Origin of the sequence: Sphingobium sp. EM0848 (assembly GCF_013375555.1) — a bacterium.
Lineage (GTDB): Bacteria > Pseudomonadota > Alphaproteobacteria > Sphingomonadales > Sphingomonadaceae > Sphingobium.
Window position 1 is genome coordinate 57,672 of sequence record NZ_JABXWB010000001.1, and the last position, 57,671, is coordinate 115,342.

The 57,671-nt window shown below is 63.2% G+C and carries 45 protein-coding genes, 1 tRNA gene and 3 pseudogenes (2 of these 49 cut by a window edge); 25 read left to right on the forward strand and 24 right to left on the reverse strand.

Features of this window, described 5'->3' with window-relative positions:
• The 8 genes from HUK73_RS00245 to hflK all read right to left on the reverse strand — a co-directional run.
• Window positions 1-861, reverse strand: partial view of a cell wall hydrolase gene (locus tag HUK73_RS00245; RefSeq protein ID WP_176590107.1) — the 5' portion only. 489 nt of this gene lie to the left of the window's left edge; 861 of the gene's 1,350 nt are visible here — the first part of the coding sequence; its start codon is at window positions 859-861; its stop codon lies off the left edge, out of view.
• Between the two features lie 18 nt (window positions 862-879).
• Window positions 880-1,797 carry a cysteine synthase A gene (gene cysK / locus HUK73_RS00250; RefSeq protein WP_176590108.1) on the reverse strand — a complete coding sequence of 306 codons (918 nt, stop codon included), beginning with the start codon at window positions 1,795-1,797 and terminating at the stop codon, window positions 880-882.
• Window positions 1,794-3,110 carry an MFS transporter gene (locus HUK73_RS00255; RefSeq protein ID WP_176590109.1) on the reverse strand — a complete coding sequence of 439 codons (1,317 nt, stop codon included), beginning with the start codon at window positions 3,108-3,110 and terminating at the stop codon, window positions 1,794-1,796. The genes cysK and HUK73_RS00255 overlap by 4 nt, the downstream gene beginning before the upstream one ends.
• A gap of 109 nt (window positions 3,111-3,219) precedes the next feature.
• Window positions 3,220-3,624 carry a hypothetical protein gene (locus tag HUK73_RS00260; RefSeq protein WP_218036400.1) on the reverse strand — a complete coding sequence of 135 codons (405 nt, stop codon included), beginning with the start codon at window positions 3,622-3,624 and terminating at the stop codon, window positions 3,220-3,222.
• A gap of 16 nt (window positions 3,625-3,640) precedes the next feature.
• Window positions 3,641-5,269, reverse strand: coding sequence for a helicase HerA-like domain-containing protein (locus HUK73_RS00265; protein ID WP_176590110.1), 1,629 nt, complete (start codon window positions 5,267-5,269; stop codon window positions 3,641-3,643).
• A 137-nt stretch (window positions 5,270-5,406) separates the two neighbouring features.
• Window positions 5,407-6,924: a Do family serine endopeptidase gene (locus HUK73_RS00270; RefSeq protein ID WP_176590111.1), complete on the reverse strand. Its 1,518-nt coding sequence runs from the start codon at window positions 6,922-6,924 to the stop codon at window positions 5,407-5,409.
• A 140-nt stretch (window positions 6,925-7,064) separates the two neighbouring features.
• The gene (hflC, locus tag HUK73_RS00275) at window positions 7,065-7,910 is read right to left on the reverse strand and encodes a protease modulator HflC (RefSeq protein ID WP_176590112.1); all 846 of its coding nucleotides are present in this window, start codon (window positions 7,908-7,910) and stop codon (window positions 7,065-7,067) included.
• On the reverse strand, window positions 7,910-9,025 hold the full coding sequence (gene hflK, locus HUK73_RS00280) for an FtsH protease activity modulator HflK (RefSeq protein ID WP_176590113.1): 1,116 nt from the start codon (window positions 9,023-9,025) through the stop codon (window positions 7,910-7,912). Before hflK ends, hflC begins: the two co-directional genes overlap by 1 nt.
• A gap of 118 nt (window positions 9,026-9,143) precedes the next feature.
• Between hflK and HUK73_RS00285 the strand changes: the two genes are divergently transcribed.
• The 11 genes and pseudogenes from HUK73_RS00285 to HUK73_RS00335 all read left to right on the forward strand — a co-directional run bounded on the left by HUK73_RS00285 (window position 9,144) and on the right by HUK73_RS00335 (window position 22,427).
• Entirely contained in the window at window positions 9,144-10,142 is a 999-nt protein-coding gene (locus HUK73_RS00285) for an Mrp/NBP35 family ATP-binding protein (protein ID WP_176590114.1), read from the forward strand.
• 62 nt (window positions 10,143-10,204) lie between these two features.
• Window positions 10,205-10,639: pseudogene (locus HUK73_RS00290) on the forward strand (CoA-binding protein).
• Window positions 10,640-10,678: 39 nt separating this feature from the next.
• Window positions 10,679-12,943 (forward strand): molybdopterin cofactor-binding domain-containing protein, encoded by a 2,265-nt coding sequence (locus HUK73_RS00295; protein WP_176590115.1) that lies wholly within the window; start codon window positions 10,679-10,681, stop codon window positions 12,941-12,943.
• Window positions 12,943-13,911 carry a ferrochelatase gene (gene hemH, locus HUK73_RS00300; protein WP_176590116.1) on the forward strand — a complete coding sequence of 323 codons (969 nt, stop codon included), beginning with the start codon at window positions 12,943-12,945 and terminating at the stop codon, window positions 13,909-13,911. Before HUK73_RS00295 ends, hemH begins: the two co-directional genes overlap by 1 nt.
• 36 nt (window positions 13,912-13,947) lie before the next feature.
• Complete coding sequence (gene phbB, locus HUK73_RS00305; protein ID WP_176590117.1) at window positions 13,948-14,670, forward strand: acetoacetyl-CoA reductase; 723 nt, start codon at window positions 13,948-13,950, stop codon at window positions 14,668-14,670.
• Entirely contained in the window at window positions 14,670-14,945 is a 276-nt protein-coding gene (locus HUK73_RS00310; protein WP_176590118.1) for a ribbon-helix-helix domain-containing protein, read from the forward strand. The genes phbB and HUK73_RS00310 overlap by 1 nt, the downstream gene beginning before the upstream one ends.
• Window positions 14,946-15,032: 87 nt before the next feature.
• Window positions 15,033-17,456, forward strand: coding sequence for a TonB-dependent siderophore receptor (locus HUK73_RS00315; protein ID WP_176590119.1), 2,424 nt, complete (start codon window positions 15,033-15,035; stop codon window positions 17,454-17,456).
• Window positions 17,457-17,615: 159 nt separating this feature from the next.
• Entirely contained in the window at window positions 17,616-18,371 is a 756-nt protein-coding gene (locus HUK73_RS00320) for an energy transducer TonB (protein WP_176590120.1), read from the forward strand.
• 120 nt (window positions 18,372-18,491) lie between these two features.
• The gene (locus HUK73_RS00325; protein WP_176590121.1) at window positions 18,492-20,984 is read left to right on the forward strand and encodes a TonB-dependent siderophore receptor; all 2,493 of its coding nucleotides are present in this window, start codon (window positions 18,492-18,494) and stop codon (window positions 20,982-20,984) included.
• Window positions 20,985-20,988: 4 nt separating this feature from the next.
• On the forward strand, window positions 20,989-21,750 hold the full coding sequence (locus HUK73_RS00330) for a tetratricopeptide repeat protein (RefSeq protein WP_176590122.1): 762 nt from the start codon (window positions 20,989-20,991) through the stop codon (window positions 21,748-21,750).
• The gene (locus HUK73_RS00335) at window positions 21,744-22,427 is read left to right on the forward strand and encodes a Fe2+-dependent dioxygenase (protein WP_176590123.1); all 684 of its coding nucleotides are present in this window, start codon (window positions 21,744-21,746) and stop codon (window positions 22,425-22,427) included. The genes HUK73_RS00330 and HUK73_RS00335 overlap by 7 nt, the downstream gene beginning before the upstream one ends.
• Before the next feature lie 28 nt (window positions 22,428-22,455).
• On the opposite strand, the gene HUK73_RS00340 is transcribed toward HUK73_RS00335, so the two are convergent.
• From HUK73_RS00340 to HUK73_RS00355, 4 genes are all read right to left on the reverse strand, one after another.
• A complete protein-coding gene (locus HUK73_RS00340) occupies window positions 22,456-23,328 on the reverse strand; it encodes an FAD:protein FMN transferase (RefSeq protein ID WP_176590124.1) in 873 nt (290 codons plus the stop codon).
• Between the two features lie 101 nt (window positions 23,329-23,429).
• On the reverse strand, window positions 23,430-24,323 hold the full coding sequence (locus tag HUK73_RS00345) for a DUF4198 domain-containing protein (protein WP_176590125.1): 894 nt from the start codon (window positions 24,321-24,323) through the stop codon (window positions 23,430-23,432).
• Between the two features lie 16 nt (window positions 24,324-24,339).
• Window positions 24,340-24,864, reverse strand: coding sequence for a DUF2271 domain-containing protein (locus tag HUK73_RS00350; protein ID WP_176590126.1), 525 nt, complete (start codon window positions 24,862-24,864; stop codon window positions 24,340-24,342).
• 17 nt (window positions 24,865-24,881) lie between these two features.
• On the reverse strand, window positions 24,882-25,529 hold the full coding sequence (locus HUK73_RS00355) for a PepSY-associated TM helix domain-containing protein (protein ID WP_176590127.1): 648 nt from the start codon (window positions 25,527-25,529) through the stop codon (window positions 24,882-24,884).
• A gap of 258 nt (window positions 25,530-25,787) precedes the next feature.
• Between HUK73_RS00355 and HUK73_RS00360 the strand changes: the two genes are divergently transcribed.
• Complete coding sequence (locus tag HUK73_RS00360; protein WP_176590128.1) at window positions 25,788-26,777, forward strand: VacJ family lipoprotein; 990 nt, start codon at window positions 25,788-25,790, stop codon at window positions 26,775-26,777.
• A 70-nt stretch (window positions 26,778-26,847) separates the two neighbouring features.
• Here HUK73_RS00360 and HUK73_RS00365 read toward each other — a convergent pair whose 3' ends face one another.
• Both HUK73_RS00365 and HUK73_RS00370 read right to left on the reverse strand, forming a co-directional pair.
• Window positions 26,848-31,521 carry an NAD-glutamate dehydrogenase domain-containing protein gene (locus tag HUK73_RS00365; protein ID WP_176590129.1) on the reverse strand — a complete coding sequence of 1,558 codons (4,674 nt, stop codon included), beginning with the start codon at window positions 31,519-31,521 and terminating at the stop codon, window positions 26,848-26,850.
• Between the two features lie 283 nt (window positions 31,522-31,804).
• Complete coding sequence (locus tag HUK73_RS00370) at window positions 31,805-33,082, reverse strand: hypothetical protein (RefSeq protein ID WP_176590130.1); 1,278 nt, start codon at window positions 33,080-33,082, stop codon at window positions 31,805-31,807.
• A 184-nt stretch (window positions 33,083-33,266) separates the two neighbouring features.
• On the opposite strand from HUK73_RS00370, the gene HUK73_RS00375 reads away from it, so the two are divergent.
• Window positions 33,267-33,342: transfer RNA gene (locus HUK73_RS00375), tRNA-Thr, on the forward strand.
• Between the two features lie 277 nt (window positions 33,343-33,619).
• Window positions 33,620-35,101 carry a recombinase XerD gene (locus HUK73_RS00380; RefSeq protein ID WP_369805412.1) on the forward strand — a complete coding sequence of 494 codons (1,482 nt, stop codon included), beginning with the start codon at window positions 33,620-33,622 and terminating at the stop codon, window positions 35,099-35,101.
• A 17-nt stretch (window positions 35,102-35,118) separates the two neighbouring features.
• Here the strand turns inward: HUK73_RS00380 and HUK73_RS00385 are convergent, their stop codons facing one another.
• On the reverse strand, window positions 35,119-35,871 hold the full coding sequence (locus HUK73_RS00385) for a hypothetical protein (protein WP_176590132.1): 753 nt from the start codon (window positions 35,869-35,871) through the stop codon (window positions 35,119-35,121).
• Between the two features lie 685 nt (window positions 35,872-36,556).
• Between HUK73_RS00385 and istA the strand changes: the two genes are divergently transcribed.
• Window positions 36,557-38,029: an IS21 family transposase gene (istA, locus tag HUK73_RS00390; protein WP_161626247.1), complete on the forward strand. Its 1,473-nt coding sequence runs from the start codon at window positions 36,557-36,559 to the stop codon at window positions 38,027-38,029.
• Window positions 38,026-38,889: an IS21-like element helper ATPase IstB gene (istB, locus tag HUK73_RS00395; protein WP_004211466.1), complete on the forward strand. Its 864-nt coding sequence runs from the start codon at window positions 38,026-38,028 to the stop codon at window positions 38,887-38,889. The genes istA and istB overlap by 4 nt, the downstream gene beginning before the upstream one ends.
• A gap of 451 nt (window positions 38,890-39,340) precedes the next feature.
• On the opposite strand, the gene HUK73_RS00400 is transcribed toward istB, so the two are convergent.
• Window positions 39,341-39,742: a hypothetical protein gene (locus HUK73_RS00400; protein WP_176590133.1), complete on the reverse strand. Its 402-nt coding sequence runs from the start codon at window positions 39,740-39,742 to the stop codon at window positions 39,341-39,343.
• Between the two features lie 713 nt (window positions 39,743-40,455).
• On the opposite strand from HUK73_RS00400, the gene HUK73_RS26505 reads away from it, so the two are divergent.
• Both HUK73_RS26505 and HUK73_RS00405 read left to right on the forward strand, forming a co-directional pair.
• Complete coding sequence (locus HUK73_RS26505) at window positions 40,456-40,794, forward strand: hypothetical protein (RefSeq protein WP_218036402.1); 339 nt, start codon at window positions 40,456-40,458, stop codon at window positions 40,792-40,794.
• Between the two features lie 46 nt (window positions 40,795-40,840).
• Window positions 40,841-41,191, forward strand: a complete 351-nt coding sequence (locus HUK73_RS00405; protein WP_369805505.1) for a Bro-N domain-containing protein — start codon at window positions 40,841-40,843, stop codon at window positions 41,189-41,191.
• 426 nt (window positions 41,192-41,617) lie between these two features.
• On the opposite strand, the gene HUK73_RS00410 is transcribed toward HUK73_RS00405, so the two are convergent.
• Entirely contained in the window at window positions 41,618-42,988 is a 1,371-nt protein-coding gene (locus HUK73_RS00410) for an IS1380 family transposase (protein ID WP_176590134.1), read from the reverse strand.
• A gap of 232 nt (window positions 42,989-43,220) precedes the next feature.
• Between HUK73_RS00410 and HUK73_RS00415 the strand changes: the two genes are divergently transcribed.
• The 5 genes and pseudogenes from HUK73_RS00415 to tnpB all read left to right on the forward strand — a co-directional run.
• Window positions 43,221-44,834: a hypothetical protein gene (locus HUK73_RS00415; protein ID WP_176590135.1), complete on the forward strand. Its 1,614-nt coding sequence runs from the start codon at window positions 43,221-43,223 to the stop codon at window positions 44,832-44,834.
• A gap of 173 nt (window positions 44,835-45,007) precedes the next feature.
• Window positions 45,008-46,861 carry a HipA domain-containing protein gene (locus HUK73_RS00420; protein ID WP_176590136.1) on the forward strand — a complete coding sequence of 618 codons (1,854 nt, stop codon included), beginning with the start codon at window positions 45,008-45,010 and terminating at the stop codon, window positions 46,859-46,861.
• A 530-nt stretch (window positions 46,862-47,391) separates the two neighbouring features.
• A complete protein-coding gene (locus HUK73_RS26610) occupies window positions 47,392-47,553 on the forward strand; it encodes a transposase (RefSeq protein WP_255326146.1) in 162 nt (53 codons plus the stop codon).
• Window positions 47,554-47,556: 3 nt separating this feature from the next.
• Window positions 47,557-47,721, forward strand: a complete 165-nt coding sequence (locus tag HUK73_RS26615; protein WP_255326147.1) for a hypothetical protein — start codon at window positions 47,557-47,559, stop codon at window positions 47,719-47,721.
• Window positions 47,718-47,957: pseudogene (gene tnpB, locus HUK73_RS26620) on the forward strand (IS66 family insertion sequence element accessory protein TnpB); the annotation flags it as partial. The gene HUK73_RS26615 and the pseudogene tnpB, both read left to right, overlap by 4 nt.
• Here tnpB and HUK73_RS00435 read toward each other — a convergent pair.
• The 4 genes and pseudogenes from HUK73_RS00435 to HUK73_RS00450 all read right to left on the reverse strand — a co-directional run.
• Window positions 47,950-48,807: pseudogene (locus tag HUK73_RS00435) on the reverse strand (transposase); the annotation flags it as partial. The pseudogenes tnpB and HUK73_RS00435 sit on opposite strands and share 8 nt — an antisense overlap.
• A gap of 565 nt (window positions 48,808-49,372) precedes the next feature.
• Entirely contained in the window at window positions 49,373-50,197 is an 825-nt protein-coding gene (locus tag HUK73_RS00440; protein ID WP_176590137.1) for a hypothetical protein, read from the reverse strand.
• Window positions 50,198-50,337: 140 nt separating this feature from the next.
• The gene (locus tag HUK73_RS27090) at window positions 50,338-51,441 is read right to left on the reverse strand and encodes a tetratricopeptide repeat protein (protein WP_176590138.1); all 1,104 of its coding nucleotides are present in this window, start codon (window positions 51,439-51,441) and stop codon (window positions 50,338-50,340) included.
• A gap of 308 nt (window positions 51,442-51,749) precedes the next feature.
• The gene (locus HUK73_RS00450) at window positions 51,750-53,012 is read right to left on the reverse strand and encodes a TetR/AcrR family transcriptional regulator (protein ID WP_176590139.1); all 1,263 of its coding nucleotides are present in this window, start codon (window positions 53,010-53,012) and stop codon (window positions 51,750-51,752) included.
• A gap of 155 nt (window positions 53,013-53,167) precedes the next feature.
• On the opposite strand from HUK73_RS00450, the gene HUK73_RS00455 reads away from it, so the two are divergent.
• The gene (locus HUK73_RS00455) at window positions 53,168-54,898 is read left to right on the forward strand and encodes an amidohydrolase family protein (RefSeq protein WP_176590140.1); all 1,731 of its coding nucleotides are present in this window, start codon (window positions 53,168-53,170) and stop codon (window positions 54,896-54,898) included.
• 18 nt (window positions 54,899-54,916) lie between these two features.
• Window positions 54,917-55,732: a hypothetical protein gene (locus HUK73_RS00460; protein ID WP_176590141.1), complete on the forward strand. Its 816-nt coding sequence runs from the start codon at window positions 54,917-54,919 to the stop codon at window positions 55,730-55,732.
• A 10-nt stretch (window positions 55,733-55,742) separates the two neighbouring features.
• On the opposite strand, the gene HUK73_RS00465 is transcribed toward HUK73_RS00460, so the two are convergent.
• The 3 genes in view from HUK73_RS00465 to HUK73_RS00475 are tightly spaced (at most 18 nt apart) and all read right to left on the reverse strand, a layout consistent with a single transcriptional unit that may run on beyond the window.
• Entirely contained in the window at window positions 55,743-56,498 is a 756-nt protein-coding gene (locus tag HUK73_RS00465; RefSeq protein WP_176590142.1) for a FadR/GntR family transcriptional regulator, read from the reverse strand.
• 18 nt (window positions 56,499-56,516) lie between these two features.
• On the reverse strand, window positions 56,517-57,440 hold the full coding sequence (locus HUK73_RS00470) for a Gfo/Idh/MocA family protein (RefSeq protein ID WP_176590143.1): 924 nt from the start codon (window positions 57,438-57,440) through the stop codon (window positions 56,517-56,519).
• Window positions 57,437-57,671, reverse strand: the end of a protein-coding gene (locus HUK73_RS00475) for an aldehyde dehydrogenase (NADP(+)) (RefSeq protein WP_176590144.1). The gene runs 1,343 nt beyond the window's last position; the window shows 235 of its 1,578 coding nt (coding positions 1,344-1,578); its start codon lies off the right edge, out of view — the gene reads right to left on this strand; it ends in the stop codon at window positions 57,437-57,439. The genes HUK73_RS00470 and HUK73_RS00475 overlap by 4 nt, the downstream gene beginning before the upstream one ends.

Below are 57,671 nucleotides of genomic sequence, written 5' to 3' on the forward strand. Positions count from 1 at the left end.
GGCGGCCAGTTCGTTCACTGCGCCGCCGGCAAGCAGGGCGGCAGACGGCAGGATGCCCGCATCCGGCCTGCCCTGATGCGCCACGGACAGGCGGGCAATGCGCGCGATCAGCGGCTCGCCATTCTCGCCGGTCCGTCGGAAGGCGGGCGGTGTTCCCCACCAGCCGCGCCAGCGGAAGAAGAGGTGCGTGCCCACCGATGTGATCTTGTCCAGGCTGCCGCTCCAATAGGGCACGACCCAGTCGGTATGATAATGGGTGGCATAGCCGACTGGCTTGTAGACCTTGCCCGCCAGCGCGGACTTCGCGATCTCCCGCGCCCGCTCCCAGGCCGCCTGGGTTGGCGTGCGGGCGAGCGCACCGTCGCAGGTGAAGGTGAACTGGCAACCCGTGGCGCGCTCCTGCCCCTGGAAGACGACGCCGCAGACGGTCTTGGGGAAGGCGGGGTGGCGCACGCGGTTCAGCACGACCTGCGCCACCGCCCGCTCGCCTGTGTTATCGTCGCCCGCCTCGTAAAGTTGCGCGGCTGCCAGACAGTCGGTGGCGCGGGCGAGATCATTCTCCGAACCGGCGAAGACGAAGGGGCGCGCCGCCGGATTGGGCAGGTGGGAAAAGGGTATGGCGGCGTTGAACGCCTGCGCCTGATTCCGGTCGAGCGCATAAAGCTCGACCGGCTCGACCGACGGTGGCGGTGTCGCAGGCCGCTTGAGGCCGGCAGCCGCGACGATGGGGGAGGGCCGTTTCGCCGCGGAAGGCGAGCGGGCTTCCCATGTCGCGACCATGGCGGGCAGACCGACGAACAGAACGAGCCAGAGGAGCCACGTCGAACGACGCAGCCGGTCGGTGGATGAAACGTCGGTCATGCCTGTTCCGGAAGCGCCTTATTCGGGCAGGAAATCAGGCACCGACAGATAGCGTTCGCCGGTGTCATAATTGAAGCCCAGAACGCGGCTCCCCGCGGCAAGTTCCGGCAGCTTCTGGGCGATGGCGGCGAGCGTCGCGCCGGAGGAGATGCCGACCAGCATGCCTTCCTCGCTCGCGGCGCGGCGGGCATATTCCTTGGCGTCGGCGGCTTCGACCTGAATCACGCCGTCCAGAAGCTGGGTATGCAGGTTCGCCGGGATGAAGCCCGCGCCGATGCCCTGGATCGGGTGCGGGCCGGGCTGGCCACCGCTGATGACATGGGAGAGCGCGGGTTCGACCGCATAGACCTTGAGGTTCGGCCAGAGCTTCTTCAGTTCCTGCGCCGTGCCGGTGATATGGCCGCCCGTGCCGACGCCGGTGATCAGCACGTCGATCGGTGCGCCGGCGAAGTCGGCGGCGATTTCCTGCGCCGTCGTGCGGGCATGGACAGCGATATTGGCGGGATTTTCGAACTGCTGGGGCATCCAGCTGCCGGGCGTCTGGTCGATCAGTTCCAGCGCGCGTTCGATGGCGCCCTTCATGCCCTTTTCGCGGGGCGTCAGGTCGAAGCTGGCACCATAGGCCAGCATCAGGCGCCGCCGTTCCACGCTCATGCTTTCGGGCATGACCAGGATCAGCTTGTATCCCTTGACCGCCGCGACCATGGCCAGACCAACGCCGGTATTGCCCGAGGTCGGCTCAATGATGGTGCCGCCGGGCTTGAGATCGCCGGAAGCCTCCGCCGCCTCGATCATCGACAGGGCGATTCGGTCCTTGATCGACCCGCCGGGATTGGAGCGTTCGGACTTGATCCACACCTCTGCGTCGCCGAACAGCCGGCTGACGCGGATGTGCGGCGTATTGCCGATGGTTTCCAAAATGCTGGATGCCTTCATTGCGCTTTCTCCTGGGTGGATTCGGCCGCCCTTTGTTCGGGTAGGATTTCAGGTGGGTCGAAGGTACGGGCAAGGCGCAGCTCTGGAAAGAGCTTCGCCCAGATAAGGGTGATGAGGATCGCACCGATCCCGCCCCCGATCACTGCCGCGACCGGCCCGACCAGAGCGGCGAGAAAACCGGATTCGGCCTCGCCCAGTTCGTTGGAGGCGGAAATGGTGAGCTGCGACAGGCTGGACACGCGGCCGCGCATCTCATCGGGGGTGTGGAGCTGGATCAGCGACTGGCGGACATAGACCGACACCATGTCGGCGGACCCCAGCAGGATCAGGGCGGTGATGCCGACCGTCGGTGCGATGGCGCGCGGCAGGAAGGCGGTGGAGCCGAAGACGATCGTCGCGATGCCGAACAGGATCACCGCGCCCAGCATTTTCAGGCCCACCTCCGTCCTCATCGGGCGGAAGGAGAAGAAGAGAGCGGTGACGCCCGCGCCGATGCCGGGGGAGGCGGCGAGATGCCCAAGCCCTTCCGACCCGACATGCAATATGTCGCGGGCATAGACGGGCAGCAGCGCCGTCGCCCCCGCCAGCAGCACGGCGAACAGGTCCAGCGTGATCGTGGCCAGCACGAGCCGATTGGTGCGGACATAGGTGAAGCCGTCGATCATCTGGCGCAGCGGATGGCGGCTGGTGTCGCGTGGCGGCTGCGGCACCGGGCCGATCATCAGCATGCAGAGGAGCGCCAGCGCGAACAGCCCCGATGCCAGCGCATAGGCGCCCCAGGGCTGGAACGCATAGGCATAGCCGCCCAGCGCCGGCCCGGCGATCATGCCCGTCTGCCAGACCACGCTGGAAATGGCGATGGCATTGGGCAGCACTTCGCGCGGCACCAGATTGGGGGCCAGCGCGCTATAGGCCGGGCCGTTGAAGGCGCGGGCGATGCCGACAATCGCCGCGATGCCGAAGATCAGCGGCAGGCTGACCCAGCCCTCATAGGTCGCGAAGGCCAAGGTGCCCGATGCGACCACCAGAAGCAGCAGGGTGAAGCGGGAGATCAGGCGCCGGTCGAAATGATCGGCCACCCAGCCCGTCACGGGCGTCAGGAAGAAAAGCGGCAGAAACTGGGCCAGGCCGATCAAGCCCAGCTGAGCCGAGGCGCCGCCCGTACTCATGGTTTCGCGCGCGATATTATAGGCTTGCCATGCCAGCACCACCATCATGCCGTACTGGGCCAGCACCGACGCCAGCCGTCCCAGCAGATAGGCCCTGAAATCGCCGAAGCTTAGCGGGTGGCGGGGACTGGAGGGGCTATGCATGGCCTCTCCTTAGCGTTTGCACAATGACTCCCGCAACCGTGCCGGTAGAGAAATGGCACAGCAATATTTGGGGCGGTGATGCTCCGCCTATCGACATGATCGCAGATGTTTAACGATCAGGCTGCAACATGATCCCGCTTACCGACCCGTTGCGCACCGAGCAGACGAAGGGCACGGAACGCCGGTCGCCAAAGGGGCCGACCTGGCCTTCCACCTCCCAGCCGGTCGCCATGGTGCTGGCGAAGGGGCGTCCGAGCACGCGGGTGCCCGGTCCAGCCTCCTCTTGCGCCTTGGCGATGCAGGCGTTGCGGGCCGCCGCCGCCGTATGGATCGGGCCATAGCCGGGCGAGGTATAGGGCTGGCGCTTGGCATCGCGTTCCGCCTGACGGTCGCGGGCGACGTCACTGACGATGGCGGCGTCGGCGGCGCGATGCAGGTCGCGATAATCCTGGGCATGAAGGGGCAGGGCAAGCGCCAGACCCATTATGCCGATGACTGGCTTTCCGATATGCATGGCGTTTCTCCCGCGCTTATTTGAACAGGCTGCCCAAAATACCCCGCACCAACTGCCCCGCAATTCCGCCGGAGGATCTGCGGCTCGACCCGCCGAAGACCGCGCGGCCCAGTTCATTGGCGACCTGACGACCCACAGAGGAGGCAGCGGAGCGGGTGGCGGACTGAATCGCCTTGTCGAAACCGGATGGTTTGGCGGCTTCGCGGGCGGCGGCGGCGTCCTGCCGCGCCTGTTCCTTCAATTGGGCTTCGCGCTGCTTGGCCTCGACCTTGGCCTGGGCGGCGGCGGCCTTGTCGGCTTCGGCCTTCGCCTGAGCGGCCTGGGCTGCCGCGGCGGCGGCCTGACCCCGCGCGGCCAGGATTTCCTGCGCGGATTCGCGGTTGACGGTCGTGTCATATTTGCCCGCGCAGGGTGATATGGACTGGATGATTGCGCGTTCCTTGGCATCGACCGGGCCAAGGCGCGAGCGCGGCGGGGCGATCAGCGTGCGCTGGACGATGCCGGGTGAGCCGTCTTCCTGAAGCAGCGACACCAAAGCCTCGCCCACTTTCAGTTCGGTGATCGCGGTTTCGACATTGAGGTCCGGATTGACGCGGAAGGTGTCCGCCGCCGCCTTGATTGCCTTCTGGTCGCGGGGGGTGAAGGCGCGCAGCGCGTGCTGGACGCGATTGCCGAGCTGACCGGCCACATCCTCGGGAATGTCGATCGGGTTCTGCGTCACGAAATAGACGCCCACGCCCTTGGAGCGGATGAGGCGGACGACCTGCTCGATCTTGTCGGTCAGCGCCTTGGGCGCGTCGTCGAACAGAAGGTGCGCCTCGTCGAAGAAGAAGACGAGCACGGGCTTGTCGGGGTCGCCCACTTCGGGGAGGGTTTCGAACAGTTCGCTGAGCAGCCAGAGCAGGAAGGTGGCGTAGAGCTTGGGGCTCTGCATCAGCTTGACGGCGGCCAGGATGTTGACATAGCCGCGACCCTTGTCGTCGACCTTCAGCATGTCGTGAATGTCGAGAGCCGGTTCCCCGAAGAAATGGTCGCCGCCCTGGCTTTCAAGCTGGAGCAGTTGCCGCTGGATCGCGCCGACGCTGGCCTTGGTCACATTGCCATATTGAGCGGAGAGGGTGTCGGCATTTTCCGCGCAATAGGCGAGCATGGATTGCAGATCGCCCAGGTCAAGCAGCAGCAGCCCCTGTTCGTCGGCATATTTGAAGGCGATGGACAGCACGCCTTCCTGCGTTTCGTTAAGGCCCATCAGCCGGGAGAGCAGCAGCGGCCCCATTTCGCTGACGGTGGTGCGGACCGGATGGCCCTGTTCGCCGTACAGGTCCCAGAAGATGGCCGGATTATCGGCATAGCTGTAATTTTCGACGCCGATTTCTCTGGCGCGCTCGACCAGTTTGTCGGCATTTTTCGCTGTGGGGGAACCGGCCATGGAAATGCCGGACAGGTCGCCCTTCACGTCCGCGAGGAAAACCGGGACGCCCAGCGCGGAGAAGCTTTCGACGATGCCCTGCAGCGTCACCGTCTTGCCGGTGCCGGTCGCGCCCGCGATCAGGCCGTGACGATTGGCCCTGCGCAGATTGAGCATCTGGGGGATGCCGCCATCCTTGTCCGGTGCGCCAAGGCCGATGAAAATGCCGTCGCTCATCTGCGTCATGCTCCTCAAATGCTGCGGGCCGCGCTCGCCGGAGTCCGTCTTCTCCCGTTTAACGGGGAGTTGGCACCTCCGGCAAGCGCGACCCGTAACGATCGGCCCAAATATCCGATTAAAGGCGTTTCAGCCGTTTATTTGTCGCGCAGGCGCACCGGCAGGAAGACGGCGGGCTGGCCCCGGCGCAGCACCTGAAGCAGGATCGCGGTGCGGCCCTGAGCGGATACGGCCTTCACTTGCGCATCCAGTTCCGCCTGGCTGGCGACCGGGCGGTTGTTGGCGGTGATGATGACATCGCCCCGGCGCAGGCCCTTGGCACCGGCATCGGTCGACCCGTCGACGGCGGTGATGACGATCCCGCGCGTATCGGCCGCGATGCCGAGTTGGCGGATGATGTTCGAGGTCAGCGGAATGGCGGAGATGCCGAGCGACTGCCGGGTTGCCTGGCTGTTGCCGGACTGATCGTCCTGCTGCTGTTGCTGGCTGAAATCATCGTCCTGCTGCTGGGCAAAGGCGTTCAGCTCATCTTCGGACGGACGCTCGCCGACCACGGCGGTCACCGTCTGGCGCTGGCCGTTGCGCAGCAGCACGATCGGTACGCGCCCGCCGATCGGCTGGTTGGCGACGATGGACGAGAGATTCTGGTCCGGCGTCACTTCCTGACCCGCGACGCTGACGATCACGTCGCCCGCCTTGATCCCGGCCTTGTCCGCGCCCTTGCCGGGTTCGACGCCCTGCACGAATTCGCCGCGATTCTTGGCGAGGCCCAGCGAATCGGCCAGATCTTCACCCAGCGGACTGATCTGGATGCCCAGATAGCCGCGCTTGACGGCCTGCCCCTTGCGCAGCGTTTCGACGATCGGTTGCGCCTGTTCGGACGGGATCGCGAAGCCGATGCCGACATTGCCGCCCGAGGGCGACAGGATCTGGCTGTTGATGCCGATCACATTGCCGCGCATGTCGAACATCGGGCCGCCGCTATTGCCCTGGTTGATCGATGCGTCGGTCTGGATGAACTTGTCGTAGGTGCCGCCGGTGCCGCGATGCACGGCGGAGATGATGCCCGCCGTCACCGTGCCCGAAAGCGCGAAGGGGTTGCCGATGGCGATCACCCAGTCACCGACGCGCGCCTTGGTGCTGTCGCCGAACTTGACGAAGGGCAGGGCCTTTTTCGGTTCGATCTTGAGGACCGCGATGTCGGTCGCGGGATCGCGGCCGATCAGCTTGGCGGGATATTCCTCGCGGTTGGTGAGGGTGACGGTGATCGAATCCACCGTGGCTCCCTCCGCGCCCGCGGACACCACATGGTTATTGGTGACGATATAGCCGTCAGCCGAGATGATGAAGCCCGAACCCAGCGACTGCGCCTGACGGGTCTGCGGCTTGCCGCCCTGACCCTGGCCGAACAGATCGCCAAAGGGGGTGCCTGCAAAGGGGTTCTGCACCTGCACGCGCTGTTTGGTCGAGATGTTGACCACGGCCGGTTGCAGCTTTTCGACCATATCGGCTAGGCTGGCGGGCGCTCCGGCGGGGGCGGCGGCCTGCATGCCCTCATTCTGGGCGACCTGCGCCCCGACATGGGAGCTGGTGGTGACGGCAATGGCGGTGCCGCCGAGCAGCAGGGCGCCGGTAATGGCATAAGCGTAACGCACTCGTGACGGTCCTCTCATGAACTTGGCGAAGGAAAGGCGGGACTCTGCGAAGAGAGCGGGATGCGCCGCCTTGCCTTAACCGTCATTGAATGGCGCGGGTTCCGTAATGAAATCAACGCCCAATCAACGCCTTTGATGTATCAGCGTCCCTGAAACTGCTTCAGGAAATCATTGTCGCGGGACAGGACCATGCTGGTCGATCCCTGCTTGTCCGGCGCGAATGTATAGCGATAAGCCTGCATCGCGCGATAGAAATCGTAGAATTGCGCGTCCTTGCCGAAACTTTCCGAATAAATGCGCGCGGCATTGGCGTCAGCCTCGGCCCGGATGATCTGGGCCTGCTTGGCGCCCTGGGCGCGGATGGTCAGCGCTTCCTGTTCCCGCGCGGTGCGCATGCGGGTGAAGGCGCTTTCCAGCGGCGCGCCATCGGGCAGGTCGGCGCGCTTGATCCGCACGTCGACGATCTGCGCGCCATATTGGCGGGCGACGCGGTTCAGCCCCGCCTCGATATTGTCCATCACCTGGCCGCGCTCGGGCGAGAGCAGGGCCGCGAAGGGACGCTTGCCCAGTTCGTTGCGCAGCGCGGAGCCCAGGATCGGCCGCAGCGCGTCGGACACGCGTTCCTCGCTGCCCGCCGCAATGTACATGCGCAACGGATCGACGATGCGGTAGCGGGCGAAAGCATCGACCTGCAAGCGCAACTGGTCGGTGGAAAGCACCTGCTGGCGCTCCATCTCGACCGACAGGACGCGCTTGTCGATCCAGACGATCTGATCGATGAACGGCCAGCGCAGGATGATGCCCGCGCCGGTCTTGCCGAAATCCTCATTCGGGCGATAGCGGTTGATGATCTTCTTGGGATCGCCGAAGCGCACGATCACGCCCTGCTTGGTTTCGGGCACGATGGCGATGGTGCTGCCGATCAGCAGCAACGCGGCGATGGCCAGCAGCGCGAGCGCGACGGGATGACGGACAAGGGTCTGCATCACTGGCCCCCCTCGGTCGTATTCCCGTTCTGGGCGGTCGCCGCCTGTGCGCGGCGCTTGAGTTCGGGCAGCGGCAGGAACGGCGTCACATTGCCGCTTTCGACGATAGTCTTGTCGACGTTCGCCAGGACACCCTCCATGGTTTCATAATACATACGGCGGCGGGTTACGTCGGGCGCGAGCTTGTACTGCTCATACACCTTGTCGAAGGCGGCAGCCTCGCCCTGCGCCTTGGCCGTCACCTGCTGCGCGGCGGCGCGGGCTTCGTTGAGATAGGTCTGGGCGGTCTGCTGCGCGGCGGACACGGCCTTGAACGCGTCGTTGACGGCGGTCGGCGGGTCGGCCTGCTTGATCGCGACGCCCTGCACGCGGATGCCCGACTTATAGCCGTCGAGGATTTCCTGCATGCGCTGTTCGACCTGCTGCTCGATCTCGCTACGGCCGGCGCCCAGCGCGTCCTCCAGGCTGACGCTGGCGACGACCGAGCGCATCGCGCTTTCCGCGACCTCGCGGACCGAGGCGTCGGGATCGGACAGCTGGAACAGGTAGAGTTCCGGGCTGCGGATGTTCCACCGCACCGAATAGGCGAGGTCGATGATGTTCTGGTCGCCGGTCAGCACCAGATTTTCGCTTTCCGCGCGGGTCGATCCGATGTCGATGGTGCGGATTTCCTCCACATCCACGGTCGTCACATTTTCGAACGGCGCGGGCAGGGTCAGGCTGATGCCGGGTGAGAGGGTACGGCTATATTTGCCGAGCAGGGTGACGACGCCGCGTTCCTGCGGGCCGACGCGATGGAAGCAGGTCAGCACCAGCCACAGCAGCACGAGGATGCCGATGGCGGCGGGCCACAGCGTCCGGCCGGTAGGCCGCGGCGGCAGATTGCCGAAGCCGCCGCCCTGTCCAAAGCTTTCCTTGCTGCGGCGGAGAAGTTCCTCGATCGCGGAAGGCCCCTTGGAACCGGAGGGACGGCCCGGTTGCGTCCAGGGATTGCGCGGACCGCCTTCGCGTCCACCGTCCCCGCCCTGTCCGTCCGGCCCGTCGCCCTTGCCACCCCAGGGACCCTGGGTCATGGCGCTTGCAATGCGGGGCATCCACCCGAAAATTCTGTTCATCGCTCCTCTATAGGAAGGCTCTTCCGCGAAAAACAGTGCCCTTCGCAACGATTATTGTTTCGAATGATGTCGCTGAAGGGATTTCGCGGGGAGGCGATAGGTTCTACAGGGCTGCCCCATGACCGAGCTTGAAGATTTTGCCGCCCGCCTGAAAACGCTGACCGATGGCCGCGCCAGCGCGCCGCGGATGAAGGATGGCGTGATGTCGCTGGCGCTGGATGTGGCGGGCCTGTCGCCTGAACAGCGCGACGCCGTGGCCGCCGCGATCCGCGAGGGCGCGCTGACCGTGCCGGGGGTGAGCGACGTGCGCATCGCCATGACCGCCGAGCGTTCGACAGGAGGAAAGGGGCCAGAGAAGAAGGAGGCGGTGAAGATCATTGCCGTCGCCTCCGGCAAGGGCGGGGTCGGCAAATCGACGCTTTCGGCCAATCTGGCGGTTGCGTTGCAACGATTGGGCGTGCGGGTCGGACTGGTCGACGCCGATATCTACGGCCCCTCGCAGGCGCGGTTGATGGCGAGCGAGGACCGCAAGCCCCAGGCAAAAGACAAGCAGCTTATCCCGGTGCAAAGCCCCTTCGGCATTCCGATGCTGTCGATGGCGCATCTGGTGGAACCGGGCAAGGCGCTGGCATGGCGCGGGCCGATGGCGGGCAATGCGCTTGCCCAGTTGATCGATGCGGACTGGGGCGAGGCGGAGGTGCTGGTGGTCGACATGCCGCCGGGCACCGGCGACGTGCAGCTTTCCATGGTGCAGAAGCACAAGCCGGCCGGCGCCGTCATCGTCTCGACGCCGCAGGATCTGGCGCTGATCGATGCGACCCGCGCGGTCAGCCTGTTCGAGCAGACCCATGTGCCGATGATCGGCCTGGTCGAGAATATGGCGGGCTATGCCTGCCCCCATTGCGGAGAAGTATCCGATCCCTTCGGTCAGGGCGGTGCGGAAGCCGCCGCCGGGGAAATGGGCATGCCTTTCCTTGGCCGCATTCCGCTCGCCATCGATATTCGCCGGCGTTCGGATGCCGGCGATCCTCTGGCGGCGGGTGACGATGCGCATGGCGCTGCTTTCCGCGCCATTGCGGAGAAGGTGGTGGAGTGGCTCAAGGGAAGTCCCCGCTGAGGGAACGGCTTGCGCGCGCCCTGCGTCTTTCCCATGTGGGACAGCATATGGAGGGCCGTTACATGCCGTTGACCGCAGCGCAGGATATCGCCGATCTGCTGAATGAAACCCGCACCATCGCGCTGGTCGGCATTTCCGACCGGCCGGATCGGCCCAGCTATGGCGTGATGAAAAGCTTGCAGGACCATGGCTATCGCGTCCTGCCGGTCAATCCGTAGATTGCGGGCGAGCATGTCCATGGCGAATTCGTCTGGGGGCGCCTGTCGGACATCGGTGTGCCGATCGACATGGTCGACATCTTCCGCCGGAGTGAGGCCGCGGGCGAAGCGGTGGACGATGCTATAGCCGCCGGCGCGAAATCAGTCTGGATGCAGCTTGCCGTGGTGGATGAGGCGGCTGCCGCCCGCGCGGAGGCGGCGGGGCTGAAGGTGGTGATGGACCGCTGCCCGGTGATCGAGATACGTCGCCTCCGGCTTGCGCCCGTCAGCGCGCAATAGGGCTTTCCAGAGCTTCCAAGCCTCTTTATCAGCGGGAATATGGGGCGCGCACCGCGGAAGCAGGGTCAGCAGACAGAGAAGGGGTTGAACCGGCGCACGCTGTTGATCGGCGGAGGCGCGGCGGCCGGGCTGTTGCTGGCCTGGGGGGTATGGCCGCGCTCCTATCGTCCCAATCTCAACACGGCCCCCGGCGAAACCGCCTTCAACGCCTTCCTCAAGATCGACAAAGCGGGGCAGGTCATCGTGATCGTGCCGCAGACGGAGATGGGGCAGGGGATCAGCACCCTCTTGCCGCAGATATTGGCCGACGAACTGGGCGCTGACTGGCGCACCGTGGGCGTGCAGAGCGCGCCGGTCGGCCCGCTATACGCCAACACGCTGCTGGCGCGCGAATGGCTGGCCAATGACTGGAGCCGCCTTGCCGGGGGCGCGGGCGAATGGACCATCGATCAATATGCGACGCGGCGTGCGCTGATGCTGACGGGGGCGGGCACTTCTCTCCCCATGTTCCATCAGGCCTATCGGGAGGCAGGTGCGGCGGCGCGGGTGCTGCTGTGCAAGGCGGCGGCGGCGCGGTGGGACGTGGCCTGGGAAAGCTGCGACATCCGGGACGGCATCATTTCCGATGGCGGGCAGCGCAGGCTGAAACTGGGCGAAGTGGTGGAGGATGCCGCCACCTACGACCTGCCCGACATATTGCCCTTCCGTCAGGGGGAGGTGGACCGGCTGGCGGGGCAGGATCTGCCCCGGCTCGACACCCCGTCCAAGATCGACGGCAGCCATAATTTCTCGGCCGACATCCGCCTGCCCGATATGGTGTTCGCATCGATCCGGCAGGGACCGATCGGTGACGCGGTGCTGAAAAGCGTCAATGAGGGCGCAGCGAAGTCCGTCACCGGCTTTCTGAAGCTGATCCGGCGGGACCGCTGGGTGGCGGCGGTCGCCAGCAACTGGTGGGCGGCGAACAAGGCGCTGGATCTGGCCGATCCGGTCTTCGCGCTTTCCGGCCAGCCGGTGGACAGCGCGGGGATCGACGCGGCGCTGAAACAGGCCTTTTCCAGCTCGTCCGGCGAACGGCTTTATGCGCAGGGCGATCTGAAGCCGTTCGACGGGGCGGCGGTCGTCACCGGCGAATATCGGGTCCGGCCGGGGCTGCATCTGGCGCTGGAGCCGATGAGCGCGACGGCGCGGATCACGGAGGATGCGGCGGAAGTGTGGATGGCGACGCAGGCCCCCGGCTTTGCGCGGGGGGCCATTGCGAAGGCGCTGGGGCTGTCGGCGGGGGCGGTGACGCTCTATCCGCTGCATGCGGGCGGCGGCTATGGACGCCGCATGGATTTCGAGGCGGGCGTGCAGGCCGCGCTCCTCTCCCGCGAGATGGGGCGGCCGGTGCAACTGCTCTGGTCGCGGCTGGAGGATGTGATTCAGGACCGGCCCAGCGCCCCCGCCCTTGCCCGCATGGCAGGGAAGATCGGCCGCAACGGCGCGATCGAGGGCTGGTCGGCCAAGGTCGCCGCGCCTTGCGCCATGACCGAAACCTGGGCGCGTATCGCCCATGGCAAGCTGCCGCACGAGGCCAGTGCCGAGGTGGGGGGCGTTTCGACCCGGCTGGCGGTGGCGGGCATGGAATTGCCCTATGCCGTGCCGAACTGGGCGGTGGATCACTTCCCCGCCGCGACCGGCCTGCCGCTCGGTTTCACGCGGGGCAATGCGCATATGCACGGCGCCTTCTTCACCGAAAGTTTCATGGACGAGCTGGCGCATCAGGCGCAGATGGAGGCGATGTCCTTCCGCATCCAGATGCTGGGCAGCAATGCGCGCCTGGCCCATTGCCTGACAACGGTCGGCGCCATGGGCGGCTGGCAAGGCGGGATTGCAGGCAGCGGGCAGGGGCTGGCGGCGCATGTGATGGGTGGCGCCTTTATCGCGATCATGGTGGAGGCTGGGATTTCGCAAGGGAAATTGCAGGTCGGGCGGATCGTTGCTGCCGTCGATGGCGGGGAACAGGTCAACCCCGATATCGCCCGGCAGCAGATTGAAGGCGGCCTGATCCACGGCCTGGCCCATGCCATGGGCGCGTCCGTCCCCTATGCGAAGGGGATGCCGACGCGCGCGATCCTCGGCCGCATGGGGCTGCCGCGGCTGGGTGATGTGGGGGAGGTGACGGTCGAACTGATCCGCAGCACGGCGTCGCCCGCTGGTCTGACCGACGTGGCCGCGCCACTGGTTGCCCCGGCTGTCGCCAATGCTCTGTTCACCACGGTTGGGCGGCGCTTTCGCAATCTGCCGCTGATGGAGGGATAATGGGCAGAACCGGCATCCTTCTCATCAATCTGGGTACGCCCGACGCGCCCGATGCGGCGTCGGTTCGGCGCTATCTCAAGGAATTTCTGTCCGATCCCCGCGTGGTCGAGATTCCGCAATGGCTCTGGCAGCCGATATTGCGCGGTCCGATCCTGATGACGCGTCCGCGCAAATCGGCCCATGCCTACAGCCAGGTGTGGATGAAGGAAGGGTCGCCGCTGGCGGTCCACACCCGCGCCACCGCGACTGCCCTGCAACAGCGTCTGCCGGAACTGACGGTGGACTGGGCGATGCGTTACGGCAATCCGTCCATTGCATCCCGTCTGGAGGCGATGGCGGCGGCTGGATGCGACCGTATCCTGCTGGCGCCGCTCTATCCGCAATATTGCGCGGCGACGACTGCGACGGCGCTGGACGCTGCCTATGCGGCGCTGGGCAAGATGCGGGCGCAACCCGCCGTTCGAACGCTGGCGCCCTATTTTGCCGACCCGGCCTATATCGAGGCGCTGCGCGCCTCCACGCTGGCGCAACTGGCCGCGCTGGATTTCGCGCCCGACCTGCTGATCGCCAGTTTCCATGGCATGCCGGAGCGGACGCGGTTGCTGGGCGACCCCTATCGCGATCAATGCGTGGAAACCGCGCGGTTGCTGGCGGAAGCCTTGGGTCGGGAAGTTCGCGTGACATTTCAATCGCGTTTCGGGCGCGCGAAGTGGCTGGGCCCCGCAACCGATGACAGTTTGAAGACTCTGCCTGGGCAGGGGGTGAAGAACATCGCCGTGCTGACACCCGGATTTGCCGCGGATTGCCTGGAAACCGTCGAGGAGATCGCCATTCGGGGCAAAGCCGAATTTATCTCCGCCGGCGGTAATAATTTTGTCCATTTGAGTTGTTTGAACTCAACTCCGGACGCTATGACCCTTTATGAGATTCTGGTCCGCCGTGAGTTGGCTGGTTGGTTGGAGAGGTAAGTTTCGTCCGTCACTTTTTTCTTGAGGGAGAGCGTTATGAGCAAGGTTGCAGTCGTCACGGGTGGAACGCGTGGTATTGGCGAGGCAATCAGTCTGGCGCTCAAGGAAATGGGGTGCACAGTCGCCGCCAATTATGCGGGCAATGATGCCAAGGCGCAGGCCTTCGCCGAAGCGACCGGCATTGCCGCCTTCAAATGGGATGTGGGCGATCATCAGGCCTGTCTGGACGGCTGCGCCCAGGTGGCCGAAGCACTGGGGCCGATCGACATTGTGGTCAACAATGCAGGCATCACCCGCGACGGCGTGCTGGCGAAGATGAGCTTCGACGACTGGAATGATGTCATGCGCATCAATCTGGGCGGTTGCTTCAACATGGCGAAGGCGACCTTTGGCGGCATGCGGGACCGTGGCTGGGGCCGTTTCGTCAATATCGGGTCGGTCAACGGTCAGGCCGGTCAATATGGACAGGTCAACTATGCCGCCGCCAAATCGGGCATCCATGGCTTCACCAAGGCGCTGGCGCAGGAAGGCGCGAAATATGGCGTGACCGTCAACGCCATCGCGCCCGGCTATATCGATACCGACATGGTCGCCGCCGTGCCCCCGGCCGTGCTGGAGAAGATCGTTGCCAAGATTCCGGTCGGCCGCCTGGGCCATGCCGATGAAATCGCCCGCGGCGTCGCCTTCTTCTGTAGCGAGGAGGCGGGCTTCGTGACCGGCAGCACGCTGTCGATCAACGGCGGACAGCATATGTACTGATGCAGGAGGGCGATGTTTCCTCCGACGTTTCGGCGTTTCCGGCATCGCCCTTCGCGCCGCCTGTCAAGCGCAGCGTGACCATTGCGGGGCATCAGACCGCAATCAGCCTTGAACCGATATTCTGGGAAGCCCTCCGTGCGGTCGCCGCGCGTGAGGGCTTGCCTGTCAATGCGCTGATCGCACGCATCGACGTTGCCCGCATGGCGGTGGGCGATCCCCCCAATCTGGCGAGTGCGATAAGATGCTGGCTTTTCAGGGATATTATGCAGCCATAAAACAATAATAATTCGCAATAGCATTGACTATGCGAACGAGTCGCAATAGCAGGACCCTCAGGGATTGAGAAAAGGGGTTCTGTCTTCATGTCCAAAGCAATGTCACGTCCTTCCTTCCTGGCGCTTGGCTGTGTCGGCGCGATGGCCTTCGCCTCGACCGCGCAGGCGCAGGATAGCGCGCAGGGGGCCAAACTCGGGGGGATGACGGTCACCGATACGGCCATCGATGAATCGCCCGTCAAGGTCGAGAAGGCGGAATCGCCCAAATATAGCCGGCCCTTGCTGGACACGCCGCAGACCATCACCGTCATCGGCAAGGAAACCATCCAGCAGCAGAATCTGCTGACGCTGCGTGATGTGCTCTCCACCGTGCCGGGCATCACCTTCGGCGCGGGCGAGGGCGGTTTCGGCTATGGCGACCGTATCATCCTGCGTGGTCAGGATGCCAAGAACGATGTGACGGTCGACGGCGTGCGCTCGGGCGCATTCCTCAACCGCAACGAAGTCTATAATATCGAGCAGGTCGAAGTCACCAACGGCGCCAATTCGGTCATGAACGGGGGCGGTTCCGTGGCGGGCACGATCAATCTCGTCACCAAGCGTCCCTTGGCCGATGATCGGACCGTACTGAATGCCGGGATCGGCACGGACAATTATTATCGTGCGACCGTCGACGCCAACCGGCGGATCAACGATCTGATCGCCGTGCGCATCAATGCCGTCTATCATGAAAATGACGTGCCGGGCCGCGACGTGGAAAATTACAAGCGCTGGGGCATCGCGCCCGCCATCACCATCGGCATTGACGGTCCGACCAGCCTGACGCTTCAGGCCGAGCATCTCGATGACAAGGGCATGCCGCAATATGGGCTTCGCTACTATGCCAATAATGGCGGGTTCCTGAAGGATTTCGACCGCAGCGGCTATTATGGCTTCGCCAATCTCGACCAGCAGAACAGCAAGACGGATTCGCTTCAGGCGATCTTTTCCCACGCATTCAGCGATGCGGTGAAGATCCGCAACCTGACGCGTTACGAACATGTCCGCCAGAACACGATCACCAGCCAGCCGACCGGCACATTCTGTCTGGCCTCGACCGGGCTTCAGCCGATGGACATTAACGGCGTCAGCGCGGCCTGTCCGGCAACGGTGCCGGCGGGCTATTATCTGCCGACCGGCGGACGCGGCGTGCAGCGCCTGATCTCCAACGAAACGGCCTATAATCAGCTTGACCTGAGCGCGGATTTCGCGACCGGCGGTATCCGGCACAGCCTGGTGCTGGGCGCGTCCGCCTTGTGGGAGAAATATCGCCAGACGCAGGGCACGCTGCCCCGCAATGCCGACGGTTCGACGCCCGCTTTCCCGCTGGTCAACATCGCCAATCCGGGGGAGGTCGTGCAGGGACCGGCAGGTTTCACCTATGGCAGCAATGTCTATACCGGCCCGGTCAATTTCATCCTGGCCAGCCGGAATGTGGGTGAGCAGACCAGCTATGCGGCTTATCTGTTCGACACGATGAAGTTCGCCAACTGGTTCGAACTGAATGGCGGCATCCGCTATGAGCGGATCGAGGGCAGCAATCGTAGCTTCAGCTATGTCACCACCGCAGGAGCGGCCAATCTGGGCCAGTTGAGCGACGTGACCGGTCCGTTCCGGGTCAAGGACAACCTCTTCTCCTATCGCATCGGCGCGGTGGTGAAGCCGACGCCGGACACCAGCCTTTATATCGCTTATGGCAACAGCAAGCTGCCGTCCAAGTCATCGGTCGACGGCGCCTGTTCGGCGCTCACCTGCAACGTCAAGCCGGAGACGACCGAGAATTATGAGATCGGCGCCAAGGCGGATCTGTTCGGCAAGAAGCTGCTGCTGACCGCTGCCCTGTTCCGCAACGACCGCAACCAGATCAAGCTGGTTTCCGGCGATCCGACGCTGCCCGACCAGGCGACTGACGGATTCCAGCGGGTGGAAGGTGTTTCTCTTGGCGCGTCGGGCAATATCACCGCCAACTGGACGATCTCCGCCAATTACATGTACCTCAAGAGTGAGGTGAAGCAGGGCGTTTCCGATTACTGCCTTGCCCATCCCGGCGCTGTCGACGGGACGGCCGGCACCTGTGCCAACAGCGCGGCGGTCCTCGACCCCACGCGGGGCCACGCGCTCGTCAACACGCCCAAACATTCGGGCAGCCTGTTCACCACCTATCGCTTCGGCTTCGGTTTGGAATTGGGCTATGGCCTCACCTATCAGGGCCGGTTCCTGATGAACCAGCCGACGCTGGCGCAACTGACGCCCGGCACGACCACGCCCTATGTGGCCTATTATGTGCCGAGCTACACCATTCACCGCTTCATGGCGTCCTATCCGATCACGGACAAGCTGAAGGCGCAGGTGAATATCCAGAACTTCACCAACGAAAAATATGTGACGACCGTGCGCAACAGCACGAACCAGAGCTGGGCACAGCCCGCGCCGACGCGGTCGGCGGTGTTCAGCCTGAACTATATGTTCTGATTCATATTCTCCCCCGGCATCCGTCCCTTGCCGGGGGAAACGGGCGGGTGGCGATACACTCCTCTCCTCCTCGGGTCGCCACCCGTCCGGTCCCTTTGGGGATGTTCTTACGATGCGATCGGCCCCGAATGGACGGGTGGCCGCAAAAGGGAATCTGCCATGCTTCACGGTGCGGATAGGCTGACGGAAATCGTTGCGGATGATCCGATTGTCGCGTCTCCGCCGAAGCTGGCTCTGGTTCGCCCGGATGCCGCTGCAACTCCCGGCATTCTGGGTTCGCGCTATGGGATGCGGCGAGGGGTCAATGTGCCGATGGTCGTCCTCCTCCTCCTTGTGCACATCATCCTGATCGCTGCTTTGATGCAGGCGCGCCATTATGTCCGTCACGTGCGGGAAGTGCGCTTGTCGGTGGTGAACCTGATGCCGCCGCCTCCGCCCCCCGCCGCCGAAGTGCCACCGCCGCCCTCGCAGCCCAAAGTCGTTGCGCCGCCGCTGGTGCAGGTGCCCACGCCGATGCAGGCCGTCGCGACGACGCCTGATATCGCCCCTGTTCCGGCCGCGATCGCTCCGGTTCCTGCGCCGGCGCCGGTGGTCGCTTCATTCGCACCGCCAGCGCCGCCCGGCATATTGGAGGGCGGAGAACTCGGCACGCAGATGGTGGCGGGCCGACCGCCCCGTTATCCGGTCGAAAGCCGCCGCAAGCGGGAGCAGGGCACGGTGGTGCTGACGCTGACGCTGGGGGTTGGCGGAACGGTGGAAAGCCTGGCCGTCACACGGAGCAGCGGTTTTTCCCGGCTCGACAAAGCCGCAGGCGACGCGGTGCGCAGTTGGCGATGGAAGCCGACAATTCGGGACGGGCAGCCCGTTCGCGTGAAGGGTATCGTAGAGATTCCCTTCGTTCTGCTGCCGGAATGAGCGGAAACGTCCTTTCTGCTGCTGATGAAACTGATTTTGTTTCGCAATAGTGTTTGACTATGCGAACGCGTCGCAATAACTGGTCCGCAAGATAGAGATTCTACAAGGGGGCCAACCGATATGCACAACGATAACCGCCGCCGCGCGGCGCCAGCTTTTCTGGCCCTGGGCTGCGTGGGAGCGTTCGTTTCGAGTCCCGCAGTAGCGCTGGACAAGGCCGACGATATGGCTGGCGCAGCAGTGGACCAGCAGGCTGACGCGAGCCAGATCGTCGTCAATGGCCGTTATAATCAGGACATTATTTCTCCCAAGGCGACCGCGCCGCTGATCAACACGCCGCGCTCGGTCGCGATCGTCAGCGAAAATGTGATCAAGGATACCGGATCGGCCACGCTGGTCGATGCGCTGCGCACCGTGCCGGGCATCACCTTCGGCGCGGCGGAGGGCGGCAATCCCATCGGCGACCGTCCTTTCATCCGTGGCTTCGACAGTCAGGGCAGCACCTATGTCGACGGGGTTCGCGACAGTTCGGCGCAGTCGCGCGAAGTCTTCGCCGTCGAACAGATTCAGGTGGTGCGCGGCTCCGACAGTTCGCTGGGCGGACGCGGCAGCGCCGGCGGCTCGCTCAACATCATCACCAAGCTGCCGCGCGACCGCGATTTCGCGAGCATGGACCTGTCCTACGGCACCGCAGACTATAAGCGGATCACGGCGGACCTGAATTACAAGCTGACCGACACGGTCGCCTTCCGCGTGGCGGGAATGTGGCATGATCAGGATGTGGCCGGTCGCGACGCCATCTGGCAGAAGCGCTGGGGCGTCGCGCCCTCGCTCACCATCGGTCTCAACACGCCGACTCAGCTCACGCTCTCCTGGTATCATCTCGATACGGATGAACTGCCCGACAGCGGTATTCCCTATCTCTACACCATTGCCAACGCGCCCACCGGCTTCAACTATTCGCAGCCCGCGATTGGCGACCTGACCCTTGCCAACGGCACAACGGGCCATGTCGATCGCGACACTTATTATGGCCTCAAGGATCGGGACTTCCGCAAGAGCAAGACGGACCAGTTCACCGTTCGGGCGCAGCATGATTTCGGCGGCGTGACGCTGCGGAATACGGCGCGTTACAGCCATAACAACCAAGCCTATATCTATACCCAGCCCGACGATAGCCAGAGCAATGTCTACGGCACTGGTCAGGTCTGGCGCCGTGCCAACACCCGCTATGGTTATGTCGACACGTTGACGAACCAGATCGACCTGTTCGGCAAGTTCAACACCGCCGGGATCGAGCACAGCTTCTCCGTCGGCGCGGAACTCAGCTGGGAAAAGGCGCGGCGCGGCACCTATAATGTGACGACACGCCATTTCACGTCCGGCACGACGACCAACGGCCCGGCCTGCAGCGCGGCGCAGGTTTCGACCTTCGACTGCACCAGCCTCTTCGCTCCGAACCCGTCCGATCCGTGGGTCAATTATGTGAACGGCAATTATGCCGCCACCGGCCCGATCACACGCACCACCCCGGCGCAGGAAACCCAGAACAACGCCAATACCAAGGCGATCTACGCCTTCGATTCGATCAGCATTGGCAAGTCGCTGATCGTCAATCTCGGCGCACGTTATGACGATTATCGCTCGAAGCTGACGCTGCCGGTCATTAACGGCGTTTCTCCGACAGTCAGCCGCGACGACGGCGTGTTCAACTGGCAGGCGGGGCTGGTGTTCAAGCCGACCGCGAACACCAGCATCTATGCCTCCTATGCTACTTCGGCCACGCCGCCCAACAGCCTGCTGGGCGAAGGGCAGGACGCCAATGCGCTGGGCACGATCGCGGCTACCACGACCCCGGGGCAGACCGCCGCCGCCATTGAAGCGCTGCGTGTCGCCGCGGAAGAAACGCTGAAGGTCGAGCGCACCAAATCCTACGAAATCGGCGCCAAGGCAGACCTGTTCAATTCGCGCCTGTCGCTGAACGTTGCGCTGTTCCAGACCGAGACGAAGAACGCCCGGGTCACCGGCGCCGACAACAGCATACAGTTCATCGGTGAACGCCGGATCAAGGGCGTGGAACTGGGCTTCAACGGCGAAATCCTGCCCAAGTGGAGCGTGTTTGGCGGCTATACCTATATGGACGCCAAGATCGTGGATGGCGGCTTCACCGCGCTGACGGCGGCGGCGGTGCCGGGGCAGGCGGCCAAGACGGTGCTGGTGGAATCGGTCAATACCGGCCGCCAGTTCCCGCAGACCGCCAAGCACAGCTTCTCGCTCTGGACCAATCTGGAAGTGCTGCCGGGGCTGAATGTGGGCGGCGGCGCCTTCTACATGAGCCGGGTGTTCGGCGGCTATGCCGACAACCGCACTGCGACGCAGGACAGCACGGGCGTAGTCACGGTCAATCCGGCAACGAAGATCATCGCCCGCTCGGTGCCCAGCTATTGGCGCTTCGATGCCCGCGCGAGCTATGACTTCAATGAGAAGATCAGTCTTGCGGTCAACATCCAGAACCTGACCGACAAGACCTATTTCACCCAGGCCTACACTAACCACTATGCCGCGATTGCGCCGGGTCGGTCGGCCTTCGCGACGCTCAGCGTCAAATATTGATGCGATGACTGAATCGTCCCCGCTTTCACTGGCTGAATTGAGCGCGATGAGTGCCGAGGCACTTGCCGCGCGGCTGGTGGAGCCGGGGGCGGATCGTGTCGCGCTGATCCGCGCCGCGGCGGAAGGCGGCGTGGCGCAGGCCCAGCTTATATTGGGCCAGATGCTGTTGGACGGGGTGGAATTGCCCGCCGATCCGCGCGCGGCCTTTGGCTGGTTCAACCGGGCGGCCGCCAGCCATGACATGTTCGCGCTCAACATGGTCGGGCGCTGCTATGAACTGGGCTGGGGCGTCGCCGTCGATCCTGAGCGGGCGGCGGAATGCTATCGCGTCGCGGCCGGGCAGGGCGTGGCCGAAGCCATGTATAACCATGCCACGCAGCTTGCCTTGCGGGGCGAGCATGCGGCGGCGCTGGACTGGTTCCGCCGCGCGGCGGGCGAACCGGGGCTGATCGGCGCCAAGGCCGCCAATTATATCGGCAGCTTCCATGAAGACGGCTGGGCCGTTGCGGCGGACCGGGCCGAGGCGCTGCGTCATTACCGGATCGCGGCGGAGGGCGACGATTTTCGCGGGCAGTTCAATCTGGCGCGATTGCTGGCCGAGGATGGCGCGACCGAGGAAGCACTGCTCTGGCTCGGGCGTGTGCGGAATAGGGCGACGCCCGCCTTCCTTGACAAGGCCGCCGAGCATCTGCGTCATTGGCCCGACGAAATATTGCGGCAGGCGGGGCTTGCCGCCCTGCTGGGCAAGGAGGCCCCGACATGCTGACCGTCATTCCCGATCTGCTCGACGCCGACACTCTGGTTCGCGTCCGTTCGTTGATCGACGCGGCGGAATGGGTCGACGGCAATGTCACCTCCGGCCATCAGTCGGCGCTCGCCAAGCGCAACCTGCAATTGCCGGAAGAGTCTCCGCAGGCAAAGCAGGCCGGGCAGATCGTGCTGGATGCGCTGGGCAGCTCGCCCTTGTTCATTGCCGCCGCCTTGCCGCTCAAGGTCTTTCCGCCGCTGTTCAACAGCTATGCGGGCGGTCAGGCCTTCGGCACCCATGTCGACAATGCCGTGCGCATTCAGGCGGGCACAGGCTTTCGCGTGCGATCGGACCTGTCGATCACGGTCTTTCTGGAGGAGCCGGAAAGCTATGATGGCGGCGAACTGACCGTGGAGACGAATTTCGGCGTTCAGCGCGTGAAGCTGCCCGCCGGTCATGCGGTGCTCTATCCGTCCTCCTCGCTCCATCGTGTCGAGCCGGTGACGCGGGGGCGGCGGGTGGCGAGCTTCTTCTGGCTTCAGTCCATGGTCCGGGACGATGCGGCGCGGCAGATGCTGTTCGACCTCGACAGCAGCATCCAGCAACTGGCGGTCGATCTGGGGCATGACAATGCGCAGGTCATCCGGTTGACCGGGGTATATCACAATCTGTTGCGGCGCTGGGCGGAGGCCTGATGTCACCCGAATGAGGGTGGGAGGTCATTCAATCCAGCATCGCGGCGAGGGCGGGGGTCAGATATTCCGTTCCCCCTGTTTCCGTTCGCCGGATCAGCATTGCGGCCAGGCCGTGCCGGGTGGCGAGGGCCATGCCGCGTTCCGGGCCGAGGATGGTGATCGCGGTCGCCCACGCATCGGCCAGCATCGCGCTTTCATGAAGCACGGTGACGGAGGCGACGTTATGGGCGATGGGCGCGCCGGTCGTCGGATCGATGCTGTGGGAGAGGCGGGTCCCGCCTTCCTCGCGGAAGCGGCGATAATCGCCCGAGGTTGCGATCGACAGGCCGCACAGCGCCACACGTAGCGTCGGCAGCGACAGGCCCGGTGGTGCTTCCACATCGACCCACCAGGGCTGGAGGTCGGACTTGATGCCCTGTCCCCGCAATTCGCCGCCGATCTCGATCAGGAAATGCGCGCCTCCCAGGTCGCGCAGGGCCGCCGCCACGGCATCGACGGCAAAGCCCTTGGCGATGCCGGAAAAGTCCAGCGTCACATCGGCCATGCGGCGGGCGCGCTGGCCGTCCAGTTCGATGGCGGTCCAGGGCGAGGGAAAATGGGGCACGGTGGAAAGGCCGGTCAGACCGCCGGGGCCGAAGCCCCATTGCGCGACCATGCGCCCGACCGCCGGATCGAAAGCGCCGCCCGAGAGCCGAGCGATGTCGAGGCCGGTGCGCAGCACCAGCGCCATATCGTCGGGCAGCGTCATCCATTGACCGACCGGCGTGGCATTGAAGCGGCTGATGGCGGAATCGGCTTCCCAGTTGCTCATTTCGGCAATGATATTGGAAAGCACGGCCTCTATGGCTTCGACGCTGCCCGGAGGCGCGTCGACGATGCGGGCCGACCAGCTTGTGCCCATGGTCGGCCCGCCAAAGTCGCTGATCCGGCCCAGCCTGTTCAGGCCCGCAAACTGGTCGGGCGACAGGCCGGGTGGAAGGGCGATGCGCAGAGGGGCAGCGGTCAGCCCTGCACCTCGACCGTCATGGCATAGGTTGCACGGTCCTGCGGCGGACCCATGGGGCGCGGACCTTCCCCGCCGCCCTGACCCTGTGGGCCGCCAGCACCCGGAGCGCCGCCCGCGCCGCCTTCGCCCGGTCCGCGCCGTCCGCCGGAGCTGACGCTGACCCAATACATGCCCGCTTCCGGCCAGGTCAGCGTGACCTTGCCCTCGGCATCGGTCTTGCCGTCCATCTGCTTCAGGTCGGCGCGGTAGCGGATGCCGCCGGGAATGGCGACCACGTCCAGTCCGGCGGCGGGCTTGCCGTTGAGCAGGAACTTGAACGTGGCCGGCTCGCCTACGGCGACGTCATTGGGATGGGTGACGGGAACCATTTCCAGCCCCTTGCCGGTCGTCGCGAACACGCTGTTGGTCGGTTCGCCCGCCGTCACGAAGGTTTCGATGCGGGTCGTCGCCGTCGCGGTCTGCACATCGGTCGCGCCCTGCGGCACGGCGCTCGCCAGCGTGGCGGCGTTGGTGCCACGCGGCAGCATCTTGCGCTCGCCGTTCAGCATATAGCTGCCCATCAGCGTTTCGTTGACGATGGCGATCTTGTAGGTGCCCTTGGCCTTGATGCCGAGGTCGAAGGTCTGGCGCAGCTTGCCCACGGTGCGGTTTTCGACCTGCGTCGTGCTGCCGTCGGGGGCGGTCACGACCGGCTGCCAGTTCTGACCGGGATGATCGAAATAATAAAGATCGCTGGAAATGGCGGCGTCGACCGTCAGCCATTCATTGCCGGACCCCGCGAACATGGTTTCGGACGGCAGCATCCACGGGCGCGCGGCGCCCACCATTTGCGGCATCGCCATGGCGGCGGTGGCGGCGAGCAGCAGCAGCGGCTTGCGGAACTTCATCATGGCATCCCCCTTTTCGTCAGCGTGACAGGACGGCGCTGACGGCGCCCAGTTCGAACTGGCCCGTCGCGCTGCCCTTCGCGCCCGCGGCGGTCATGTTGAGCGGCACGCGCACCAGTTCGCGGCCGCCATTTTCACGGGCGGCTTCCACCACCAGCGTATATTTGCCGGGCGTCAGGGTCGGCATCCCGCCCTTGCCGGACGTGAAGCTCAGCTTGTGGGTGCCGGGCGCGCGCGTCGCGCCGGACACGCCATCGGCGGGCACGGTCAGCGAACGGCCCGATGCGCGCCACCACATGCGCACGTCGCGCAGCCATTTGGCGCCGCCATTGTTGCGCTTGTCGACATCGTAGAGGATGGTGAGCGTGCGGGCCGGGGCGCCCTCCTTCTCCAGCCAGATCGCTACATAGGGGCGGTGATATTCGGCCACCGACAGGCGGGGGAGGGTAAGCGTGACGTCCAGCGTCTGGGCCGTCGCCGGCGCGGCCATGGCGCCGGCCGCGCTCACGGCGCCGGTCAGGACGATCTTGTGGCTGATCTGCATGAGGTGAACAGTCCCCCTTAATGGATGAAGATGATGGCGAGGATCGCCGGAACGGCCAGGCCCATGGCGACCATCGGCCAGGTGGTCGGGCGCTTTTTGGAATGAAGCCAGAGCAGCAGCAGGCCGGTCAGGGCGAAGAGGAAGCAGGCGACGGCGAAAATATCGATGAACCATTTCCACACATTGCCCGCATTGCGGCCCTTGTGCAGGTCGTTCAGGTAACTGATCCAGCCGCGGCTGGTCGCCTCGCTCGTAACTTCGCCGCTGTGCCGGTCGATCGACACCCATCCGTCGCCGCCGGGACGGGGCAGGGCGAGATAGACTTCGTCCGCCGACCATTCCGCTTCGCCCTTGCCGCTCTGGCCGATCTGCTTTTCCACCCAGGATGCGATGGGGGCGGGCAGCGGTTTCTTGGCGTCGGGCGCTTCATCGGCGGCGACCTGCCGCAACAGCGCCGGGGGCAGGATGGCGGATTGGGTGACGGTCTGCGGAGACCCCTCGACATCGGCGGCGTGATTGAGCGTGATCCCGGTAAAGGCGAACAGCAGCAGGCCGATCAGGCTGATCGCGCTGCTCACCCAATGCCAGGTGTGAAGCTGTTTCAGCCAGAAGGCCTTGGCGCTCTTTTTCTTCTTCGGGGTTTGAGCGCGGACGGGGGCATGCATCGGGGGCGGGACGAGTCCTGAGGGGAATGATTGGGCCGTCAATAACGCGAACGACTCGCAATTGCAAACCTGCGTCAGCGGAAAAAATGTATCAAAATGTATGGGATGGCGCCGGGACATGGCGCGCGAACGGCGGTAGACACGGGACGATGACGTCAGGCTATTGACGGTTGGTCCCATCCCAACTAGCCGCCATCGCTACGGGGGTGACATGAACAGGGCGTCGGCTCTCAGGGCCTGCCCATAAAGGACGAAGACATGCTGCTGCCGGCCGTTGCCGCTGGAATGATGATGGGCGCGCAGGCGGGGGCGGTCGATGCCCTGCCGCAGAGCGCGCCCGTGGCCGAAACCTCTGTGGTTGAGACGTCCCAGGCCAGTCCTCCTGAAGTCATTCCCCCTCAGGCCAGCCTGGGGCAGTCCACGCAGGATAGCACGGTCGTCACCCTTCCGCCGCCGCCGGTGCTGCCGAACCTGCCGGGAACGGCGGTAACGCCTGCCGTCCCCGCGCGGCTGCCGAGCGACATCGTCGTCACCGGCCGGACGCGCCCGCCGCCGGGCGATCCGTTGGAGCGGCTCAACGAACAAAGCTTCCAGACGGTGCAGGCGGTCGACAAGGCCGTCATCGAACCTGTGGCCAAGGCCTATAACAAGGGCCTGCCCAAGCCGATACGCAAGGGTTTCCGCAACTTCTTCTCCAACTTGCAGGAACCCGTGGTGTTCCTTGCCTATATGCTGGAGTTCAAGCCCGGCAAGGCGATGGAGACGGTGGGGCGTTTCACCGTCAACACGACGCTGGGCGTGGCGGGCCTGTTCGACGTGGCGAAACGCAAGCCCTTCTTCCTGCCCTATCGGCCGAATGGCCTTGCCGATGTGCTGGGCTATTATGGGGTGGGGCCGGGGCCGTATATGTATCTGCCGCTCGTCGGGCCGACGACGCTGCGTGACATCATCGGCGATACGGTGGACAAGATGATCGTGCCTTTCGCGATCGGCAAGCCGTTCACCCAGCCCAAATATGTGATCCCGGCGGGTATCCTCAATCAACTGGGCGAGCGAGCGGCCTTTGACGAGACGGTCCAGAAGATCCGTGCTGAGGCAGATCCCTATTCGACCTATCGTGAACTGTATCTGAATCAGCGCAAGGCCGAGATCGAAGCGCTGCATGGCCGAACGGTCGAGGGCGTTACGCCGGTTTACGGGCCGTCCATGGGCAAGGTGCCGGTGAATATTCCCGACAACGCGCAATAGGGGCATTTTCGGAATGATACCGTCATTCCCGCACAATGGGGAATGACGGTATCATGTCCGGGCTGGAGCGTTACCGCCCCAGCAGCCCGCGCGCCTGTCCCGCGATTTCGGCGAGCATGGCGACATTGGGCGTCGCGGCGGCCTTGGCACGGTGGACGAGGGCGCGGAATTGCTGGATGCGCGCGCCCTTGGTCTTCAGCCACTCCTCGACATGCTGGGCGACCTCCTTGCCCTTGCCTTGGCTCAGGAAGTCGAGGCGCACCTGCTGCATGTCGCGGGCCACGCCGGAGATGAGCAGCCGCTCCCAGGGATCGGAGGGTTCCATGCGGGCGGCGGAGGACTGGACCCAGTCGATGCCGACGGCTTCGCCCAGATGGGTGAAGGCGCGGGTCAGCGCGACTTCATCCACGCTCATCCGCCCGGCCAGCGCGGCGATGCCGACCGCGCCGTCCAGCTTGAACAGGCCGGCGGTGCGGCGGGCAAGTTCCTCCGGCGCGCCCAGAGAGAGCAGCCGGTCGGTGACGGCAGCCGTGCGACGCAGCGCTTCGCTGGTGAGGAGGTCGTCGACCTTCTTCGCCAGCTTGTCGACGCCCTTGGCCAGCAGGCTGTGGCCGGTTTCGGGCAGCGTGCCCGTTGGCAGGGCGCGCAATATGTCCGCGATCTGCGCCCGCATCCCGCTGGCGATGTCGCCGAACAGCGCCAGACGCGCCGCTTCGGACATGTCCGCCGCGTCGATGTCAGCCCATAGCGTGCCGATATCGTAGAGCCGTTCCGCGATGAGGAAGGCGCTGGCAAGGTCAGCGAGCGAACAACCCTCTTCCTCTGCCAGCTCGAACGGGTGGATGATGCCGAGGCGATTGATGATCCGGTTCGCGACCTTGGTGGCGATGATTTCCTTTTTCAGCGCATGGGCGGCGATAGCGTCCGCTTCCTTTTTCTGCATCGCAGGCGGGAAAGCGACGGCGAGTTCGCTGCCCATCGACGGATCGGTGCCCAACTCGCCATGTTCGATCGCGTCCTGAAGCGCGAGCTTGGCGGTGGAGAGCAGCACGGCCAGTTCGGGGCGGGTCAGGCCAAGCCCATCCTGCCCGCGCCGCAGAAGCTGGTCGTTGGCGGCCAGCCCTTCAACCTGGCGGTCCAGCCGCCCCGACTCCTCGAAGGTCTCGATCAGGCGCACATAGCTGGCAAGGTCGGCGGCCCCGCCCGCTTCCGCGATGGAGAGGCCCAGCGCCTGCAGCCGGTTATCCTCCAGCACGATGTCGGCGACCGCATCGGTCATGCTGACCAGCAGTTTGTTGCGATCCTCGAAGGGAAGGCGGCCTTCCACCATTTCCTTGTTGAGCGCGATCTTGATGTTGACCTCATTGTCCGAGCAGTCGACGCCCGCGCTGTTGTCGATGAAGTCGGTGTTGATCCGCCCGCCCCGCAAGGCAAAGGCGATGCGCGCGGCCTGGGTCACGCCCAGATTGGCGCCTTCGCCCACCACCTTGACGCGCAGTTGTTCGGCGTTGACGCGCAGACGGTCATTGGCCGGATCACCGACATCGCCATGGCTCTGCGCGGTGGCCTTCACATAGGTGCCGATGCCGCCGAACCAGAGCAGGTCATTGGGACTTTTCAGGATTGCGGAGATGAGCGCGGTCGGCTCCATTTCCATGTCGGTGACGCCCAATATCGCCTGTACCTCCGGGGTCAGGGGGATTTTCTTCAGGGAGCGGGCGAAGACGCCGCCGCCCTTGGAGATCAGCTTCTTGTCATAATCGTCCCAGCTCGAACGGGGGAGCTGGAACAGGCGGTTGCGTTCCTCCCACGATTTTGCCGGATCGGGATCGGGATCGAGGAAGATATGGCGATGGTCGAAGGCGGCGACCAGCCTGATCGCCTTGCTGAGCAGCATGCCGTTGCCGAACACGTCGCCCGACATGTCGCCGCAGCCGACGACGCGCACCGGCTCGTTCTGCACATCGACGCCCATTTCCGCGAAGTGGCGCTTCACGCTGATCCACGCGCCTTTGGCGGTGATGCCCATGGCCTTATGATCATAGCCGTTGGAGCCGCCGCTGGCGAAGGCGTCGCCCAGCCAGAAATCGCGTTCCAGCGCCAGAGCGTTGGCGACGTCGGAGAAGGTCGCCGTGCCCTTGTCGGCGGCGACGACGAAATAGGGATCGTCTCCGTCCAGCACGACCACCTGCGCGGGATGCTTCACCTTGCCCTTGACGATATTGTCGGTGACGGAAAGCAGCGCGCGGATGAAGATGCGGTAGCTTTCCGTGCCTTCCGCGAACCAGGCGTCGCGGTCGACCTGCGGGCTGGGGAGCTGCTTGGGATAGAAGCCGCCCTTGGCGCCGGTCGGCACGATGACGGCGTTCTTCACCCGCTGCGCCTTCATCAGGCCAAGGATTTCGGTGCGGAAATCGTCGCGCCGGTCGGACCAGCGCAGGCCGCCGCGCGCCACGGGTCCAGCGCGCAGATGAATGCCCTCCACGCGCGGCGAATAGACCCAGATTTCCCGCCATGGCAGCGGTGCGGGCAGGCCGGGAATCTGTACGCTGTCCAGCTTGAAGGCGAGCGCTTCATTGGCTGCATCGCTGAAGAAATTGGTGCGCAGCGTCGCGGTGATGACGGCGCGCAGCAGGCGCAGCACGCGATCCTCATCGATGGCCGTCACCTTCTCCAGTCCCGCCTCGATCTCCAGTTGCGCGGCGGCGGCGCGGGCGGCGCCATCCTTGGCGGCGGGATCGTGCAATGCCTGGAACAGTTCGATCAGCTGGCGCGCAATGCCCTGTTCGCGCCGCAGCGTTTCGGCGAAGGTCGCCATGCCATAGGCCATGCCGGTCTGGCGCAGATAGCGGAACAACGCCCGCAGCAGCACGACCGAGCGCTGGTCGAGGCCGGCCGTCACGATCAACTCGTTGAAGCGGTCATTCTCCGCCACGCCTTCGGTGACCTGCGCAATCGCTTCGGTCACGATGTCGGCGCGGGCAATGACCGTTTCGGCATCGCCGCCCGCGGGCAGTTCCAGCACGAAGCGCTGGACATAGCCCAATGCGCTCCCCTCTTCCCTGGTGGCCACCGGCGTCATCATCTCCTCGATCACGCGGAAGCCGAAATTCTCGAATGCGGGCACGACTTCAGACAGGGCGATGGCGTCATGGCTGTAGAGTTTCAGCCGCAGCTGTTCGCGCGTATCCTCGCCATTGCGGTAGATGCGGATCGATTTGTCGCCCGGACCCGACAGGCCGTGCAGCAGGCGGATGTCGATCGCTGCCTCGACCGGGCCGGCGCCGTTGCGATAGGCCATGGGGAAGCCGTTGGCATAGCGCTGCGCCAGCGTGGCGGCGCGGCCGGCCTCCTCGGTCTCGGCCAGCGCTTCCTCGACGGCGGGCAGCCAGCCGCGCACCATCTGCTTCAACTGCCGGTCGAGTGGGGCTTCGTCGGGCACCACGCCTTCGCCGCGCAGGTCGAGCGTGATGCGGAGCAACGCCAGCCCGCTTTCCTCCAGCGCGATGGACCAGCTCAGTACCGGGCCGTTGGCGGCCTGCGACAGCATATCCTGCACCGCCACGCGCCGCGCCGTGGTCAGTTCCTCACGCGGCAGCCAGGCGAAGGCGTAGAGATGCCGGTCGAGCGCACTGGTGCCCAGCACCAGCTTCGGGCGAGGACGGTCGGTCAGCGACATGAAGGTCAGAACCAGCCGCTCCAGCGTCTCGCGGTCGAAGCCGATCAATATGTCATGGGGCAGCGCGGTCAGCGCATGGGTCAGCACCTTGCCCGCATGGCCGTGCGGATCGAAGCTGAACTTATCCATCAGCGCGGAGAGCGCCGAGCGCAGCAGCGGCACCTTGTCCGGCGTCGTCGCCAATCCCGCGCTGGTCCACATGCCCGCATGGATGGAGAGGGCGACGACCTGCTTGCCCTCGCGCACCGGCACAATGATGAGGTCCAGCAGCACCGGGCGATGCACCCGCGACAGCCGGTTGGACTTGATGATGAGGGGCGTGCGCTTGCCTTCCTCGAACCAGGTGAAGGCAGCTTCCAGCGATGCCGGGGCCAGCAGCGACTGGTCATGCAGGGCGCAGATGCCGATGCGCGCCTCCGCCGTGCCGCCGCGGGTCCGGCGCTCATGACCGATCTGGGTGAAATGGCGGGCCAGGAACCAGCGCAGCAGCGCCGCGCCTTCCTCATCGGTGACGGTGTCGGCGTCATTGCCCATCGCCTCGCGCATCTTCGGCCAGTCGGCGACGGCGGCGCGGACATCCTGCAGCGTGTCTTCCAGCGCCTTTTCCAGCGCGCGGCGGGCCTTTGCATCGGCGCGGTCCGCCTCGATATAGATCATCGATTCCCGCCGTGCCCCGGCGGCTTCATCGTCCAATATGGCCTTCAAATGGCCGTTGCCGTCGCGCTCGACCGACAGCACCGGATGCAGCAGGCGATGGATGATGATGTCGGCGGCGGCGAGCGCATTGGCGATCGAATCCACCAGGAAAGGCATGTCGTCATTGACGATGGCGATCCGCATGAAGCGCCCGCTGACCCCTTCGCCCAGCGTTTCCGTGGCGATGGCGACGTGGCCGGACTTGCGGCTGGCGGCGGTGCGGCCGATGAAGGTCGCGGCCTCCAGCACCGCGACATGATCGAACCCCTCGCTCTCACCGGGCAGGGCGCCCCGTGCCAGCGCCGCTTCCAGCGCGTCACGAATGGAAATGTCGACTTCCTTGATCTTCGGCTCAGCCAATGCCGTCATGTGCTTGCCTCTTGCTCGCGGGATGGATCCCGCCTGGGTGAACGGAGAAGGCGCAGGAGAACCGCCACGCGACTTCTCAAACCGATGCCGTCCACTATGCGCTACTGCGTCTCGAGGCTCAACCCAGCACAAGAAATAAAATTACGGAAAATTGTAATATTATGATGCAGCGCAGCATGGCAAGGCGACATGCTTCGGGAATAGCCGCAAGGAATCGGCCCATGATCGCCTTCTGTCAATCCGGCGTGGCGGTTCCCGCCGATAAAGGGCGGCTTCCGCGCGATCAACTGGCGGCGGCGACGATGGCTCGCTGGCTGAGGTCCGATCCTTCGGGCAGGGCGCCGACGATGACGAGCGAGCCGTCCTTTTCCCGGCGAGCGACGACCACGGCCAGACCGTCTCCATCGGTGGCAACGGCGAAGGGATCGAGCGCGGGGGCCGCCTTCATCGCGGTGCGGGCGGTCTGCTGACGATCGGGTTTGGCCGGGCTGTCGCTCCGGCGCTGGGCGCGTTCGTCACGGACCAAGGCTTTGAGGCCGCCGTCATAATGGGCGAGATAGTCGCCGAAAGCGCCAAGCCCTATGCCGTTCGCTCGGGCATGGTCTAGTGCGGTCGCATATTCGGTGATGCGCGTTTTGTCATAGGTGGAGCCGAAGACCAGCTTCACCACGGCAGTCATCGGCGCGCGCGCCTGAACCTTCAGCCCGCTATTTTCGAGCAGTTCGGCATATTCCTCCGGACGGGCGATGGTGACGAGCGCGAAGTCATAGCTGAGGCCGATGGCGCGATAGAGCGCGGCATGGCTGCGCGCTTCGCTGGTGCGGGCCTGCTCCGCACTGTCGCGGGCGAGAGCTAGCCAGTCGACCAGCGGCGCGTCCTCCGCAGGGCTTTCCATGCCGCTGAGGTCCAGCGTACCGAATTCGTCGTCGTCCGCGGCGGGGCCGTCTGCCCAGATTGGCGCGACCGGCGGCGCGCTGGGCGCGGAGCGAAGGGCTTCCTCCACCTCCCGGTCGATCTCGGCGCTGACGTCGCGGTTGGCCACTTCCTTCCAGTTGATGACGCCGAAGACGAAATCGATCGTCTGGTCGTCGGAGGAGAAGGGCATCAATATGCCGCGATACAGAATCTCCGCACCGCGCTGGTTGACGAAGCCGGCCTCGAACCCGATCGGCGCGGCATTGGCGATGATCTGGAGATAATGGTCGGTCAGGCGCGAGAGCAGCGAGCGGGACGGGACATCGTTGATGAACTGGATCGGCCCGGTGATTTCGCACTCCGCCCGCAGCGCCGTGCCGAGATAGACGACGGCAGGGTTGTCGAGGCCGGTGCTGAAGTCCAGCAGGACGCTGTAAGGGCCGAAATCCTCCAGGTCTTCGGGGGACAGATCCTCGATTGACGGCAGGTTGCGATCGCCCAGCAACGACGCCCAATAATTATAGGCGCGCACCTGCATGCGGCGCTCGTCCGCTCCGACCAGGGGCGGCGTTTCGATCGCTGCGTCGTTCGCGGACTCGAAATCGTCCGCTTCACTGGCGATTCCATATCCCCGCAGAATGTCCATCCAATCGGTCCCTAGGCCAGATAAAAAGCTTTTCTCGAGACTCGACAGTGCCACAGGATGGTAAACGTCGGGTAAAGGCGGGGGCGGAATGATGGTCCGATGCGGTTTGGCGGGGCATGAGCATGGGAAAGTGGAATTGAACGCTTGTTCTTCGCTCAAAGCGCTGTTATCTGCCCGCCCCAACGCCGCTTTAGCTCAGTTGGTAGAGCATCGCATTCGTAATGCGAGGGTCACGTGTTCGAGTCACGTAAGCGGCACCAGCCCCCTCTAAGGGGTTGATTTTCTCAGGAAAACACGGATTTCTGCGGTTTCGGTGCTCGCCAAGGTACATGGCATGGGTACAAGGAAGCTGCTATGGGATGGCTCGTGAAGCATATCCAGGAACATCCGGGAGGCAGAAAATCCTTCCGCCGTCAATACCCTCCACACCTCCGTCCTTATCTTTCTGGGACGCAATTGAGGGTCTCCCTGGGCCGTCCTGATTCGCCAGATTTCCACGAGCGGTACGCGAAGGCAGCGCGGCAGTGGGAGGATGACGTGGCGCTCGCCGAGAGGAAGCACGCGGGGTCCTTTGTGGCCCTCGACGGCCCCACCATATTGCACCTTGCGGCCGCTTTTCATGCTGAGGCTCTGGAGGAGGACGATCAGGCCCGGTGGGATGCCGAGGAGCGGGAGCAGTTCAAGGCCATCGCCGTCCGTGTGGATGAGGCCGGAGGGGTGAACTCTTGGGCTGGCTCGGAGCGCTCTCGCTGGGCAGCGAAGGCGCGGGAAACGCAAGCGGCCGCGCTGGCCTCCTGCAAGGCTCTGAAAGCCAGCGGGGACCTTGAAGGCGTCCTGGAGGAATGGACTGAGGAGTCCTTGCTCCTAGCCGAGGCTCGGGGTTTTCTTGTCAGTCCCTCCGATCCCCTCCTGCCGGAGCTTTGTCGCGCACTCAACGATGCTGCTATATTGGCATCCCAAGACAGGCTGAAGCGCCTAGAGGGCGAAGACGTGCCGACGCCTGCCGAACCGGAACCCCCTACGACTCCCGCAAAGGCTGCCAGGAAGAAGGGCGGCGAGGTTCTCCTCATGCCTACCTTCGAGGCCTATGCGACCGCCCAGGGCATCTCGGAAGGGGTCCGCAGGGAATGGCGCAAGTACATCCAAAGTCTGATCGGGTTCGTAGGCCATGATGACGCCCGGAGGCTGACACGGGACGATGTGGTCGCGTGGCGCGACCATCTCCAGACAACCCCGATGCGGAATGGTGCGTTACGTAAGCCGGTGACGGTCCGGGATAAGTACATCACGGCCCTGCGCTGCACTCTTGCCTGGGCAACGGAAGAGAAACGCCTAGACGAGAACGTTGCGTCGGATGTGAAGGTCCGCATCCCGAAGGTGGCTAAGGTCCGGGACAAGGACTTTACCATGGACGAGGCCAAGGCGATCCTCAAGGCGAGCCTTGTGGCCCCGACTGGCCGCCTCTCGGCTCCGTATGTCAGGGCGCGGCGGTGGATACCATGGCTCTGCGCCTACAGTGGGGCACGGGTGAATGAACTAAGCCAGCTCCGCAAGGAGGACATATTCCAGTCCGAGGGCGTGTGGGTCATGCGGATCACCCCCGAGGCGGGCAGCGTTAAGACGCGAGAGGCGCGGCTGGTCCCACTGCACCCGCATGTTATTGAGCAAGGCTTCCTCGGGGTTCTGAAAGGGCTGAACAAGGGGCCGATTTTCTATGAGCCGCTAAACCTTCGTGCGATTGGGGACGAAATCAAGGGAAACCGCCACGTCAAGAAGGTGGGCGAGCGTCTGGCCGAATGGGTCCGCAAGGACGTGGGCATTACCGATCCGGACATCAAGCCCAACCATGCATGGCGGCACCTGTTCAAGACCCTCTCTGCGGACGCCGGAATAGAGGAGCGGGTGGCAGATGCGATCCAAGGCCACGCGCCGGGGACCACGGGGCGTAAGTACGGGAAGATTTCAGTCCAAGCTAAAGCGGCGGCGCTGGAGCGGTTCCCTCGGTTCAAAGTGGACTGATATTCTCGGGATGACGTTTAAAACGGGACCTCATCGTCAAAATCTTCGCTTAACTTCCATCCAGGCTGGCTCATGGCGGGAAGGCCCGAGGTAGGAGGCGGCGGGAGTGCGGGACGAGCTGGAGGTGGCCCCAGTCGGCTGCGCTCGGCTTCTTCCGCGTCCTTATCGGCGCCTACGAGGCGCTGTATGGTCATAATGGCTTGAGGGGCGTCGGCTAAAAAGCTTGTGCCAATCGCCACCCCGGACGCCAGCGTCGCTAGGATCACGCCCACCTGTGCGAAACTTGTGCGAGGCTCATTCAACGCCGAATTGAGTTCATCCAGTTTACGGAGCAGCGTTCTACGCCGCGCTTCCGGTATGTCCGCCTTTTCGATGATGGACCGGAGCTTGTTAATCTGCAGCTCGACGGCCCCTCTCGTCCTGGCCGCGAGTTGAACTGTAAACGGACGAGATCGTGTTGCCTTCCGCAGTCGTGCCCGCGTCACTGCTCCGCTGGTTTGTAACAGGAAGTCGTCAAAGCCTAGATGAGGCTCCCGATGCCCGTTCGGATATTCAACTCCTGAGATATTGAGTTCTGCCGCCGCTGCCGAGACGGTTGTCATGTACTGTAATTGTATCATTTTATAAGACCACGAGTCGTTCTCGTCTAAGGTCCGTAAAATGGAGTTAAGATTGATTCGGCACGTCCGTTCGATTGCAATGAATTTCTCTTCTGGTTCTTCCGGAAGATTGTCATAGTCATCGGGTGACATCAGTTCATATTCGACCACGCGCACTCCCCGCTTGCTGGCATCTCCTTCTAGCCGATCAACATTATTCTACCAATAGCCCTTTGTCGGGCATCGATGCTTCCAGGTCCCCATAGCTGATCGCCGTAAGCCGAGCGGCCGCTATGCCCGTCTGTCGCGCCAACTTGGCGGTAGGCATACATTTCTGCATCTGCCACGCAGCGAACCAACTGGACCCCGTGCGGACCATGTTGGCGACGGGATGGTCTTGGGACCATGTGTCCAAAAGGCGCGGGATGGGCTGCTCGCCCTTGCGGCGGCTCACCGCAGGACCTCATAGGTCCATATCATTTCCTGGAGCCTCGCAGCGTCATAGGACACCACGCCGTCCCCCCAAGGCAACGGAAAGTCCCTGCCGTCCTCCAGCCGTATCCGGGCCATGGCCTCGCACATCGCTACCCATTCGCCCTCAACGGCCTCTACGGAGTCCATGAGTGCGCGGCGACTGACAGGATGCGAGCGTAGCGACAATCAAGATGAGAATCGGTTGTTGGGGTGTCGGTGAAGGGCGGAGGGCGTAGCCCGAAGCCCGTAGCCGAGACCCCAACAACCGATGGCCCTTTAATGGAGGAGCCGCAGATCGTCGGGGCCGACCCAATATTCATTGGCATATCCAGATTGGAGGGAGATGCCGTGAGTGCCGGGTTGCCAAGTCAACGATCATCAAATGAGGCTTTTCATGAAATTGCGACAGACCAACCCGGTCCCGGTGGCTGCGGCGAAGGCCGGGTTCAGCACCGCGACGGGCTACCGGATCGCGAGCGATCCGGTGCTTCCTTCACACCGTAAAGCGCCCCGCGGCCGACGGCGACCTGATCCGTTGGAATCGATCTTCGAGAGCGAGATCGTACCAATGCTGAAGGCGGCACCTGGCTTGCGGGCGGTGGCGATCTTCGAGGAGATGCGCCGTCGCCATCCCGATCTCGATTTTGGGGTTCGCCGCACGATGGAGCGTCGTATCCGTGCCTGGCGGGCCGTTCATGGCCCGGAACAGGAAGTGATCTTCCGCCAGACTCATGAGCCGGGGCGAATGGGCCTTTCGGACTTCACCGACATGAGGAGCCTCAAAGTCACGATCGCGGGTGCGCCCCTCGATCACCTGCTTTACCACTTCCGCCTGGTGTGGTCAGGCTTCGAACATGCCCATGTCATCCTGGGCGGCGAGAGCTATGTCGCATTGGCTGAGGGGCTGCAGAACGCGCTTTGGATGCTGGGCGGCGCGCCGGGCGAACACCGCAGCGACAGTCTGTCGGCCGCGTTTCGCAACCTTGATGCCGATGCCCGTGCGGACTTGACCACACGCTACGACGCCTTGTGCGAACATTATGGCATGACGCCGACCCGCAACAACCGCGGCATCGCACATGAGAATGGCAGCGTCGAAAGCTCCCACGGCCATCTCAAGGCGGCGGTGGAGGATGCGCTGGCGATGCGTGGATCGACCGACTTCGAGGACCTCGCGGCCTATCGCAGGTTCATCGACGAGATCGTTGCCCGAAAGAACCGGCGCAGTGCCGCCCGCATCGACACCGAAAGGGCAACGCTCAAACCGCTACCTGATCGTCGCACCAGCGACTACGAGGAACATATCCTTCCCGTCACCTCGTCCAGCACCTTCGTTCTGCGCAAGGTGTTCTACACGGTGCCGTCACGGTTGATCGGGCATCGACTGCGTGTGCGCCTCTACGATGATCGGCTCGATCTGTTCCTGGGCGGCAGTTATCTCATGACCCGGCCACGCGGTCGCCCGAAAAGCGCTACCGAACATGGCTATGTGGTGGATTACCGTCACGTGATCCATAGCCTCAGGCGTAAGCCGATGGCCCTGCTGCAGCTGACCTATCGCGACCAGTTGTTCCCGCGCGAGGCGTACAGGCTCATGTTCGAACGGCTGCTCGAAGCCATGTCCGAGCGTGACGCTTGCCGCAAGATGGTCGAGTTGCTGTCCATGGCCCATGAACGGGCCTGCGAGGCCGAGCTTGCCGATCTTCTCGCCCAGGACCTTGACGAAGGCCGGCTGCCTGACATCGCCGCGTTGCGAACGCGCTTCTCGCCCGATCCGGCCGCGCTGCCCGAGGTGGTGGTCGAGCTTGGCCCCCTGACCGACTACGATGCCCTGCTGCTGGGAGAGGCCGCATGACCAAGGCCCATAACGTCGATGCCCAGCGCCTGAGCTTCATCCTCAACGAGTTGAGGCTTCCTGCCATCAAGGTGATCTGGCCCGAGTTTACCGAACGTGCCGACAAGGAGGGCTGGCCCGCCACCCGACTGCTCGCTGCACTTACCGAGCATGAAATGGCCGAACGTGACCGGCGTAGGATCGAACGTCATCTGAGCGACGCACGATTACCACCGGGCAAAACGCTCGACAGCTTCGCCTTCGACGCCGTGCCGATGGTCTCGCGGGCGCAGGTCACGGCCATGACCTCGGGCGACGGATGGCTGGAAAAGGGCGCCAATCTCATCCTGTTCGGCCCGCCGGGCGGAGGAAAGAGCCACTTGGCGGCAGCCATCGGCCTGCAACTTGTCCAGAATGGTTGGCGCGTGCTGTTCACCCGCACGTCCGAGCTGGTCCAGAAGCTTCAGCTCGCGCGCCGCGAACTGGCGCTCGAATCCGCCATCGCCAAGCTCGACAAATACCACCTGCTCATCCTGGACGACCTCGCCTATGTCGCCAAGGATCAGGCTGAAACCTCCGTGCTCTTCGAGTTGATCAGCGCACGCTATGAGCGCCGATCCATGCTCATCACGGCCAACCAGCCCTTCGGCGAATGGAACCGGGTCTTCCCGGATCCCGCCATGACGCTCGCGGCCGTCGACCGTCTCGTTCATCACGCCACCATCTTCGAGATGAATGTCGAGAGCTATCGTCGCAGGGCCGCCCTCCAGCGACAGACAGGGGCTGGAAGGACCCCAAAATACGCGACAATCAAATCCATCGAGAAAATGTCGATCAGCGACAATCAGAGCGAAGAATCGCCCTTGCCAGCGACAATCTAACCCGGCACCATGAACCCGCCGCGACAATCTGTTCTCATCCTGATAGTCGCTGACCTCTCACCCAGATCGTCGCGCTATACCATGAGGCCCCCAAGGAGAGCCATTCGGACTGAGAGGGCCTCAGCGGCCACGGCGGACGGCTTCAAGCGGTGATGGGCCGCAAAACGCTTCAGACGGGCACGCTGCTCTTCTGTCGGACCTTGGGCGCAGGCGAAGGTGTCGATTAGCTGGCTCCCGGTCAACTCCACGGCGTTGATTTGGTCCAGCGGGACCCGGCAGGGCGATGGGGCAGCGGTGAAGGGCATTGCGTGCATTTCGATCCTCCAAGGCGACTCAGTGCGTGGATGGAGGATAGAACAAAAAGAGAACATATGGAACGGTCGTCGGCGGGGAAGTAACTTCGGCAGCAAGGCGCGACATAAGCGTCCAGATGGCTGCGTCCGTCCGGACCCTATCGAGCCTTCGCTTTGGTGGTGACGCGCTCCAATAGTTCATCATTGAGACGCGGGAGCTTCTTAAATTCTTTAGGGTCCGAGCGGGTAAGGGCGGCGGTATCCGGAAAATAGCGCTGAGACTGTTTCAGGACCTGGAACGATAGGCCGTCATCGGCCTCCCGCTGAAAGCGCAGTCGAGCAATGATTACCTTTTCGCCCCCTATAGTGTCCCAGACGTCCACATCGGCAGTCGATCCGCTGACAGTACCCTCCATCATAGCGGCGGGCCAGGGATGATGCCTAGCAAGCCCCCCGGAGAGAATTTCCCCCGAGATGCTGCCTCGGGAAAACTCTATCTCCATATTCAGCGGCAACACATCCTCGTTTTCCTCCAACTCCCGGTTTTCAGCAGCAATCACGCTGCAACATTCGGGGCCTTTCCAGGTCCCTGCGTAACGGCCATCTAGGGGCCTCCAAGCCCCGAGAGCCTCGCCAGCCTTGGGGGCCTCGGCCATAAACTCGTTGATCTTCGCAGGCAGTTGAAGGACCCCCATGGTCCCCGCCGCAATCCAGCCTGAGGCTGTTACAGCCCACCGGCCGCGTCTTATCCATCGGGATGCCTCGGCTAATTCCCCCGTTGCCACTGAGTCCGCCACGCCCATCCTTTCCCCCGAAAAACAGTGTGCGACCTTAACGGCTTCCGCTTCAGAACGGCAATGCCAAAGGGACGCTGGGGGCGGGTGCGAATGATTTAGTGCTGAGATATGCGCAGCCGCCGCCGACGACAGGGCTAAAGCAGGTGCTCGTCCCCCCACCGGAAATCTGGTGCGCCCATATGGCCGAACAAGGTTCCTCCAAGCCCCAAAACGGCCCTTTCCGGCGCTCCGGCCAGGAAATCCGCTGAAACCCGCAGAAAACTGCCGAAAATGGGCGCATCTGGGCATTTAGTCCCCACGTATGCATAAGTGCTCACTTCAGCGGCCCTGCCTGGACCTTAAATCCGGACGCTCCTGACGCCCATTTATCGGCGCTCCAGGCTGCCCGCTCCCCCACCAGAAATCTGGGCGCGTCTTTCGGCCGCCATTCCGCCCCACTATGCTGCCCAGGGACCGCAGGATCAAAGGGGGACATCATGGGCGCAGTGGAGATCAAGCAGGTGGGCCGGATAGTGAAATCACTATGCCTTTTGCTGGGCGATAAGTTCTCCTTTGAGGTAGCTGCCGTGGTTCTGGAGGTAATGAACGAGGAGGACCTCAGTCCAGAAGCATATTGCAGGCGGCTGTCATGGCTCGAACCTGCGCAGACAATGAGAATCCTCAAGAGGCTGACAGGCGAGCCGAACAATTGGAGGCAGCATCGCCAGATCATCTGGTGGCGTCGGAGCAAGGAAGGGGTGGACACCATCCGCCTCGTGCAACGTGGGAGGTCCTTCCGGGGGAGCCTCATGGATGCCATCAGAGACCCGCATTAAGGCCATTTAGCCCTCATCTAAGGGCATCGCGTGCAGCATCCGCGCAATTGACTTCAAGGGCCAACAGCTCCGAGGCGTAAAGATCGACGGACAACCATGGTTTGTCGCTATTGACGCCTGTAAGATTCTTCGCCTGGACATCTCTTCCGGAACGACCATGGCGCTCAAGGCGCTGGATGCCGACGAGAAGCAGGTTATTCGCCACACGGCTGTCCCTGAAGATTTCTTGGGGTCAAAATGCTACGCGGCCAGCTTCATCTCCCGCCCAGGCCTCTTCAAGCTCATCGCCCGCAGCTCCAAGCCCCAGGCCAAGGCCTTCGACCGCTGGGTTCGCCACGAGGTCCTGCCATCCATCATGGACACCGGGGCCTATGTGGCTGCCGATGCGAGCATTTAGCCCCCATCTATGCACGCAGCGCCTAGTCAGACTGGAGCGGATTTGGTGCTCACGTATGGGCATCCGTTCCGGCGAGGCGACGGGTTCCTACCGTCTCCTGATTTACACCGACCGTGTGATGAATTCGGACCAATGAGACCGGACCCAACGACACAACCCCAACAAGTCCCATTAAGACACCCTTATGGAAACCGTTGGGGTCCTGAAGTGAACCTCAAGGGAGGTCATTCTGTGGAATAATAAAATATGAAAATCCTTAACCCGCCTTATTCGTGACGCTCTCCCTTCTGCCGCTCACTGGCCTTTTGCACCATCGGGCTTATGATCAGGACAAGCGATCATGCTGCGTCTATTTCAGCGCGAGTGTCTGATAGGCTTTCGGATTGAGGGACGGGGCTTTGCGGTTCGGCGGCGCGGCCGCGCGGGCTATGTCTGGGTGGCCCTGAGCGCGGTGGCGATGGTCCGGAACACGGCGGCGTCGGGACAGGCCGAAGCGAAGGCGACCCGGACGCGGGAGGCGGTTTCGATGACGCGGGCGGCGATCTTGAGAAGCCGCAGGCGCAGGGTTGCGAACTCGGCGGTGGCGAGCGCGGTGGTCTTGGGGATGACCTGCTGGATGCGCCACATTAGCCAGTAGGCCGCGGTGTGCAGAATGAGCCGCATCTGATTTGCGTTGGCTGATCGGCACGAAGTGCGATCACTGCTGAGCTGTGTCTTGTGCTGTTTGATCAGGTTCTCGGCCTGGCCGCGGGCGCAATAGAGGCTGTCGTAGATGTGTTCAGCGGAGCCTTCTGCCAGGGAAGTGACGACATAGCGGATATCCATGCCCATGATGCTGGCTTCGATCCGGGTTACGACGCGGCGCTGGCATTTCCAGCTTTTCGCCCCATAGCGGATCTCGGCATAGCTGCGCAGGACAACCCGGTCTTGCTCGGCGCGCTTGACGGCGCAGGCATCAGCGGCAGCGACAATGTCTGTATTGGCGCGCAGCGCGGCATTGGTGGGAAGGCCGAAGACATAGTCGATGCCGTGCGCCTCGCAGAAGGCCATGACCTCTGGCCGGCCATAATGCCCATCGCCGCGGATGGTGATGTGCGTTTGCGGCCAATGCCGACGGATATGCCGGACAAGCCGTCGAATGTGCCCCGCAGCCTCCGCGCCTGACGGCGTCTTGCCGGTACGCAGCAGCATGGCGACCGGCCGTCCCGTCGCCGTGTCATAGATGTGGATCGGCAGGAAGCAGCGCTCGCCGTGATGGCCGTTCCAGAACGAAAGCTGTTGGTAGCCATGCACGACATCACACGTATCATCGATGTCCAGTATCACCGCCTTGGGCGGCTCGGGGTAGCTGGCGCAGTAGATGCCGACCATCGCGACCAGCATCCGCGCCAATTCGCGCGTGGTCGGCGCATTCTCCCAGCGGCTCATTGTCGGCTGGCTCGCCAGGCCTGCGCCTGAACCCAACAGTTTGCCCAGCGCCAGGCGAAAGCCTGGGTCGTCGCGCAGGGCGTCGAGATCATCGGCATCCTCGTAGCCGCAGGCAATAGCCAAAACCCGCGCTCGCAGAATGTCATCGAGCCTGTGGGTCACACGGGAAGGATCGCGCGGATCGGCAATGCAGGTGGCGAGCTGCCGGCAGATACCCATCTCGCGCTCGGCTTGCGCCAGTAGCAAAACCCCGCCGTCCGAGGTCAACCGGCCACCATCAAAGGCGGCCGTGACTTTCTTGCGCGCGACCGCTGGAAACGAAATCAGAGGCGCGCTATCGTCGCCCCCGGCGGGTGTGGCCTGTGGCATTTTTTGCCTCGTTGCAGGTTGGTCTAGACATCCAATTTCCTACAACAAGACAAAGTCTTACGCCACTCCCGCCACCCCTTCACGTCCAGCCTCATGAATACGACGGGTTAAGTCTGATAGGAGCCAAGAGCTTCTTTCAGGGGCCTTAAGTAATCTAAAGACCAGCCTTCAGCCCAATGGTTCATCTATTGGCGACACTGAAGAGACGGCTCTCCATAAGGTCCTCGGCCTCATGGTCCAGATGCTTTCTGGTCCATCTCCAAGCCCCGTCTTTCATTTGGCGTCACTCGACCCAGGGACCGGAAAGACGGAAGCGCTGTGTTCATTCCTGAAGACCTGGAAGGATGCCAGCTTTCAGCCCTCCGGAGGCGCTCTTATCGTCCTCGCCACCTACGACGAAATCGCAAGCTGCATATCCCGCTCTGGCCTCGCTCCGATCGACTACGCTGTCCTCGTCACTGATGGGCACGAGTTGAACGGCAGGGGCTTGCAGGTCCCCGAGGCTGCCCCCGTTCTCTTCACGACCCAAGAGATGCTCCGCAGGCGCTGCCAGGGCCGATCGTTCGCCGACGTGGCCGAGCTGCACTTCAAGGGCGCTCCCCGGTCCCTTCGCGTCTGGGACGAGGCTTTCCTCCCGGCTTCCCCGGCGACCCTCCGCAAGGATGCCCTGGTCCAGCCGCTGGAAGACTTCAGGCTCCACGCCTCCCGAGCGGCGATGACCGTCCTGGACGCCCTCTCAGACTCCATGAGGGCCGAAAGCGTCGGCGAGGTGGTCGAGGTGCCCGAAGCTGCCGAGCACGCCCACAAAGCCCTACAGGGGCGCTACAAAGACCCCGCCGAAAAGTGGGCTGCCCTGACGACCCTCGCAGGCAAGGAGGCAGTCGTCTCTGCCTGCAATCAGAAGGGCCTGCACCTCGTGGGGGCCGCCATGCTGCTCCCTGCCGACTTCGCCCCCGCTCTGATACTCGACGCCTCCGGCAGGGTCCGCGAGACCTACAGGAGCCTTGAGGCCAGCGGGAAGCTCAAGCGCCTCGCCAGCGCCCCAATGGACTACAGGAATCTCCACATCCGCCACTGGGACCGCTCGGCCAGCCGTTCGGCGATGGACGACCCTCAGGCCCGCCAGGAGGTCCTTGAGGGAATAGCCCAGGCCATCAACGTCAGCGGCGCAGACGAGCCGTGGCTGATCGTCCATCACAAGGCACGGGACGGCCAGGGCTACGACATCCTGCAGGACCTGGGCGAGCTGATAGACGGCCCCCAACGCCTCGCAGGTATCCACTGGGGCAACCATCACGGAACCAACGAATACCGCGACATCCGCCGCGTGGTCGTCCTGGGGCCGTGGAGTTTCCCGCAGCCTGCCTATTCGGCCCTGCATGTCGCCGCTGGGGGGCCGCTGGAGCTGGCGACCGATAAGCCGACCCTGGACGCCGTCAAGCGCGGGGAGCACGCTCACCACCTCTTGCAGGCCATCTGCCGCGCCTCGGTCCGTAAGGGGTCTGGGGGCATCTGCGGGGACTGTGAGGTCCTGGTGGTCGGGAAGCTCGGACCGGAAGCCACTGGCCTCCTGGAGGAGACCTTCCCCGGCGCTCATGTGTCCGGCTGGACGCCTGCGGGGATGGAGCTGAAAGGCAGCGCCCTCAAGGTCGCTCGGGCCGTGGAGGACGCCTTGACGCTCTCAGGGGACCATGCGGTTCCTAAGGGGGCCATTCGGGCGGCTCTGGGCTGGGGGACCAACGAGGCCTTGGCTAAGGTCCTGCGGCGGGCCGACTTCAAAGCCTGGGCAGCCAAAGAGGGCCTGGAGGTGACGAAGTGGGCTATCGGGAGACGCGAGGCCGCTTGAGGGCGGCTAGGTCCCTCTCGGGCTTGCTGCCGCGCCGGTTCTTCATGCCTGACCACCACACAGTGGAATGTGTCTCTCGAATCTAGGATTTTCGCGCATCTCATATGCGAGATAACCCTTGCCTTTTGCATTGGGTGTGAGGATTATCGCGTCTCTGAGATGCGGGATATTCTATGGCGATTCATCTTGTTGGCGAGACGGTCGATGCCAAACGTGCGCACCAACGTGCGCAGGCGGGCGAACTCGTCCAACTCATGCGGGGCATCTACCTCGAACAGGATGTGGATGCCGACGCCGCTGTTATCAACCATGCGGTCCGCATAGCGCATTATCTCTATCCCAAGGCTTATCTCTCATCAGCGAGCGCGGCGCTGCTTGCCCCCACGCCGGACGGACGGCTGTTCATCAGTGGGCGTCGCAATCAGCGGACCCGGATACGTAGCCTGGAGATCGTTCAGAACGAGGCGCCGCCGCATCCCTCGACAGCCATGGCGGTGGTCGGCGATGACCTAGGCGAATTGAGGGTCGATGTCTCTTCACCGAGGCAGCGCTTCCTCGAAGCCTTTCGCATGCGCAGCGAACATGCCAGCGCGATCACGGTCGAGATGCGCGTACAGATGGCTGCGCGTTTAGTCGAGGAGCATGGCGCGCCCAAAGAAGCCGCCGATGCTGTCTGGGCGTTGGCGCGCGAGAATGGCTGGTATCGTGAAGGCGAAAGTGCCGAACGCTTCCTTCTGGCGCAACCGGGAACGGTCAAGGCACCCGCGAACAAGGCCGCACTTGATCTGCTGGTCGCCTGGCATGGCGAACCGCTCGGGCGCCTGAGGCACGATGGTTTTGAATGGCGCTGGAAGCCGGCGAGGCGCTCAGGACCGGCGCTGGTTCGCGAGACCACTCCGGGCAAACTCCCGGCCTTTGTCGAATCGCTGCTGCCGGAAGGTTGGCTGGCCCAGGTGCTGCATGAGCGCGACGACCGCGAGGCACTCAAGCGTGGGCGGCGCTATATGTCCAATATCACCGTGGTCGAGGCCCGAAACGAGTTGGCGGCCCTCCCGGCGGATATCCTGACGACGAGATTGGACGGCTTCGTCGAGGTTGGTCGCTTCACCGGCAGCTACGAGGGGCCGACGCGCGGCGCGATCGACGAAAATTTCGAGCAGAATCTCGCGCGGATCTTTGCCCGCGCCGAGACGCCGCGTCTGTCTGGCGTCCAGATTAAGGCGCCGATGCACCTCGCAGCCGACGGCGCTCTGCTGCCGGCCATTGACCTGCCATTCACCCATATCCTGAAGCCTGCGGGGACGGCGGGCTTCGAGATGCTGCCGATCGTCGAGTGGCTCTGCCTGGCGCTGGGCCGCGCAGCCGGCTTTGATGTGCCCGATATCGCACTGGCCCCGATGCCGGACGGCATGTCGCCCGCGCTCATCGTCGAGCGTTTCGACATTCGCAGTGGCGCGGGCGATCAGCGCCGGCTCGCGCTGGAGGATTTCTGTTCGGTCCTCGATCTCCCGGCATCGGCGAAATATGACGGCACGATCGAACGCATGGCACGCGGGCTGCGGCCGCTCTCAACAGATCCCGCCGCCGACCTCGACATTCTGTTTCGCCGCGCGGTGTTCGCCTGGCTGATCGCTGACGGAGATATGCATCTCAAAAATCTCGCACTCCTCAAGATCGTCGAGCCCGAGGTAAAGGTCTTCACGTCGGTTCGGTTCGCGCCGCTCTATGATGCGGTCACGACGCGGGTCTTCCCAGGCCTGGGCGGCGACCGGATGGCGCTCAAGCTTAACGGCAAGGATGATCGGCTGACGCGCCGAGATTTCATGGCGCTGGCGCGCACTATAGGTTTGCCTCGAGACGACGCAGAGAGAGCCATCGCCGAACTGATCGACCGCCTGACAAACGCCGTGGAGATCGTCAGGCTGCCGGGCTTCGCATTGGAACCCGAGGCTGCCGCCACTGTTCAAGGCCAAGTGCTGGCGCTTGCCGGCGAGCGCTGCGCTGCGCTCGCCGGCAATGCAGATTAGATTATGGCTGTAGCTGAATATGCGGTCCGCCGAGATCCTCGGCGCTCATATCTGACCCGAGAAGGAGGCGCAGATATTCTGGCAGGTCTGCGGCGCGGCTGATCGAATGCGAGGCGATACAGGACCAGGCTGCTCTTGAGCCATTCCAAGGCGCGCACCTCGCGGCTGAGTGGCAGCATCGGAACGCATGGCTTAACCTTATCCGGCTGCACCGAAACGCCCGTCGCTGGCCAGCGGAATCCAAGGTACCTTGGCAGGATCGAATCACGGGATACCCCGGTCTGATTGGGTGGCCGTGACTCGAACACGCGCCTAAAACCGCCAAAAAGGTCCGGGGGTAAGTGCGGGGGTATCGGTCAACTTGACTTTTCGCAAAGACGAAAAATAAGCTAAATCAAGGCACTATTCGAGGATCGTAAGCCACCAGTACCTTGGCCTTATCGGCCGGATTTTCCGTATCGCTCCGGCGAGGGCCGCCTTGCGATGATCGGCTGATATTTCGAGATGGCACCGGTGCAAGGGACGGTGCGATGAGCCAGATCACGGTAATTTCGGGGCCGGAGCGGCGGCGGGTATGGAGCGACCAGCAGAAGCGCGAGTTGGTGGCAGCAGTTTCGGCGCCCGGCGCGAATGCAGCGGAGATTGCCCGCCGTGCTGATCTGCGGCCGAACCAGATCTACAGGTGGCGGTGACAGATGGAGCAGGCAGCGCGGGGCTTTGCCGAGGTGCAGCTACAAGCTGATCCGGCACCAGTGACCGGATCGGCGATCACCGTGGAGTTTGAGCGGGTGATTGCGCGCATCCCCGCTGGCGCCACGCCTGGGCTGGTGTCGGCAGTGCTGCGGTCGGTCAAGCCGTGATCCCAGTCCCCTCTGGCGTTCGGATATGGATCGCGACCGGGCACACGGACATGCGGCGCGGTATGCACAGCCTGGCCTTGCAAGTGCAGCAGAGTTTCGGGCGTGATCCCTTCGCTGGGAATCTGCCACGCGAGCGCGTCGTCATCGCCGCGTCCGAGGCCTGTCCCTGCTGCGGTTCGGATCGGCTGTGCAAGCTGGGTGAGGTTATCACCGAGACGCTTCAGGTGGTGCCGCGATCAGCAGGTAGAGCGGCATCAGCGCCGCAGTGCAGGTGCCGACCTGATCGGCCAGGGTGGAAAGGCTCAGGTCCACGCCTTCCCGGGCATAGCGATCACGCTGGCGGTTGAGCGGTTGATGCGCGCCGAACTTCTCGAACAGCAGCATCGCCAGGAAGCTGGGGCCCAAGAGTCCTCGGGGCGTGACGTGGAAAGGCGCCCGCAGCAGCTTCTCACCAATGGCCTTGGTCGCCGCGGACATGCTACCCCCCATGCGCCTGAAGATGTTGGCGATGGCGCCTTCGGAGATGGTCAGGCCGAGCAACTCGGCGGAAATACGTGACAAGCGCTCGAAGCCGACATGATGGCTGTGATGCAGATAGGTCAGCAGCGAACGGATGCCGGGGCCGAACGGCGTTCCCGGCTCCATGCCCAATGGCGCCGGGGCACGATAGCGCTTGCCACATCCGCCACAACGACCACCAAACAGCTCTATCCGCGTCACGGTCGGACGGATCGGCGGCAGATCAATATGGTCGTAGCGGTGACGGCACCGCTGCGTCTGACCCGATACGTCCGTTCCGCAATGGCCACAGGTGGCGGCGATCTTGTCCGGCGTCTTGGCAAGCGGCCGGACTTTGCCTTTGCGCGAAGGGCGCTTGCCCGTCGTCCGCTTGCGCGACTTCTTCCCCTTGCCAAATCCGTCCTTCGAAGGCGGAATATGCGAATTGGACGACGTCTTGCGCGGCTTGCCCACCAGCGCCTCAAGCTCGGATATCCGCGAAACCAAGCGCTCGATCATCTCCTGCTGTTGCGCCAGCAGGGCGTCCTTCTCGGCCTCACTCAGCCCAATGCGCGGTGGCGTCGCCATGCACAGGATGAATCAGAATGCCATTCAGGCCGCACCTATTTCTGCCAACCCCGTGAGCAGTTACGTGGAGCCCGGCTCCATGGCGCGATGTCGCTGAAACCGAACCCGCCGATATGCCATCAGGTCGCTATGTTGCAGGGACTACCGAGACTGCGCCCCGATTGAGCATTGTGACACGCCCCCCATAAACGAACGGAATTTCCCCTCGCGCATCGCGAACATAGCGAAACCGTCCCGGCATCCAACTGGAATTATCTCGATAGATATTTGGTCAATGGCGTTCGGCTCTGGGAAGTATGTCAATAGGCATAAGTATCCGATCTGCGGTCGATTTTACGGAGCCAGCTAGAGGCCCCGCGCCTTCCTGACGCGGACGATCTGCCGCCTTGTGTCTATGCCCCAGGAAATGCGGGCGTCGATCAGCACAATGGCCTGTTCATGCCGTCTATCAGGATGGATGGATTCCAGCAGGCGCCTAATCCTGCCCCGCCTGATCAGGGCATGGGTAAAGGGAAGATTCCTCCTCCCTTGCGTCACCATGTAAGTCAACCCGCTTCCTGCACACTTAATTGGCGGTACAAATTCCATCCCTTTCGCATGTGCGGGTATTGGATGAACTGCCGGGTGTTGGATCGGTCGTTTCTGGTGCGCCCGCAGAAGACGAAGAAAGAGATGTTTGTGCATTGGCGGCCCTCGCCGCAGCTTGAGCTATTGAATCTCGCATATCTTCCGGCGAAATCGGCGTGCATTTACCGCCACCTGTCCGAATTTTATCACAAGCGGCTTGTGCGGAATTGAACGAAGTTTCGAGATTTGCGATTCTACGCTTGAACGCTTCCGCATCAGGGCAATATTTTCGGATCGTGTCTGTTTGCCCTTTCAGCGCCCACATGGTCACAGCGAGCATACCCGATGCGCCAACGCTAGAATTGGGCGTATTATTCAAAAAATCGTCCAAACGACTGTCAAAACCGGCAATCTCCTGATTCATGTTTCCCAACTGCTCAGCAGCGCAGGCAATGCTGGGAACCTGTGATGCCAAGGGTTCTGAGGAACGCGATGGCGAAGTGGATTGTTCAAGCCTCGTTTTATGAAGGCATAACATCAGCCTTGCTCCGTCCGTCGCCGGTAGTGCATTGGTTCCTGCTATTGCTGACGTGTAAAAATGAAGGCTTTTCTGCAGCTCTTCGGGCGTTTCCTTATTAATCGCTTCAAGATTGGCATCCAAAGTCAACTCAGCCGTTTCTTCATGTATGCCCCACTCAGATACCTGGGCATTTATTAGATTCTGTCGTTCGACAGCACAATCAAACTTGCTTACTACACCGGAATTCGCCCGATCAGGCTGCGTATCATCATTAGATGATGTGTTTGACTTGCTGTCGTCCAAGGTGAATGTGTGGGGGGTAAAAGTCGGAACCTTCACTTGTGCTGGTGGTTGTGCCGGGGGAGCCTGTCCGGTGGCAGATGGAGGTATAAGTATCAGTGACAGGGCTAGTATGGCAGGGCTTCGCTTTAGCGCATGTCCAATCATTTTGCTGCTCCAGCCATATTGATATTGATGCCCGCCGTTTTCAGTCTGGCAAAGAGCGCCGTCAGGGCAGGTGTTGCCGCTATTTTTCCGTTGCGTGTGGCTTCTGATGCCGCATTCTCCGTCGCCATCCGACGTGCCGTCCGTTCCTTTGCCAGTAACTCAGCCTGGGCTTTTCGGGCGATTTCCAGTTGATCTTTCGCAGCCTTCAGCTTGCTTGGGGGAGAGTTCGCACCGGGCCGTGTCATGAGCACAACGGCCTCTGACAGATAGTGCTCTGCTTCCTTGATTCGCCCCAAGGTCAGCAATTCCGCGCCATATTCAAACAAAGTAGCCGCAAGCTGCGGCTTATCCGGCCTGCCATCTCCCTGCGCAGCGGACAATGCTGTTCTCAGCGTCATCTCGGCATCCAGTGGCCTATTTTTTGAACCGTAAAGAACTGCTAGTCTATTCAAAACCGCTACGTAATTATCTACATCAATCGGATTCTGTGATTTATAAAAGATCCGTACCTTATTGAATGCTTCTATACTGAAATCAACATTATCTCCAACGGTAATCATTTCGTAAGCATAGCTGTACCAGACATTGGCTGCTTCATTGTCGTGTATCGGACCAAGGGTATTAAGGATGGAGGCTGCCTGCTGCAAAGCCTGCGCGCGGACATTTTTATGACCATCATAATAGTAAGTTAGTTCTCCGGCGAACAGGATAAGGGCATTGGCATAAGCTAAGCCGTTTTTGTCCAGTTTCGCAGTTCGGAATGCCAGTAGCTTTTTGGCGATCTGCAACTGTTTGTCATACGCTTCAGCAAAGCCCAGATAGCGGGCATGTGCTCTGAGCGTTGCCAAATGGGCACCGGACCCCGAGCCAAACTGACGTGCCGCCGAACGTTCTGCTTGATCTACAAGTGCCAGAACGCCTTTATATTTCTTTGGATCGTAAGGCTTGGCAAATTCGACATTGAACAATTGTCTCGCTTGCGTGAGCAAGGCTTGCCACTCGGCGGGCTCAGATTGCTCTGATTTTACATTATTTTCCTGTGAGTTGGCAGGGTTGGCTATCAAAAGGCCGATGGCCATCATCTGTAGAATTGATTTCACGCATCCCCTCCATGCGGAATTTCAAACCGGAATTAAGTCAACCATGAGACTCATATCGGTAATTCACAATAGCTTACTTATTCACTATTGATCTGGCCAAATTTGAGATATCTTACAAGCTTTTGTCGCACTTTGCTTCCTAAGCGGAGGCAGTCGTCTTATGCACGCATGGCTGGATCTTTGCCGATGGGATGCAACTGGATAAGCCGCCACGCAAATGGGGCGCTTATGTTAAAGTGGTTTCGCAGCGATCGGATTGCAGTTCGGCAAAGCCAACCGCTCTGGCGGTTTGCGATCCGTTGGTGACGCTACTTCCCTAAATAGCCGTGGAGAAAGGTCGCTGTGGCAAGGTGTGCATGATCGACCCGGTCCGCTTCCGTGGGTGATGGATCGAGAAGATAACGATTGCCGCCGGTCGCCAATATGACGAATTGATCGGCCGCCCACGTCGGGTCGTCCAGCGTCAGCAGACCTTCCGCCGAGCAATAGCGCAGATAATCTGCGATAGGCTGAACCAGCCTCTCGCGCGTCATGTCATGGATTGCATGCGCGACTTCCGGCATCGCTTTCGCTTCCGCGCTGACGGTTCGGTAGAGGCGCACGCCCGCATCCCCCTGCATCGCTGCGGAGACCGTGACCGCCGCACAATGCAGATTGTCGGCAACTGGTTGCGCGGTGGAAAGGATCAGGTGTATCTTCGCCATGATTTCGCCGGCGGCCTCCATCATCACCGCCTTGAACAGCCCCTTCTTGCTGCCGAAATGGCGGTATAATGTGCCCCGGCCGACCCGGGCGATCGCGCCGATTTCATCCAGGCCCGCCCCGCGATAGCCCTGTTCGTAGAAATGGGCGCGCGCGACGGACATGAGGTGCGCGACATGGTTTTCTACCGGACGGGCCGGTGCCGCCGGTTCGAGTGTGAATTCCCGAAGCGGGCCGCGCGTTTCCGCAATGCCCTGAACGTCTGCGGCACAGCCATGGAGGAACAGTTCAGCCACCCGCCGAGCCGCCAGTTCGCGATCAGCCTCGTCAAGTGCCGCACCGCCCATCAGATGCCGCATGCCCCCGGCCGACAAAGCGCCGAATTGCGCGACAATGTCGAGAGGAACGGCGCCCGTTCCTCCCCGCTCACGGGCCAGCCGCTCAAGAAATGCCTGAAGCGGGATGAGACTCTGGACGGCATCGAAGCCAACGGCGCGGGCCAGTTCGGGGAAGCTGGCGGCAGTCCCCACGGCCAGCCAGTTGGGCGAGGGATGATCCGTATCCGCCGCTCGATCGTAAATGGCGCGCGCGCAGCGGGCCAATATGGTCTCGGGCGTATCATCGTCCCGGAAAATATCGGCGAAATCATGCGCGAATTCGTCGGTGACGCCCTGCATCGCCGCACGGAAAAGCGCCTGCTTGTCGTCGAAATGCCGATAGATGGTTTCCTTGCTGACGCCCGAACTGCGGGCGAGGCCGTCGACGCTGACATGCTGATAGCCCTGTTTCATAAAGGCGTGACGCGCCGCCAAAAGCAGGTGGTTGAGCCGTTTCGAGCCTTTTGATTGATCTTCGTCGTCAATCTTCATGCGCATCATTGCTGAGGCCACCCGCTCCAAAGACATATTTTTCCCAACTGGAGTTTTCTTGCTCCCATGACAAGGCCGGGCTTGCAAATAGCCGAACGGTAGCATACCGTTTGGATAAATCCAGATAGCAGGACGAGGAAGAGGATCGCTGAAAAATGGCGGAATTTGATCTGGTCATCCGCGGTGGACGTGTGGTCGACGGGACCGGCGGCGCGCCGTTCGTGGCCGACATTGCGGTGCAGGGTGGTCGCATTGCGAAAATCGGCACGTTCGATGGCCGGGGTGCGGAGGAAATCGACGCGAGCGGGCTGATCGTGACCCCCGGCTTTGTCGACGCCCATACGCATTATGACGGTCAGGCGATCTGGTCGGACCGGCTGAACCCGTCATCGGCGCATGGTGTGACGACTGCCGTGCTCGGGAATTGCGGTGTGGGGTTCGCCCCCTGCCGCGCCGAAGATCGCGAGACGTTGATCAACGTGATGGAGGGGGTGGAGGACATTCCCGGCGTCGTGATGGCGGACGGCTTGAGTTGGGAGTGGGAAAGTTTTCCCGAATATCTGGACACGCTCGACCGCCGCACGCTCGATATCGACGTCGCGGCCTATCTTCCCCATTCTCCGCTGCGTGTTTATGCCATGGGCGCGCGCGGCGCGGAGCGCGAAGCGGCATCGGCGGACGACCTTGCCAAAATGCGGGTGCTGGCACGGGAGGCCGTGGACGCGGGCGCGCTGGGCTTCGCCACGTCGCGCCAGTTCATTCACCGGACCCGCGATGGCGCGCAGATTCCCAGCTTCGACGCTTCCCAGGCTGAGTTGGAGGCCATCGCGGCCGGACTGAGTGACGCGGGGAAGGGCATAATCCAGCTCGTGCTCGATGTGCCGCATCTGGACTGGAATAGCGAGGTCGAGGCGTTGACGCGGCTGGTGCGTTCATCCGGCCGGCCCGCGACCTTCACGCTGGGTACGGCCAATGAAGGGCCGCCCGAATGGAATGCGGCGCTGGCCCAGGTCGCAAAGGCCAATGCGGAGGGCGCACGGATCACGGCGCAGGTCTTTCCCCGCCCCATCGGGCTGATCGTCGGCCATAATCTGTCGGTCAATCCATTCGGCCTTTGCCCAACCTACCAGTCCATCGAAAAGCTGCCGCTGGCCGCCAAGGTGGCGGAATTGCGGAAGCCCGAAACGCGTGCGGCCCTGTTGGCGGAAAAGCCCGTCGATGGCCATCCGCTGGCCGCGATCGGCCGGTCGTGGAACTGGATGTTCAAGCTGGGCAATCCGCCCAATTATGCGCCATCTCCGGACGAAAGCGTCGCCGCACAGGCTGAACGCGCGGGGATTTCGCCCGAAGAACTGGTTTATGACTGGTTGCTGGAGGATGACGGCGACGCCATGCTCTATGTTGCCATCGGTAATTATTATGAGGGCAAGCTCGACGCGGTCGAAGAACTGCTCAACCATCCGGACACAATTGTCGGGCTTGGTGATGGCGGCGCGCATTATGGCGTGATCTGTGATGCGAGTTATCCGACCTTCCTGCTGACCTACTGGACCCGCGATCGTGAAGGGACGCGGCTTTCATTGCCGCAAGCCATCAGAATGCTGGCGGCGGACCCGGCGCGTGCGCTTGGCCTCAATGATCGGGGACTGATCGCTCTCGGCTATAAGGGCGACCTCAACCTGATCGATGTAGAGAAGCTGGCGCTGCATGCGCCGCGCCTCACACGCGACCTGCCGGCGGGAGGGCGGCGTCTGGATCAGACGGCGGACGGCTATGTCGCCACCATCGTCAGCGGTGAAGTCATCGCGCGCAACGGCCAGCCCACCGGGAAGCTGCCCGGCCGTCTGGTGCGCGGGGAGCAGCCTGCGCCCAGTCTCGCGGCCTGAATTTCAGAAGAGGATCTGATGGAAAATATTCCTTATCTGCTGCGCGGTGTGACGCCGGTTACGACTGAAAGCAGCGTACTTATCAGTTCGTCGAAATATCTGAACCATCCGCGCATGCGCGACTGGATGTCGACGATCACGCTCAAGCGCAATGGAGCCGACCGTCCGGCGCAGGCTGAAATGTATGAAGTCGTCGGCATTCTGAACGAAATACAGGATCTCGATCATATCGAGCATTTGTTCACCGAGGAACGCAGGCGCAATCCTGATCTCGACGACTGGTTCAGCCAGGGATTCCAGTCGACCTATGGCGCCGACGACTTCAGCGGATTTGAAGAAGGCACTTTGGGGCATGTCTTCTATCGCGATGTGATCGCGAAGAATTTCGATCTGGTGATCTACGAACAGCCCCAGCCCAAGACCCAATATGACTATTTCCGGTTCCGCAGCGGCCAGACGCATGACCTTGAACACATCATGACCGGCGGCGATTTCAACTATATGGGGGAACTGGTTCCGGCCTGGGCGCGGATCACGTCGCATTTCAAGCATTTCAGTCCCGAACTTGCGGGCGAACTCTCGGTCCTCTCCATGTTCGTCACTTTGCGCTACACGGTTCGGACGATGCTGCACTATCCGCAAGTCTGGCCGGTCTGCCAGAATGCCGTGGAGCGGGGCATGCGGGTCGGGCGGGAATCCGGCCCCTTCTTCATGGCGCGCTATGAAGACGCGTTCGACCTGCCGCTGGAGGAGGCCCGCGTGAAGCTGGGCTATGTCGGCGCCGAATATGTCGACACGACGGAGCCTTCAGCCCTGTGGGCAGAGCGAAGCTGACCGCCGGACCTTAGTTCCTGGCCGGTTCCGCCAGCGCGATATCCATGTCCGCCAGCGCCAGCCGCAACAGTTCCACCATGCTGTTGCGCGCGGCGGCGGTGTCGCGAGCGGCGATGGCCTGATAGACCGCCTTGTGATCGGGCAGGGGATCGCGGGGCAGCAGCTTCTTGCGATGCTTGAAGGTGGTGGTCCAGCCCACCGCCGCGCCGACGGAGCTGGCCAGCGCGGCTAGCGCGTCATTATGCGTCGCGGCCAATATGGCATGGTGGAACCGTTGGTCGGCTGCCCGGCCGTCCGGGGTGGACAGGCCATGGCTTTCCATATCCGCCAGCGCCAGCGTCATGACGGCAAGCTGTTCCTCCGTGCGTCGGCGCGCGGCGAACTCCGCCGCCGCCGGTTCGATCACGCCCCGCAGTTCGAACAGGTCGCGGATGAAGTCGCGATCCGGCTCGCCCGCGAACATCCAGGCCAGCATCTCCGGGTCCAGCACATTCCAGCGGCTGCGCGGCAGCACGCGGGTTCCTGCCTTGGGGCGGCTTTCCAGCATGCCCTTGGCGATCAGAATGCGCACCGCCTCCCGATAGGCGGTGCGGGAGACGTGGAGCCGCTCCGACGCCTCGATCTCCCCTTCGAACAGGTCGCCGGGTTTGTGGGTGCCCATCAGGATCGCGGTGCCCAGTTGCCGGGCAATGGCCTGATGGATGCGGAGCGAGCCTTCCTCCGTCGCAAACTGACGTTCCGTCCTGTCCTTGCGCTCGCTCCCCAAAATTCCGGCTCCCTTTCGTCAGTCTTCGAACCTTGTCGTAGGGCAATGCCGTCCGCAAAGGAAGGCATCCGCCACCAAACGCAGCGGTGCGATGTCGGCATCGATGGCGCGATCGGCCACCAGATCGACGAAGCGCCGGTACATGGCCGGATATTCCTCGTCCGGGGCCTTCATCTGGACTTCGCCGTCCAGCCTCAACATATTGCCGCCTTCAGAAAGCAGCAGGCTGCCGTTCGAGGTTTCGACGGCGATGTCCCAGGTCTGCGGCCCGGTCTGGCGCCAGTCGAACACAGCCTCCACCGGCGCGCCTGAAGCTGTCGCCATTTTGAGGTCCGCGCCGATGGGCGCGTCCTTGTTCTCCGGTACTTCCAGACTGGCGGAGAGCAAGGTGACGGGTTCCGGCACGATCTCCGTCAGGATCGACAGCGCGTTGATGCCGGGGTCGAACACGCCGAAGCCGCCTGCTTCCCAGATCCACGGTTGGCCCGGATGCCAGTGACGGACATCCTCCCGCCACTGGATGGAGATGCGCTCGATCCGCCGTTCCGCGATCCACGCCCTGGCCTGCGCGACGGCGGCGGCATAGCGGCTGTGCCAGCTTGCATAGAGGGTGACGCCCTGACGCCGCGCCAGCGCGATCAGGGCCTCCACTTCCGACACGGTGGCCCCCGGCGGCTTTTCGAGGAACACATGCTTGCCGGCAAGGATAGCTTGCCGCGCCGCCTGATAGCGCACCTGCGGCGGCTGGCAGAGGATGACGGCATCGAGTTCCGGCTCGCCCGCCAGCATGGCGCCGAGGTCATGATAATTGCTGACCCCTTCGCCCTGTGCATTGCGGCTAGCGAGCGCGACCAGTTCGATGCCGTCGACCTTCCCGATCGCGGGCAGATGCTGATCGCGCGCGATCTTGCCCAGCCCGACCAGACCTGCCCGGATCGTCATGCCACGATTTCCAGCTTGCCCTCGACCCGGCGCGTCAGGCCCCAGGGATTGGCGGCCTGCAGCGCGGGCGGCAGCACGGCGTCGGCAACATCCTGATAGCAGACGGGTCGCAGGAATCGCATCATCGCCAAGGTGCCGACCGAGGTGGTGCGGCCGTCGGAGGTCGAGGGGAAGGGGCCGCCATGGACCATGGCATGGGTCACTTCGACGCCGGTCGGCCAGCCATTGGCG

Excerpts from the sequence above, each read along its gene's own strand:
- cysK (WP_176590108.1), bottom strand. The coding sequence starts at position 1,797 with ATGAAGGCATCCAGCATTTTGGAAACCATCGGCAATACGCCGCACATC.
- HUK73_RS00255 (WP_176590109.1), bottom strand. The coding sequence starts at position 3,110 with ATGCATAGCCCCTCCAGTCCCCGCCACCCGCTAAGCTTCGGCGATTTC.
- HUK73_RS00260 (WP_218036400.1), bottom strand. The coding sequence starts at position 3,624 with ATGCATATCGGAAAGCCAGTCATCGGCATAATGGGTCTGGCGCTTGCC.
- HUK73_RS00265 (WP_176590110.1), bottom strand. The coding sequence starts at position 5,269 with ATGAGCGACGGCATTTTCATCGGCCTTGGCGCACCGGACAAGGATGGC.
- hflC (WP_176590112.1), bottom strand. The coding sequence starts at position 7,910 with ATGCAGACCCTTGTCCGTCATCCCGTCGCGCTCGCGCTGCTGGCCATC.
- hflK (WP_176590113.1), bottom strand. The coding sequence starts at position 9,025 with ATGAACAGAATTTTCGGGTGGATGCCCCGCATTGCAAGCGCCATGACC.
- HUK73_RS00285 (WP_176590114.1), top strand. The coding sequence starts at position 9,144 with ATGACCGAGCTTGAAGATTTTGCCGCCCGCCTGAAAACGCTGACCGAT.
- HUK73_RS00295 (WP_176590115.1), top strand. The coding sequence starts at position 10,679 with ATGGGGCGCGCACCGCGGAAGCAGGGTCAGCAGACAGAGAAGGGGTTG.
- hemH (WP_176590116.1), top strand. The coding sequence starts at position 12,943 with ATGGGCAGAACCGGCATCCTTCTCATCAATCTGGGTACGCCCGACGCG.
- phbB (WP_176590117.1), top strand. The coding sequence starts at position 13,948 with ATGAGCAAGGTTGCAGTCGTCACGGGTGGAACGCGTGGTATTGGCGAG.
- HUK73_RS00310 (WP_176590118.1), top strand. The coding sequence starts at position 14,670 with ATGCAGGAGGGCGATGTTTCCTCCGACGTTTCGGCGTTTCCGGCATCG.
- HUK73_RS00315 (WP_176590119.1), top strand. The coding sequence starts at position 15,033 with ATGTCCAAAGCAATGTCACGTCCTTCCTTCCTGGCGCTTGGCTGTGTC.
- HUK73_RS00320 (WP_176590120.1), top strand. The coding sequence starts at position 17,616 with ATGCTTCACGGTGCGGATAGGCTGACGGAAATCGTTGCGGATGATCCG.
- HUK73_RS00325 (WP_176590121.1), top strand. The coding sequence starts at position 18,492 with ATGCACAACGATAACCGCCGCCGCGCGGCGCCAGCTTTTCTGGCCCTG.
- HUK73_RS00330 (WP_176590122.1), top strand. The coding sequence starts at position 20,989 with ATGACTGAATCGTCCCCGCTTTCACTGGCTGAATTGAGCGCGATGAGT.
- HUK73_RS00335 (WP_176590123.1), top strand. The coding sequence starts at position 21,744 with ATGCTGACCGTCATTCCCGATCTGCTCGACGCCGACACTCTGGTTCGC.
- HUK73_RS00340 (WP_176590124.1), bottom strand. The coding sequence starts at position 23,328 with ATGGGCACAAGCTGGTCGGCCCGCATCGTCGACGCGCCTCCGGGCAGC.
- HUK73_RS00345 (WP_176590125.1), bottom strand. The coding sequence starts at position 24,323 with ATGATGAAGTTCCGCAAGCCGCTGCTGCTGCTCGCCGCCACCGCCGCC.
- HUK73_RS00350 (WP_176590126.1), bottom strand. The coding sequence starts at position 24,864 with ATGCAGATCAGCCACAAGATCGTCCTGACCGGCGCCGTGAGCGCGGCC.
- HUK73_RS00355 (WP_176590127.1), bottom strand. The coding sequence starts at position 25,529 with ATGCATGCCCCCGTCCGCGCTCAAACCCCGAAGAAGAAAAAGAGCGCC.
- HUK73_RS00360 (WP_176590128.1), top strand. The coding sequence starts at position 25,788 with ATGCTGCTGCCGGCCGTTGCCGCTGGAATGATGATGGGCGCGCAGGCG.
- HUK73_RS00365 (WP_176590129.1), bottom strand. The coding sequence starts at position 31,521 with ATGACGGCATTGGCTGAGCCGAAGATCAAGGAAGTCGACATTTCCATT.
- HUK73_RS00370 (WP_176590130.1), bottom strand. The coding sequence starts at position 33,082 with ATGGACATTCTGCGGGGATATGGAATCGCCAGTGAAGCGGACGATTTC.
- istA (WP_161626247.1), top strand. The coding sequence starts at position 36,557 with ATGAGGCTTTTCATGAAATTGCGACAGACCAACCCGGTCCCGGTGGCT.
- istB (WP_004211466.1), top strand. The coding sequence starts at position 38,026 with ATGACCAAGGCCCATAACGTCGATGCCCAGCGCCTGAGCTTCATCCTC.
- HUK73_RS26505 (WP_218036402.1), top strand. The coding sequence starts at position 40,456 with ATGGGCGCAGTGGAGATCAAGCAGGTGGGCCGGATAGTGAAATCACTA.
- HUK73_RS00410 (WP_176590134.1), bottom strand. The coding sequence starts at position 42,988 with ATGCCACAGGCCACACCCGCCGGGGGCGACGATAGCGCGCCTCTGATT.
- HUK73_RS00415 (WP_176590135.1), top strand. The coding sequence starts at position 43,221 with ATGGTCCAGATGCTTTCTGGTCCATCTCCAAGCCCCGTCTTTCATTTG.
- HUK73_RS00420 (WP_176590136.1), top strand. The coding sequence starts at position 45,008 with ATGGCGATTCATCTTGTTGGCGAGACGGTCGATGCCAAACGTGCGCAC.
- HUK73_RS26610 (WP_255326146.1), top strand. The coding sequence starts at position 47,392 with ATGAGCCAGATCACGGTAATTTCGGGGCCGGAGCGGCGGCGGGTATGG.
- HUK73_RS26615 (WP_255326147.1), top strand. The coding sequence starts at position 47,557 with ATGGAGCAGGCAGCGCGGGGCTTTGCCGAGGTGCAGCTACAAGCTGAT.
- HUK73_RS00450 (WP_176590139.1), bottom strand. The coding sequence starts at position 53,012 with ATGAAGATTGACGACGAAGATCAATCAAAAGGCTCGAAACGGCTCAAC.
- HUK73_RS00455 (WP_176590140.1), top strand. The coding sequence starts at position 53,168 with ATGGCGGAATTTGATCTGGTCATCCGCGGTGGACGTGTGGTCGACGGG.
- HUK73_RS00460 (WP_176590141.1), top strand. The coding sequence starts at position 54,917 with ATGGAAAATATTCCTTATCTGCTGCGCGGTGTGACGCCGGTTACGACT.
- HUK73_RS00470 (WP_176590143.1), bottom strand. The coding sequence starts at position 57,440 with ATGACGATCCGGGCAGGTCTGGTCGGGCTGGGCAAGATCGCGCGCGAT.